The sequence below is a fragment of the Paractinoplanes pyxinae genome, from assembly GCF_026626335.1.
Taxonomy (GTDB): Bacteria; Actinomycetota; Actinomycetes; order Mycobacteriales; family Micromonosporaceae; genus Actinoplanes; species Actinoplanes pyxinae.
On sequence record NZ_JAPNTZ010000017.1, the window covers coordinates 112,083 to 169,500 of the forward strand.

At 69.8% G+C, this 57,418-nt stretch carries 51 protein-coding genes and 3 tRNA genes (1 of these 54 running past the window's edge); 16 read left to right on the forward strand and 38 right to left on the reverse strand.

Annotation, left to right across the window (positions count from 1 at the left end; all coding sequences use genetic code 11):
* Positions 1–163, forward strand: the 3' end of a protein-coding gene (locus OWR29_RS38340; RefSeq protein WP_267568412.1) for a GOLPH3/VPS74 family protein. It extends 506 nt beyond the left edge of the window; 163 of the gene's 669 nt are visible here — the last part of the coding sequence; the start codon falls outside the window, past its left edge; its stop codon occupies positions 161–163.
* A 4-nt stretch (positions 164–167) separates the two neighbouring features.
* Here the strand turns inward: OWR29_RS38340 and OWR29_RS38345 are convergent, their stop codons facing one another.
* Entirely contained in the window at positions 168–2,300 is a 2,133-nt protein-coding gene (locus OWR29_RS38345) for a heterodisulfide reductase-related iron-sulfur binding cluster (RefSeq protein ID WP_267568413.1), read from the reverse strand.
* 168 nt (positions 2,301–2,468) lie between these two features.
* A complete protein-coding gene (locus OWR29_RS38350; protein WP_184954305.1) occupies positions 2,469–2,732 on the reverse strand; it encodes a cell division protein CrgA in 264 nt (87 codons plus the stop codon).
* A 180-nt stretch (positions 2,733–2,912) separates the two neighbouring features.
* Here OWR29_RS38350 and OWR29_RS38355 point away from each other — a divergent pair, with 180 nt between their 5' ends.
* The 4 genes from OWR29_RS38355 to OWR29_RS38370 are packed head-to-tail and all read left to right on the forward strand — an operon-like array spanning position 2,913 to position 6,312.
* Positions 2,913–3,725: a DUF881 domain-containing protein gene (locus OWR29_RS38355; RefSeq protein ID WP_267568414.1), complete on the forward strand. Its 813-nt coding sequence runs from the start codon at positions 2,913–2,915 to the stop codon at positions 3,723–3,725.
* The gene (locus tag OWR29_RS38360) at positions 3,725–5,362 is read left to right on the forward strand and encodes a class E sortase (protein WP_267568416.1); all 1,638 of its coding nucleotides are present in this window, start codon (positions 3,725–3,727) and stop codon (positions 5,360–5,362) included. The genes OWR29_RS38355 and OWR29_RS38360 overlap by 1 nt, the downstream gene beginning before the upstream one ends.
* 1 nt (position 5,363) lies before the next feature.
* Positions 5,364–5,660, forward strand: a complete 297-nt coding sequence (locus tag OWR29_RS38365) for a hypothetical protein (protein WP_267568418.1) — start codon at positions 5,364–5,366, stop codon at positions 5,658–5,660.
* A gap of 1 nt (position 5,661) precedes the next feature.
* A complete protein-coding gene (locus OWR29_RS38370; RefSeq protein ID WP_267568527.1) occupies positions 5,662–6,312 on the forward strand; it encodes an aminodeoxychorismate/anthranilate synthase component II in 651 nt (216 codons plus the stop codon).
* A gap of 4 nt (positions 6,313–6,316) precedes the next feature.
* Here the strand turns inward: OWR29_RS38370 and pknB are convergent, their stop codons facing one another.
* Genes pknB through OWR29_RS38405 form a run of 7 tightly spaced genes read right to left on the reverse strand, consistent with a single transcriptional unit; the run spans position 6,317 to position 15,285 of the window.
* Positions 6,317–8,170, reverse strand: a complete 1,854-nt coding sequence (gene pknB, locus OWR29_RS38375) for a Stk1 family PASTA domain-containing Ser/Thr kinase (protein ID WP_267568419.1) — start codon at positions 8,168–8,170, stop codon at positions 6,317–6,319.
* Positions 8,167–9,501: a serine/threonine-protein kinase gene (locus OWR29_RS38380; protein ID WP_267568420.1), complete on the reverse strand. Its 1,335-nt coding sequence runs from the start codon at positions 9,499–9,501 to the stop codon at positions 8,167–8,169. The genes pknB and OWR29_RS38380 overlap by 4 nt, the downstream gene beginning before the upstream one ends.
* 2 nt (positions 9,502–9,503) lie before the next feature.
* Entirely contained in the window at positions 9,504–11,000 is a 1,497-nt protein-coding gene (locus OWR29_RS38385) for a penicillin-binding transpeptidase domain-containing protein (protein WP_267568421.1), read from the reverse strand.
* Positions 10,997–12,508: an FtsW/RodA/SpoVE family cell cycle protein gene (locus OWR29_RS38390; RefSeq protein ID WP_438872708.1), complete on the reverse strand. Its 1,512-nt coding sequence runs from the start codon at positions 12,506–12,508 to the stop codon at positions 10,997–10,999. The genes OWR29_RS38385 and OWR29_RS38390 overlap by 4 nt, the downstream gene beginning before the upstream one ends.
* A 31-nt stretch (positions 12,509–12,539) precedes the next feature.
* Positions 12,540–14,000 carry a PP2C family protein-serine/threonine phosphatase gene (locus tag OWR29_RS38395; RefSeq protein ID WP_267568422.1) on the reverse strand — a complete coding sequence of 487 codons (1,461 nt, stop codon included), beginning with the start codon at positions 13,998–14,000 and terminating at the stop codon, positions 12,540–12,542.
* Positions 13,997–14,479, reverse strand: a complete 483-nt coding sequence (locus OWR29_RS38400) for an FHA domain-containing protein FhaB/FipA (RefSeq protein WP_221380902.1) — start codon at positions 14,477–14,479, stop codon at positions 13,997–13,999. Before OWR29_RS38400 ends, OWR29_RS38395 begins: the two co-directional genes overlap by 4 nt.
* Positions 14,480–14,484: 5 nt before the next feature.
* Positions 14,485–15,285: an FHA domain-containing protein gene (locus OWR29_RS38405; protein WP_267568424.1), complete on the reverse strand. Its 801-nt coding sequence runs from the start codon at positions 15,283–15,285 to the stop codon at positions 14,485–14,487.
* Positions 15,286–15,483: 198 nt separating this feature from the next.
* Here OWR29_RS38405 and OWR29_RS38410 point away from each other — a divergent pair.
* The 3 genes from OWR29_RS38410 (at position 15,484) to OWR29_RS38420 (ending at position 17,459) form a co-directional block, all read left to right on the forward strand.
* Positions 15,484–15,566, forward strand: a tRNA-Leu gene (locus OWR29_RS38410).
* Between the two features lie 372 nt (positions 15,567–15,938).
* Positions 15,939–16,754 (forward strand): WecB/TagA/CpsF family glycosyltransferase, encoded by an 816-nt coding sequence (locus tag OWR29_RS38415; protein WP_498371639.1) that lies wholly within the window; start codon positions 15,939–15,941, stop codon positions 16,752–16,754.
* A 105-nt stretch (positions 16,755–16,859) separates the two neighbouring features.
* A complete protein-coding gene (locus OWR29_RS38420) occupies positions 16,860–17,459 on the forward strand; it encodes a hypothetical protein (RefSeq protein WP_267568426.1) in 600 nt (199 codons plus the stop codon).
* Between the two features lie 2 nt (positions 17,460–17,461).
* Here OWR29_RS38420 and OWR29_RS38425 read toward each other — a convergent pair whose 3' ends face one another.
* The 3 genes from OWR29_RS38425 to OWR29_RS38435 all read right to left on the reverse strand — a co-directional run bounded on the left by OWR29_RS38425 (position 17,462) and on the right by OWR29_RS38435 (position 19,130).
* Positions 17,462–17,905 carry a hypothetical protein gene (locus OWR29_RS38425; protein ID WP_267568427.1) on the reverse strand — a complete coding sequence of 148 codons (444 nt, stop codon included), beginning with the start codon at positions 17,903–17,905 and terminating at the stop codon, positions 17,462–17,464.
* A 155-nt stretch (positions 17,906–18,060) separates the two neighbouring features.
* Positions 18,061–18,279, reverse strand: coding sequence for a DUF397 domain-containing protein (locus OWR29_RS38430; RefSeq protein WP_438872712.1), 219 nt, complete (start codon positions 18,277–18,279; stop codon positions 18,061–18,063).
* Entirely contained in the window at positions 18,249–19,130 is an 882-nt protein-coding gene (locus OWR29_RS38435) for a helix-turn-helix domain-containing protein (RefSeq protein ID WP_267568529.1), read from the reverse strand. The genes OWR29_RS38430 and OWR29_RS38435 overlap by 31 nt, the downstream gene beginning before the upstream one ends.
* 455 nt (positions 19,131–19,585) lie before the next feature.
* Between OWR29_RS38435 and OWR29_RS38440 the strand changes: the two genes are divergently transcribed.
* Positions 19,586–19,819 (forward strand): hypothetical protein, encoded by a 234-nt coding sequence (locus tag OWR29_RS38440; RefSeq protein ID WP_438872709.1) that lies wholly within the window; start codon positions 19,586–19,588, stop codon positions 19,817–19,819.
* A gap of 3 nt (positions 19,820–19,822) precedes the next feature.
* Here the strand turns inward: OWR29_RS38440 and OWR29_RS38445 are convergent, their stop codons facing one another.
* Positions 19,823–20,818: a Stk1 family PASTA domain-containing Ser/Thr kinase gene (locus OWR29_RS38445; protein ID WP_267568431.1), complete on the reverse strand. Its 996-nt coding sequence runs from the start codon at positions 20,816–20,818 to the stop codon at positions 19,823–19,825.
* 167 nt (positions 20,819–20,985) lie between these two features.
* Between OWR29_RS38445 and OWR29_RS38450 the strand changes: the two genes are divergently transcribed.
* The gene (locus OWR29_RS38450; protein WP_267568432.1) at positions 20,986–22,338 is read left to right on the forward strand and encodes a Hansenula MRAKII killer toxin-resistant protein 1; all 1,353 of its coding nucleotides are present in this window, start codon (positions 20,986–20,988) and stop codon (positions 22,336–22,338) included.
* 11 nt (positions 22,339–22,349) lie between these two features.
* On the opposite strand, the gene OWR29_RS38455 is transcribed toward OWR29_RS38450, so the two are convergent.
* Both OWR29_RS38455 and OWR29_RS38460 read right to left on the reverse strand, forming a co-directional pair.
* Positions 22,350–23,825, reverse strand: coding sequence for a glutamate-cysteine ligase family protein (locus OWR29_RS38455; protein ID WP_267568433.1), 1,476 nt, complete (start codon positions 23,823–23,825; stop codon positions 22,350–22,352).
* Between the two features lie 185 nt (positions 23,826–24,010).
* Positions 24,011–24,589 carry a YceI family protein gene (locus OWR29_RS38460; RefSeq protein ID WP_267568434.1) on the reverse strand — a complete coding sequence of 193 codons (579 nt, stop codon included), beginning with the start codon at positions 24,587–24,589 and terminating at the stop codon, positions 24,011–24,013.
* Positions 24,590–24,683: 94 nt separating this feature from the next.
* On the opposite strand from OWR29_RS38460, the gene OWR29_RS38465 reads away from it, so the two are divergent.
* Positions 24,684–25,184, forward strand: coding sequence for a MarR family winged helix-turn-helix transcriptional regulator (locus OWR29_RS38465; protein WP_267568435.1), 501 nt, complete (start codon positions 24,684–24,686; stop codon positions 25,182–25,184).
* A 351-nt stretch (positions 25,185–25,535) separates the two neighbouring features.
* On the opposite strand, the gene OWR29_RS38470 is transcribed toward OWR29_RS38465, so the two are convergent.
* The 12 genes from OWR29_RS38470 to OWR29_RS38525 all read right to left on the reverse strand — a co-directional run bounded on the left by OWR29_RS38470 (position 25,536) and on the right by OWR29_RS38525 (position 43,064).
* Positions 25,536–27,974, reverse strand: a complete 2,439-nt coding sequence (locus OWR29_RS38470; protein ID WP_267568436.1) for an ATP-binding protein — start codon at positions 27,972–27,974, stop codon at positions 25,536–25,538.
* A gap of 98 nt (positions 27,975–28,072) precedes the next feature.
* Positions 28,073–29,230 carry an acyl-CoA dehydrogenase family protein gene (locus tag OWR29_RS38475; protein ID WP_267568437.1) on the reverse strand — a complete coding sequence of 386 codons (1,158 nt, stop codon included), beginning with the start codon at positions 29,228–29,230 and terminating at the stop codon, positions 28,073–28,075.
* Between the two features lie 13 nt (positions 29,231–29,243).
* Complete coding sequence (locus tag OWR29_RS38480) at positions 29,244–30,767, reverse strand: acyl-CoA carboxylase subunit beta (RefSeq protein WP_267568438.1); 1,524 nt, start codon at positions 30,765–30,767, stop codon at positions 29,244–29,246.
* 256 nt (positions 30,768–31,023) lie between these two features.
* Positions 31,024–32,382, reverse strand: coding sequence for a chaplin family protein (locus OWR29_RS38485; RefSeq protein ID WP_267568439.1), 1,359 nt, complete (start codon positions 32,380–32,382; stop codon positions 31,024–31,026).
* Positions 32,383–32,669: 287 nt separating this feature from the next.
* A complete protein-coding gene (locus OWR29_RS38490; protein WP_267568441.1) occupies positions 32,670–33,698 on the reverse strand; it encodes a hypothetical protein in 1,029 nt (342 codons plus the stop codon).
* Between the two features lie 146 nt (positions 33,699–33,844).
* A complete protein-coding gene (locus OWR29_RS38495) occupies positions 33,845–34,723 on the reverse strand; it encodes a hydroxymethylglutaryl-CoA lyase (RefSeq protein WP_267568442.1) in 879 nt (292 codons plus the stop codon).
* Positions 34,724–34,728: 5 nt separating this feature from the next.
* Positions 34,729–36,063, reverse strand: a complete 1,335-nt coding sequence (locus OWR29_RS38500; protein ID WP_267568444.1) for an acetyl-CoA carboxylase biotin carboxylase subunit — start codon at positions 36,061–36,063, stop codon at positions 34,729–34,731.
* Positions 36,064–36,132: 69 nt separating this feature from the next.
* Positions 36,133–36,738, reverse strand: coding sequence for a TetR/AcrR family transcriptional regulator (locus OWR29_RS38505; protein WP_267568445.1), 606 nt, complete (start codon positions 36,736–36,738; stop codon positions 36,133–36,135).
* A gap of 44 nt (positions 36,739–36,782) precedes the next feature.
* Positions 36,783–39,563 (reverse strand): tetratricopeptide repeat protein, encoded by a 2,781-nt coding sequence (locus OWR29_RS38510; RefSeq protein ID WP_267568446.1) that lies wholly within the window; start codon positions 39,561–39,563, stop codon positions 36,783–36,785.
* Entirely contained in the window at positions 39,560–41,287 is a 1,728-nt protein-coding gene (locus OWR29_RS38515) for an HSP90 family protein (protein ID WP_267568447.1), read from the reverse strand. The genes OWR29_RS38510 and OWR29_RS38515 overlap by 4 nt, the downstream gene beginning before the upstream one ends.
* A gap of 91 nt (positions 41,288–41,378) precedes the next feature.
* On the reverse strand, positions 41,379–42,278 hold the full coding sequence (locus OWR29_RS38520; RefSeq protein ID WP_267568448.1) for a sulfurtransferase: 900 nt from the start codon (positions 42,276–42,278) through the stop codon (positions 41,379–41,381).
* A gap of 18 nt (positions 42,279–42,296) precedes the next feature.
* Complete coding sequence (locus tag OWR29_RS38525; RefSeq protein ID WP_267568449.1) at positions 42,297–43,064, reverse strand: SGNH/GDSL hydrolase family protein; 768 nt, start codon at positions 43,062–43,064, stop codon at positions 42,297–42,299.
* A gap of 137 nt (positions 43,065–43,201) precedes the next feature.
* On the opposite strand from OWR29_RS38525, the gene OWR29_RS38530 reads away from it, so the two are divergent.
* Genes OWR29_RS38530 through OWR29_RS38545 form a run of 4 tightly spaced genes read left to right on the forward strand, consistent with a single transcriptional unit; the run spans position 43,202 to position 46,470 of the window.
* A complete protein-coding gene (locus OWR29_RS38530; protein WP_267568450.1) occupies positions 43,202–44,935 on the forward strand; it encodes a proline--tRNA ligase in 1,734 nt (577 codons plus the stop codon).
* A 26-nt stretch (positions 44,936–44,961) separates the two neighbouring features.
* Positions 44,962–45,354: a CBS domain-containing protein gene (locus OWR29_RS38535; RefSeq protein ID WP_267568451.1), complete on the forward strand. Its 393-nt coding sequence runs from the start codon at positions 44,962–44,964 to the stop codon at positions 45,352–45,354.
* A gap of 31 nt (positions 45,355–45,385) precedes the next feature.
* A complete protein-coding gene (locus OWR29_RS38540; protein WP_267568452.1) occupies positions 45,386–45,820 on the forward strand; it encodes a SufE family protein in 435 nt (144 codons plus the stop codon).
* 2 nt (positions 45,821–45,822) lie between these two features.
* Positions 45,823–46,470 (forward strand): DsbA family oxidoreductase, encoded by a 648-nt coding sequence (locus OWR29_RS38545; RefSeq protein ID WP_267568453.1) that lies wholly within the window; start codon positions 45,823–45,825, stop codon positions 46,468–46,470.
* Positions 46,471–46,473: 3 nt separating this feature from the next.
* Here the strand turns inward: OWR29_RS38545 and OWR29_RS38550 are convergent, their stop codons facing one another.
* Complete coding sequence (locus OWR29_RS38550; RefSeq protein ID WP_267568530.1) at positions 46,474–47,025, reverse strand: YbaK/EbsC family protein; 552 nt, start codon at positions 47,023–47,025, stop codon at positions 46,474–46,476.
* 91 nt (positions 47,026–47,116) lie between these two features.
* On the opposite strand from OWR29_RS38550, the gene OWR29_RS38555 reads away from it, so the two are divergent.
* Positions 47,117–47,614: a hypothetical protein gene (locus OWR29_RS38555; protein ID WP_267568454.1), complete on the forward strand. Its 498-nt coding sequence runs from the start codon at positions 47,117–47,119 to the stop codon at positions 47,612–47,614.
* On the opposite strand, the gene OWR29_RS38560 is transcribed toward OWR29_RS38555, so the two are convergent.
* The 10 genes from OWR29_RS38560 to gyrB all read right to left on the reverse strand — a co-directional run bounded on the left by OWR29_RS38560 (position 47,592) and on the right by gyrB (position 56,986).
* Complete coding sequence (locus OWR29_RS38560) at positions 47,592–47,990, reverse strand: NUDIX domain-containing protein (protein WP_267568455.1); 399 nt, start codon at positions 47,988–47,990, stop codon at positions 47,592–47,594. The two genes, OWR29_RS38555 and OWR29_RS38560, sit on opposite strands and share 23 nt — an antisense overlap.
* Positions 47,991–48,120: 130 nt before the next feature.
* Entirely contained in the window at positions 48,121–49,413 is a 1,293-nt protein-coding gene (locus OWR29_RS38565) for an SAM-dependent methyltransferase (RefSeq protein ID WP_267568456.1), read from the reverse strand.
* A 108-nt stretch (positions 49,414–49,521) separates the two neighbouring features.
* Complete coding sequence (locus OWR29_RS38570; protein ID WP_267568531.1) at positions 49,522–50,049, reverse strand: helix-turn-helix domain-containing protein; 528 nt, start codon at positions 50,047–50,049, stop codon at positions 49,522–49,524.
* Between the two features lie 64 nt (positions 50,050–50,113).
* Positions 50,114–50,716 carry a DUF6461 domain-containing protein gene (locus tag OWR29_RS38575; protein WP_267568457.1) on the reverse strand — a complete coding sequence of 201 codons (603 nt, stop codon included), beginning with the start codon at positions 50,714–50,716 and terminating at the stop codon, positions 50,114–50,116.
* A gap of 199 nt (positions 50,717–50,915) precedes the next feature.
* Positions 50,916–50,988, reverse strand: a tRNA-Ala gene (locus OWR29_RS38580).
* A 15-nt stretch (positions 50,989–51,003) separates the two neighbouring features.
* Positions 51,004–51,132: a DLW-39 family protein gene (locus OWR29_RS38585; RefSeq protein WP_267568459.1), complete on the reverse strand. Its 129-nt coding sequence runs from the start codon at positions 51,130–51,132 to the stop codon at positions 51,004–51,006.
* A gap of 262 nt (positions 51,133–51,394) precedes the next feature.
* Positions 51,395–51,468 (reverse strand) — tRNA-Ile (locus OWR29_RS38590).
* An 80-nt stretch (positions 51,469–51,548) separates the two neighbouring features.
* Complete coding sequence (locus OWR29_RS38595) at positions 51,549–52,406, reverse strand: DUF3566 domain-containing protein (RefSeq protein WP_267568460.1); 858 nt, start codon at positions 52,404–52,406, stop codon at positions 51,549–51,551.
* Between the two features lie 3 nt (positions 52,407–52,409).
* Positions 52,410–54,917 carry a DNA gyrase subunit A gene (gyrA, locus tag OWR29_RS38600; protein ID WP_267568462.1) on the reverse strand — a complete coding sequence of 836 codons (2,508 nt, stop codon included), beginning with the start codon at positions 54,915–54,917 and terminating at the stop codon, positions 52,410–52,412.
* A gap of 116 nt (positions 54,918–55,033) precedes the next feature.
* Positions 55,034–56,986, reverse strand: a complete 1,953-nt coding sequence (gyrB, locus tag OWR29_RS38605; RefSeq protein ID WP_267568463.1) for a DNA topoisomerase (ATP-hydrolyzing) subunit B — start codon at positions 56,984–56,986, stop codon at positions 55,034–55,036.
* Positions 56,987–57,418 lie beyond the last annotated feature (432 nt).

Here is a 57,418-nt window from a genome sequence, read left to right on the forward strand (position 1 = left end):
CGCCGGCCTCGACCGCAAGGTCGTCAAGGCGCGGCTCCGCGAGATCAGCGAGGGCGCCTGGGCGGCCGAGGCCGTCAAGAAGGCGATCGACGAGATCCAGGCGGCCGTGATGGTCGCGATCGTCGCCTCGACCACCGCGGCCACCGCCGGCACGACGTCCTGAGGCCCTAGACCTCTTGCTTCATGGAGCGCAGGAGGACCGTCGCGACGTCCACGACCTCGACGTTCTCCTGCTCGCCCTTCCCGGTGACCCCGTCGCCGATCATGGTGTAGCAGAACGGGCAGCCCACCGCGATCGTCTTCGCGCCGGTGGCCAGGGCCTCTTCCGTACGCTCGACGTTGATCCGCTTGCCGATCTTCTCTTCCATCCACATGCGCGCGCCGCCGGCGCCGCAGCAGAACGACCGCTCGGAGTTGCGCGGCATCTCGACCAGGTTGGCCGTCGCCGAGCCCAGGACCTCGCGCGGGGCGTCGAAGACCCGGTTGTGCCGGCCCAGGTAGCACGGGTCGTGATAGGTGACGTCGCCCTCGATCGGCTGGACCGGGGTGAGCTTGCCGGTCGAGACCAGGTGCTGAAGCAGCTGGGTATGGTGCACGACCTCGACCTTGAGCCCCAGCTGCTCGTACTCGTTGCCGAGGGTGTTGAAGCAGTGCGGGCAGGTGGCCACGATCCGCTTGACGTTGGCTTCCTTCAGCGTCTCGACGTTCTGCTGGGCCAGCATCTGGAAGACGAACTCGTTGCCGATGCGCCGCGCCGGGTCGCCGGTGCAGGTCTCGCCCTCGCCCAGGATCGCGTAGTTGACGCCGGCCTCGTGCAGCAGCTTGGCCACGGCGCGGGTGGTCTTCTTGGCCCGGTCTTCGAAGGCGCCGGCGCAGCCGACCCAGAACAGGTAGTCGAAGTCCTCGACCTCGCCGACCCGCGGCACCTCGAAGTCCAGGCCCTTGGTCCAGTCCTCGCGGGTGTTCTGCGGCGCGCCCCACGGGTTGCCCTTGTTCTCGAGGTTGCGCAGCATCACGCCCGCCTCGCTGGGGAACGAAGACTCGATCAGCACCTGGTAGCGGCGCATGTCGACGATGTGGTCGACGTGCTCGATGTCGACCGGGCACTGCTCGACGCAGGCGCCGCAGGTGGTGCACGACCACAGCACGTCCGGGTCGATGACGCCCTGCTCCTCGGCCGTGCCGATCAGCGGCCGGTTGCCCTCGGCCAGCGCCAGCACGTCCATGTGGGCCAGCTGGGCCTCGGTCGCCTTCTCTTCGCCGGTCAGATCTTTGCCGCCGCCGCCGAGCAGGTAAGGAGCTTTCGCGTACGCGTGATCGCGCAGGCTGAGAACCAGGAGTTTCGGCGAGAGCGGCTTGGCCGTGTTCCAGGCCGGGCACTGCGACTGGCAGCGCCCGCACTCCGTACACGTGGAGAAGTCGAGCAGCCCCTTCCAGGTGAACTGCTCCACCTGGGCCACGCCGAACTGGTCTTTCTCGGGGTCGGCCTCCTCGAAGTCGAGGGGCTTGCCCTCGCTCATCATCGGCCGCAGCGCACCCAGCCCAGAACCGGCCGGCTTCTCGGGCGCCCGCTTGAAGAAGATGTTGAAGAAGGCCAGGAAGCGGTGCCAGGCCACGCCCATCGTCGGGTTGAGCGCGATGGTGATCAGCCAGCCCATCGAGATGAACAGCTTGACCAGCGCCACCCAGGTCGGCCCGTCCTCGGCCGCGGGCAGCAGGTTGCCGATCCCGTGCGACAGCGGGGTCGCCCAGGCCGGGAACTCGAACGTGTCGTTGGCGACCTTGAACCCGCGGATCAGGAAGCCGCAGGCGAGCACGCCCAGGATCACGGCCTCGACGAAGTACGCCTGCCACATGGTCGAGCCCAGGAACCGGCTGCGCTTCTGCCGGATGTTCCGCTGGCGCACGACGATCAGGTAGACGATGCCGATCAGGCCGAGGATGCCGATCCACTCGGTCACGAAGCCGTAGACGACCCAGTGCCCGATGATCGGCAGCCCGCCCTCGGGGTCGACGACCTCGAAGTACGCCTCCACGACCAGCAGGAACAAGATCATGAAGGAGACCATGACCAGCCAGTGGGCGGCGCCGATCGCGCTCCACTTCAGCATGCGGGTGTGACCGAGCGTCTCGACCAGCATGGTCTTCGTACGCGTGGGCTTGTCGGCGAATCGGGCCGGGTCGGGCTTCCCCTGACGGATCACCGCGGTGATGGTCAGAACCGCCCGCACGGCCAGCACAACGGCCACGATCGTGACGGCGCCGGCCAGAACGGTGGCGACTATCTGCGCGATGCCCATCTGCGTTGTGCCTCCTCGCCTCGGCTGTCGCCCATGTTACCCACGAGTAATAGACGGGCGCACGCCAAGGGTCAAGGGAGGCGCCAAAGCGCACCCCGGCCGGCGGCACGAGGTGCGCTTCAAACGGACAAAGTCACGTTACCCGCCGCTAAGCAGGCAATATTGGCTTTAACGCCAGCGCGACAGGATGCCGAGCGACGCCACCATGCACCCGAAACCGATCGCCAGGTTCCAGTACCGCAGCGACTCGACGGGGTACTGCTGGGACGAGAGGTAGTACACGACCAGCCAGGCGATGCCGATCACGATCAGCGCCACGGCACTGATCGGCAGCCACATCGGGCTGGGCTTTTTCGACGCCGCGGCTGCCGCGGGACGGATGTCCGTCGGCGGCGTGTAGACCTTCTTCTTGCGGACCTGGGACTTCGGCACGGTGGACTCCTGAAGGGCAACAAGTGGTGAACAACCCCACCGCTGAGCGGCTTCGGCGATCCCGAATGCTGCCCGTGGCGATTAATGTTCGACAGCTAGCGTAGTCAAGTCGGTGGGAACACCGGCACCCGCCGGGCGAGGAAAAATGTCCGGGTGCGAATTTCGGGGGGAGTCGAGGACGTGGAATACACCACCGGCACGCCCTCGTGGCGGCTCGTTCTGCGCCGCGCGTGGACGGGGTTGCGGCCCGGCCGGCCCGCGCGCGACATGCGCGGCTGGACGGTCGTCACGCCCGCGATCTTCCTGGCCGCGGGCCTTCTCTTCACCACTTCGGCGACGACCGCGGACGGCACGACCCTGCGCGACGACCGCCGCCCCCAGCTGGCCCAGCTGATCGCCGACAAGCGCGTACGCCTGGACACCCGCGAGCAGGCAGCGGCGAAACTCCGGGCCGCCGTCGACGAGGACACGGCCCGCCTGGCCGAGGTCGACGGGCCCGTGAAGCAGGCTCGCGAGGGCGCCGACCGGCTGCGCGGTCCGGCCGGCTTCACTGCCCTGCAGGGCCCGGGCCTCACGGTGACCCTCGACGACTCGTCGCGCCGGAGCAATGATTTCGTGGCGGCCAACGCCCCCGACAATGACGATCTTGTCGTCCACCAGGGTGACGTTCAGGCTGTTGTGAATGCGCTCTGGGCTGGTGGAGCCGAGGCAATGTCGATCATGGATGTCCGCGTGATCTCGACCAGCGCTGTACGCTGTGTCGGCAACACGCTGCTGCTTCACGGCCAAGTGTTCTCTCCGCCGTTCCGGATCACGGCGATCGGCGAACCCACAGAGATGCGTCGCGCGTTGGAGTCCGCGGACGGAGTCCGGCAATTCAAAGACGCGGTCGCCGACTTCGGCCTCGGTTATACGGAAACCGTCGAGAGGAACGTGACAGTGCGGGCGTACGACGGGTCGAGTGACCTCCGATCCGCGCGGGTCGCCGGCTGATGGCCCCGCCGGACCAACCGCCCCGCAACCCCGGGTCGGGGCGGCATCGTGCCCCCGACGCCGAGGGGCAGACGGCGTACATCCCACGGATCACCGACGCGTCGCCCGACGGCGTCCCCGGTGGGCCGCTCGCGCCCCAGATCGGCCTGGGCGGGCAGCCGCCGACCCTGCCGCCTCCGGCGCCCTCAGCGGCCGAGACGGCCGTGCTGCGCACCGACGAAGAGGTGCAGCGGTTCGCGGGCGGCGCCCTGGGGTCGGTGCAGCGGGCCGCGCACTCCGAGCCGCGTCAGCCCGAGCGCACCGATTTCGACTTTTTCGCCGCCGCCGAGGAGCCGCCGGCGCCGCCCAGGTCTTTCGACGGCGTGCCGCAGGGCGGGTCGGGTTTCGAGGCTCCGGTTTCCCCGCCCGCCGCCGGTCACAACTCCGGCGGCTACCCCACCGGGCCGCAGGCGTACGGTGGCGAGCAGAACCGGCCGGGCGTCCCGATCAACCCCGGTGCCCCGATCAATTCCGGTCAGCCCGCGACTTCCCAAGATCCGCGCTTGAACGGCGCGCAGGATCCCCGCATCACCGGCTCGCAGGATCCGCGCTTCACCGGCTCGCAAGATCCGCGGGAGACCGCTGTCATCCGTACGTCCGACGCCCAGACCGGCCTGCTGCCGGCGGCCAAGCGGGCCGACGAGCACCCACCTCCCATCCAGGCCCCCACCGCGCTCCTCTCCGCGGTCCCGGGTCTCGCCGCCCAGTCCGCGAAGGCGAAAGCCGAGCCCGACGCCGCCCTCGGCGCCGCCTCGGTCTCCCCCGCGGCCCCCGGCTCGGCGAGGCCCCCCGCTGAGGAGGAGCCCGTGCCCGAGCCGAAACGCGGCGAGAAGGTCGTCAAGCTGCGCCCCGAGCAGACCGGGGAGGGCTACAAGAGCGTCTACTCCGAGATGACCCGCCCGACGGTCGGCTCCCGCATCCGCGGCGCGATCCGCGTCTCGGGTGAGCTGATGATTACTTTCGGTCTGATCGTGCTGCTGTTCGCCGGCTACGAGGTGTTCGGCAACTCGGCCAAGGTGCAGGACGAGCAGAACGCGCTCAGCAGCGAGCTCGACGAGGTCTGGAACGACCCGACGGTCGGCCCCACCCCGTCCGCCTCGGCGGCCACCAAGGCGCCCGTGGCGCCCGGCAGCAACCTGGTCGGCCGCCTCTACATCCCCAAGCTCGACAAAGAATGGGTGGTCGTCGACGGCGTGACGCCCGACGACATCCGCTACGCGCCCGGCCACTACCCCGACTCGGCCAAGCCGGGCCAGGTCGGCAACTTCTCGGTGGCCGGCCACCGGATCAAGAAGATCTTCTGGCGGCTCGACGAGCTCAAGTCGGGCGACGTGATCGGCGTCGAGACCCGCTCCAACTGGTACGTCTACCGCGTCTACACCCACGAGGTCGTCAAGCCGACCGCGGTCGAGGTGGTCGCCCCGGTGCCCGGCAAGCCCAAGGCCAAGCCCACGCGGTCGCTGCTCACGCTGACCACGTGCAACCCGAAGTACAACAACTATGAGCGCCTCATCGTGCACGCCGAGCTGGTGTCGACCACCAAACGCGACCAGAAGCTGCCGGACGCGGGCATGCCGGCCGAAGTGAAGGCGGCCTGACATGTACGCCTGGATCTGGCGCAAGCTCCCGTTCGGCTTCTGGGGCAAGCTCACCGGCTCGCTCGGCCTGCTGGCGGCCACCACGGCCCTGCTCTGGTACGTGGTCTTCCCGTGGGCCACGCCGTTGCTGCCGTTCGACGACGTCCAGGTCGGCACGGGCACCGAGCAGCAAGGCCCGGCCGGCAACGACTCGGATGTGACCGTTCCCGGCGACCCCGACCACGAGGCGCCGGACGAGATCCCGTACAGCACCGAGTCGAATCAGCCCCACCCCTCCGAAGGTCTCCCGGGTGACTGACATGCGCATTCTGGTCATCGACAACTACGACTCGTTCGTCTTCAACCTGGTGCAATACCTGGGTCAGCTGGGCGCCGAGTGCGAGGTACGGCGCAACGACGAGATCACGGTGTCCGATGTCGGCACGTTCGGCGCGGCGGGCATCCTGCTCTCGCCCGGCCCGGGCACGCCCGAGCGCGCCGGCATCATGATGGAGGTCATTCGCGCGTACGCGGGAAAGCTCCCGATGTTCGGCGTCTGCCTCGGTCACCAGGCGATCGGCGCCGCGTTCGGCGCCACCGTGACCCGCGCTCCCGAACTGCTGCACGGCAAGACCTCGCTGGTGCACCACGACGGCGACGGCGTGCTGGCCGGGCTGCCCGAGCCATTCACCGCCACCCGCTACCACTCGCTGGCCGTGCTGCCCGAGACCCTGCCGGCGGAGATCGAGGTGACCGGGCGTACGGAATCGGGCGTGGTCATGGCCATGCGCCACCGCGAGCTGCCGATCGAGGGCGTGCAGTTCCACCCCGAGTCGGTGCTCACCGAGGGCGGCCACACCATGCTGGCCAACTGGCTCGCCTCGTGCGGCCTGCCCGAGGCGCTCGAGAAGGCGCCCCCGCTGGCGGCGGAGGTCGAAACCCGCCGCCGCGCCGCGTTCGCTACCGCCTAGCCGCTCAGAGGTGGGTGTCGTCCCGCCGGACGGCGCCGATCGCGTTGCCGAGCAGCCCGTTCGCGCCCGTTCCACCGCCGTTGCCGTTGCCGGGCGTCTCGGTGTCGGTGGGGTCCGGGGTCGGTTCCGTACCGGGGTCGTCAGGCTCCGCGATGACCGACAGCGTGACGTTGTCGCCCTTCTCGGCCGTCGAGTTCGCCTTGGGCGTCTGCTCGACCACCGTGCCCGGCACCCCGTTCGGGTCTTGCACGTCGACCGTGTTGACGTTGAACTGGCCCGCGTTCTCGAGGGCGCCCTGCGCCGTGGCCAGGTTCTTGCCGACCACGTCGGGCACCTTGACCAGGCGGTTGTTCGACACCTTGATCGTGATCGTGGTGCCCGGGTCGACCTCGCGTCCTTCCTTCTCGACCTCGGTGACGATGCCGGCCTGCTTGAGGCTGTCGACCTCCTGCGGATCGACCTTCAAGCCGGCGGCCTTCAGCGCGCTGGTGGCGCTCTCCTTGGTCGAGCCGACCAGATTGTCCGGCACCTTGACCTTGTCCGGCTTCTGGCAGAGCTGGTAGCTGACCGGGTCGTTGGCGCCGACCTCGCTTCCGCTCTTCGGATCCTGCTTGATGACGGTGCCCTTGCAGTCCGACCGGAACTCGGGCGAATCGGCCGAAGCGGTCGTGATGCCCGCCTTTTCCAGAGCCGCGACCGCCTGGGCGTCGGTCATGCCTTCGAGGTCGGGCATGGTGTGGGTCACGGGGGCGGAGGTCGGTGTGTTGCCGGCAGTGTTGTTGTTGTTCTCGTTGCCGCGTTCCTTCATGAGCGCGACCCCGAGCACCACCACGACCAGCACACCGAGTGCGGCCAGGCCGGCCCACACCCACGACGACGACCGGCGCTCCGGCGGCCGCGGCGTCACCGGCCGCTGCATGGTGGTGGCCGCCTGCGGCTGCCACTGGCGCTGCGTGGCGCCCTGCATGGCCATCGTCTCGGCTTCGTTCATGACCGGGGTGGCCAGCACCGGCCGACCGGCCACGGCGCGCAGCGCGTCGGCCCGCATCTCTTGCGCGCTCTGATAGCGGTTGGCCGGGTTCTTGGCCAGCGCCTTGAGCACGATCGCGTCGACGTCGGCCGGGATGCCGGGGACGACGTCGCTGGGCGCCTTCGGCTCTTCCCGTACGTGCTGGTAGGCCACGCTGACCGGGCTGTCGCCGACGAACGGCGGGTGCCCGACCAGAAGTTCGAACAGCACGCAACCGGCGGCGTACACGTCGGAGCGGGCGTCGACCGACTCGCCCCGAGCCTGCTCGGGCGAAAGGTATTGCGCCGTGCCGATGACCGCGCTGGTCTGCGTCATGGTGGTGGCGCCGCTGGCCAGGGCCCGCGCGATGCCGAAGTCCATGACCTTGACCTGGCCGTTCTGCGTGATCATCACGTTGCCGGGCTTGATGTCCCGGTGGATGATCCCGTGCCGGTGGCTGAACTCGAGGGCGGCGCAGATGTCGGCGATGATTTCTAGCGCGCGGCGCACCGGCAGGCGCTGCTCCTGGGCCAGCACCTCTTTGAGGGTCTGCCCGTTGACGAACTCCATCACGATGAACGGCAGCTTCTCGCCGGTCGACGAGATCTCTTCGCCGGTGTCGTAGACGGCGACGATCGCGGGGTGGTTCAGGGCCGCCGAGTTCTGCGCCTCGCGGCGGAAACGCTCCTGGAACGTGGCGTCGCGGGCCAGGTCGGTCCGCAACATCTTGATCGCTACGTCACGGCCGAGCCGGAGGTCGCGTCCGCGGTGCACCTCGGCCATGCCGCCGTAGCCCAGGAGCTCGCCGACCTGATACCTGCCACCGAGCAGGCGGGCCTGCGCCGTCATAGCGTCTGTCGTCCTTCGTTAGCTTTTGTCCGGCCGGGGTTCGCGCCCGCCTGAGTGGTTAGACGGTTCGACGCCACCTGCGGATCCCCGCCGGTGACGCCCGTGACCACGGTCACGCTGTTCGGCGTGCCGCTCGCGTTCTGGCCCTGCTTGTAGAGGAAAGAGATCACCCCGGCGCACAACAGGACCAGCAGTGCGAGGACGACCGCCAACACGATCAAGACCTGCCGCCCACCCGAACTCTGCGGTTTGGCGGCCGGTGTCGGCTGTGGTTGATACGGCTGGCGGTAGCCCTGCGGTTGAACGGGCTTCGGAACAGGCTGGGCCGCGGGCGGTCCGGACGGCACCGAGGCGGCGCCGCGGGCACCCGAGACCGGACGCGGAACCGGAGGGTACGGCGGACGACCGGCCGCCGGCGAGCCCGACGTGGGCGCGCCGCTCGACGGAAAGCCGGTCGGCGGGCTGACCGGGCCGGAGCGGGCGGGCTGACCGGCCGGCTGCGACGCCGTCGCGGCCAGCGAGGCGGCGGCCTGACGGGCCACGGCGGCCAGCGCCGAGGCCGAGGGCCAGCGGGCGTTGGGGTCTTTGGCCAGGGCGCGGTCGACGATCACACGCACCTGCGGCGGGATGTCGCCGGGCAGGGGACGCGGCGTCTCGCGCACGTGCTTCATGGCGATTTCCATCGGCGTGGCGCCGTCGAACGGGCGGTGCCCGGAAAGGCACTGGTAGGCGACCACACCGAGCGCGTAGACGTCCGAGGCCGGGGTCGCGACCGCGCCCGAGGCCTGCTCGGGCGAGATGTACGACGCGGTGCCGAGCACCGAGCCGGCCACCGTGAGCTGCCCCACCAGGGCCGAGCGGGCGATGCCGAAGTCCGTCAGCACCAGCGTGCCGTTGGGCCGTACGAGCAGGTTGCCCGGCTTCACGTCGCGGTGCACGATGCCGTTCGCGTGCGCGGCCTGCAGCGCGTCGGCGGCCTGGGCGATCAGGGCCATCGTGCGGGCCGGGGTCAGCCGGCCGACCCGGCTCAGCGTGCGGGACAGGGCGTCGCCCTCGACGTACTCCATGACCAGGAACGCGAGCTGCTGGTCACTGCCGTAGTCGTAGACGTCGACGACCCCGGGGTGGTTGATCGTGGCCATGGTGCGGGCCTCGCCCCGGAACCGCTCGGCGAAGCCGGGCTCGTCGAGCAGCGCGGGCAGCAGGATCTTGACAGCGACCGTCCGGCCCAGCACCTCGTCGGTGCCGCGCCAGACATCACCCATCCCACCGCCGGCGATCCGCTCGTCGAGACGGTACCGGCCGCCGAGGGTCACCCCAGGGCTGATCATGCTCAGTCCCCTCCCTGACCCGCCGCGGCCTTCATGATGAGCCCGGCGATGCGGGCAGCCTCGGCGCTCGCGTGGCCACCGGGCACGTTCTCAAGCATGACGCACGCCGCCGAGACCGCCTCGCCCTTGTCGTTGAAGGCGAAGCCGATGAACCAGCCGTGCGGGTCGGCCCCCTCGGCGTTCTGCGCGGTGCCGGTCTTGCCGCCGACCTCCATGCCCGAGATCCGGGCGCGGCGGCCGGTGCCGTTCTCGACGACGCTGACCATCATGTCCTTGAGGTCGGCAGCGACCTGGCCGTTGATCGGCGTGCGCAGCGTCTTCGGGTTGGCGGTGTAGATGGTTCGCAGATCCGGGCTGGTGAGCTTCTGCACCAGGTAGGGACGCTTCTGGTCGCCGCCATTGGCGACCGTGGCGGCGATCAGGGCGCCCTGCAGCGGGGTCATCCGCACGTCGCGCTGACCGAGCGACGACTGGGCGAGGGCGCCCTTGTCGACGCTGCCGTCGGGGTTGGCGATCTTGCCGGTGTCGCTCATCGCGACCGGTAGCCCGCCGCCCTCGAGGCTGCCCACGGTCAGCTGGTCGTCCTCGAAGCCGAAGGCCTTGGCCGTCTCGAGCACCTTGTCGCGGCCGAGCGTCACGCCCAGCCGGGCGAAGCCGGTGTTGCAGCTCGTGGTCAGCGCGTCCTTCAGATCGATCTGGCTACCAGGGCAAACTTCGTCCTCGGAGTTGCGGATGACCGCGCCGCTCTCGCGGTACTCGCGGCCGGCCTCGATCTCGGTATCGGTTTTGTAACCGTTCTGGAGGGCGGCCGCCGAGACGATCACCTTGAACACCGAGCCGGGCGGCTTGGTCTCGGCCGTCGAGCGGTTCAGCAGTGGCTGATCGGGGTCTTTGTTGAGCTTGTTGTACGCCGCCGACGCCGCCTTCTCGTCGTGGCTGACCAGCGGGTTCGGGTCGAAGCTGGGCATCGACACCATGGCCTGCACGGCGCCCGTCCGGGGGTCGATCGCGACTGCCGCGCCCTTGTCGACCCCGCGCTCGTTGTTGACAAGCTCTTTCCAGGCCTTCTCCTGCGCCTTGGTGTTGATCGTCAGCAGGACGTTGCCGCCGCCGGTGTTGTTGCCGGTGAACATGTCCTTGACCCGGTCGGCGAAGAGCTTGTCGCTCTCGCCGGACAGGAAGTCGTTCTCGGCGTTCTCGATGCCGGTCGCGGCCAGGCCGACGGGCCGGTAACCGATCACCGGGGCGTAGACCTCTTTACGCGGGTAGACGCGCAGGTACTTCAGGGCGTCGTCGGTGACCTTGTTGGTGGCCACGCCCGTGCCGCCGGCCTCGATGATGCCGCGGGGCCGCTCGTACTGCGCGACCACCACCCGCCGGTTGTAGTCGTTGGTGCGGTAGTCGTCGGCCTTGTAGGCCTGTACCCAGTTCAAATTCGCGAAGAGCAGACCGAACAGGACGAGGATGACCACGCCCGCCCGCCGAAGTGGTGCGTTCACGGCTTGATCACCTCCGTCATGGCGCCGTGCAGTTGCGCCGGTGCTTTCTTGGCTCCGCCACCGGGCCGGTCCGTTCCGCCGCCCCCGCTGGCCGCCGGTCCGCGCGCCGCGTTCGAGATCCGCAGCAGCATGGCGATCAGCAGCCAGTTGGCCATCAGCGAGGAGCCGCCGGACGACAGGAACGGCGTCGTCTGGCCGGTCAGCGGGATCAGGCCGGTGATGCCACCCAGGATGACGAAGATCTGCAAACCCAGGGTGAACGACAGGCCGCCGGCGACCAGCTTGCCGAACGAGTCACGCACCGCCAGCGCCGACCGCAGACCGCGCTCGACGACAAGTAGATAGAGCACCAGCAGGGCGGAGAGACCGAAGAGGCCGATCTCTTCGCCCATGCCGGCGAAGATGAAGTCGTTCTGCACCTCGGGTACGAACCGGGGCGAACCCGCGCCCGGGCCGGAGCCGAACAGTCCGCCCGTACCGAGTGAGAGCAGGCCTTGCACCAGCTGATAGCTGCCGCCCAGCCGCTCGTAGTTCTCGCTGTCGAACGGGTTGAGCCAGACCTGCGCGCGGTCGTAGAAGTTGGCGAACGGTCCGCCCACCGACGCGCCCAGCAGGTAGGCGATGTAGACGCCGCCGAAGAACAGCAGCAGACCGATGATCAGCCAGCTGGCTCGCTCGGTGGCGACGTAGAGCGTCACGATGAACAGCCCGAAGTACAGCAGCGCCGTGCCCAGGTCTCGCTCGAAGACCAGGACCAGGAGGCTGAGCAGCCACACGGTGACGACCGGCCCGAGGTCCCGCCCACGCGGGAAGTCGATGCCGAGGACCCGGCGGCTGGCCAGCGACAGCACCTCGCGCTTGCGCACCAGGTAGTACGCGAAGAACGAGACCAGCGCGATCTTGGCGAACTCACCGGGCTGGATCGAGAACGACCCCAGCCGGATCCACAGCTTCGCCCCGTTGACCTCGGAGATGCTGGCCGGCAGCACGGCCGGGATCATGACGAGCACGATGCCGGTCAGACCCAGCGTGTACGCGTAACGGGAGACCACCTTGTGGTCGCGGACCACGAGCAGCAGCACCGCGGCGAGGATCAGCGAGATCAGCGTCCAGGCGAGCTGGCGGCCGCCGATGCCGGCGAAGATGCCGGGCACGGGCAGCTTCTCGCTCAGCGCGTCGCCGATGTCGAGCCGGCGCAGGAAGCCCACGCCCAGCCCGTTGATCAGCGCGACGGCCGGGATGATCACCGGGTCCGCGTACGGGGCGGTGTAGCGCACCACCACGTGCAGGCCGAGGAAGAGGACGCTCAGCAGCGCGGCGGGCACCCAGAAGGTCGGGGTGATCTCGCCGATCCGGCTCGCCTCGACGGTGGCTCCGTACGCCGCTACGAGCACCATGGCGAACGCGAGCAGGCCCAGCTCCGCATTGCGCTGGGTCTTCATTCCCGGGATACGCGCCATCTCGCCCGTGGAAGCGGGCGAGGAGGCAGGCACGGCGGGCGCGGTCAAGAAGAATCCCCAGACATGGTCGAGCCGAAGCTCAGTTGACGGTCCGGCACCCGGCCGGATCGGCAGCGGGCTCGGACTCCGACACCTGAGCGGTCGGCGTACTGGTGGTGGGCACGGAAGACGGCGGGACCGCGGCGGAACCGGCGTTCGCGTTCGCGGGGGTCCGGGTCGTGGTGCTGCCGGCCACAGTGCTTCCGGGACGAACGCTCGCCCCGGTCGACGGTGCGACCGGCGGCGCCGACGGGGTGGCCGGCGGCGCGGAAGTGGGCACGACGCAGAGCGGCTTGAGGTTCGGGTTCGACGGGACGTCGTCGGTGAGCTCGTCGATCATGCGCTGGGCGTCCGGCCGGTCGTCGGCGTGGATGCCCTGCTTGACCCTTTCCTGCGCGACCACGGTGAGGTCGTCCAGGCGGGACGGGCTGGTCTCGTTGACGCTCGACAGGTCGAGGCCGGCGATCTCGCCCGGCACCCCGCGGAAGATCGCGAGCTGGCCGGCCTCGGTGGCGCCGACGTAGTACTGCTTCTGCGTGTACTGGTAGCCCAGCCAGAGCCCGCCGCCCAGCACACCGAGCAGCACCAGCACGAGCAGCGTGGCCCGCACCGGGTGGCCCTTGGGTTCGGGCTCGGAGTAGTCGGTCTCGGGCTGCGGCTGCGCCGGACGCGGCGCCTGCAGCGCGGCGGCCCGGGCGGCCGAGGTCGAGCTGTCGGCGACCGTGGTGTTGCCCCGGTCGATAGCGGCGGCGCCGCCCACGATCGGGGCCTGCTCGACGATGTCGGCGTCGGTCGCGTCGGCGATGACCACCGTGATGTTGTCGGGGCCGCCGCCGCGCAGCGCCAGCTGCACCAGCCGCTCGACGCAGGCTTGCGGGTCGGCCAGCTCGCGCATCGTCTGCCCGATGGTGTCGGCGCTGACCACCCCGGACAGGCCGTCGCTGCAGATCAGATAGCGGTCGCCCTTGAGCACCTGACGCACGGAGTACTCCGGGTCGATGTCGCGCCCGTCGAGCGCGCGGGTGAGCAGCGACCGCTGCGGGTGGCTGCTCGCCTCCTCCGGGCTGACCCGGCCCTCGTCGACCAGCATCTGGACGTACGTGTCGTCCTTGGTGATCTGGGCGAACTCGCCGTTACGGAGCAGATAGGCCCGGCTGTCACCGATGTGCACCATGCCGAACTTGCTGCCCGAGAAGAGCACCGCGGTCAGCGTGGTGCCCATGCCCTCGAGCTGCGGGTTGGCGTCGACGGTGTCGCGCAGGTGCTGGTTGGCCGTGCCCACCGCGTGACGCAGCGCGTCGACCATGGCGTCCCCGGGGACGTCCTCGTCGAGCGGCGCCATCGCGGCGATGACGATGTTGGACGCGACGTCACCAGCGGCCATGCCGCCCATGCCGTCGGCGACGGCAAGGAGCCGCGGCCCGGCATACACGGAGTCCTGGTTGAGGTCTCGGATCAGACCGCGGTCGCTCTGAGCGGCATAGCGCAGGGTCAGGGTCATGGCCGTAACTCGAGTGAAGTGCGCCCGATCCGGATCGGCACGCCAAGGGGGACGGGAGTGGGTCCGGAGACCTTACCGCGGTCGAGGTACGTGCCGTTCGTCGAGCCGACGTCCTCGACGAACCACTGACCGTCCCGCGGAACGAGCCGCGCGTGCCGCGCCGAGGCGAAGTCGTCGGTGATGACGAGGGTCGAATCCTCGGCACGACCGATGGTGATCGGAGCCTCGCCCAGCGTGATGCGCGTACCGGCCAGGTTGCCCGCGGTGACCACGAGCTGCCTGGCTGCCTTACCGCGCTTCGCCTTCGCCGGCCGGCCCTCGGGAACCGCGCCACCCACCCCCCGAGGGCTGGCGACGATGCTCTTGGACCGGACCCCGGCGAAGAGATCCCGGCGGATCACCCCGACGACCGTGAACACGAAGATCCACAGCAGGATGAGGAAGCCGAACCGGGCGACGGTGAGGACGAATTCGGGCAAGGTGCCTAGCCGTCCACTCGGAACGTCAACGTGGTGGTGCCCAGCTGGATCATGTCGCCCGGGTTGAGCGCCACGGCCGAGACGCGCTGGCCGTTCACCATCGTTCCGTTAGTCGAGCCCAGATCGGTCAACACGACCTGGTTGCCGTCGTAGTCGAGCCGGGCGTGCCGGCGCGAGATACCGACGTCGGGCAGGCGCAGGTTGGCCTGGTCACCCCGGCCGATCACGGTCGAGCCCATCTGCAACGGGTAGGTGCGCCCGTCGCCCGAGATGAGGCCCACGCCGCCCCGCCCGTTCTGAGCGCCGCCGCCGTGCGGCGGGTAGCCGCCGTGCTGCTGCTGTTGCTCATAGGGCGGGTACTGCGGGCCCGCGTCGTACGCCGGCTGCTGCACCGGGGCGACCTCGCCACCGGTGTAGACCTCGGCGGTGACCCGGAACATGCCCGTGTCCAGCCCGTCACCACGCTCGATCTCGACGATCACGTCGCCGTAGACCGTCCAGGCCTGCTCGCCGATGAACTCGGCCTGCGACTGGGCGAGTTCCTGGGCCAGCGCGGCGGCGTAGGGCGCCAGCCGGCTGTGGTCGTAGGGCGAAAGGTCGATCACGTAGCGATTCGGCACCAGCGTGCGGCCACCGGCGAGGATGGCCTTGTGTGCCTCGGCCTCCCGCTGCATGGCATTCAGAATCTCCACCGGGTGCACGACACCCTTGAACACCTTCGCGAAGGCCCCCTCGACCAGGCCTTCCAATCGCTTCTCAAAGCGCTGCAGCACGCTCACCGGCTCCTCCTCGGCTTCCGAGGACATGATGGTATCCGGCCGCCGCTTGCGCATCTGTTGCGCGAGAGTGACCGGCACTTCTGACCCTCGTATGACACCCGTAGACGCCGTGCTAGTCTTCCCTGGCGTCACGGGCGATATCAACTCGCTTGGTGACGTGCGACAGCGTAGTCTGTCGCAGCCAGTAACAAAAAGTCAGGTCTTCGGCCTGTCTCATAAAGCCACGGGGATGTGGCGGAATGGCAGACGCGCACGGTTCAGGTCCGTGTGTCCGAAAGGACGTGGGGGTTCAACTCCCCCCATCCCCACGAGTCGCAGGCGCAGAGTGTTCGCTGAGAAGCGCGAACCTCTGCGCCTCGTCATATTTGCTCAGGGGGCCGAGCCCCCTGAAACCCCACGGTGTCTTGGTCGCTGTGGGAGTTATCTCACGACTCGTCGGGCTGCCGGCTTCGCCGGGGCGAACCTCACTTTCGGTAGGGCCCGCGGTCATCTTCGTTGCTCTGTGTGGTGGGTCACGGTCTGGTTCCAAACTTCGAGTTCCGTCGGGTCGGGAGTGGTTCGGTACCCGGAACGTGCCGGACTGGCGACCCGGAAGGGTGAGGGGGGGTGGTCGTTATGCTCGGCGGCGGAAATTCGGGTGTCTTCGTATTCGGGTGTCTTCTACGTCGGGGAGTGCGACCGTGACTGCCGCTACCGGAACGGGCAAGCGCAGTGTGCTTGGTGTGCTGGTTGACGTGACTGACTACGCGGACGCGACCGCCCGGATCATGGAGGCGGCGCGGGAGCGGCGGCACTACGCGGTGACGGCGCTGGCGGTGCACGGGGTCATGACCGGCGTGCAGGACAAGGCGCACAACCGCCGGCTGAACTCCTTCGATCTGGTCACGCCGGACGGGCAGCCGGTGCGGTGGGCGCTCAACTCGGTGCACCACGCGGGGCTGACCGACCGGGTGTACGGGCCGACGCTCACTCTGAAGGTTGTGGAGCAGGCCGCGGCCGAGGGTCTTCCTATTTATCTGTACGGGTCCACGCAGCCCACGCTCGACCGGCTCGTCCCGGCGCTGGAGCGGATGTTCCCGGCGCTGAAGATCGCCGGGGTCGAGGCGTCGAAGTTCCGGACGTCCCACCCGGGGGAAGAGCAAGAGATCGCCGAGCGGATCAAGAGCTCCGGGGCGCGCATCGTCCTCGTGGGGCTCGGGTGCCCGCGGCAAGAGATCTTCACGTACGCGATGCGTCCGCTTCTTGACATGCCGCTGCTCGCCGTCGGCGCCGCGTTCGACTACCACGCCGGTCTGCTGAAGAACCCGCCCGCGTGGATGCAGAAGTACGCGCTCGAGTGGCTGTGGCGTCTGGGGCTCGAGCCGAAGCGGCTGTGGAAGCGGTATGTGCTGCTCAACCCGGCCTACCTGGCCCGCCTGGCGGCCCAGCGAAGTGGACTGTGGAAGGCCACTCCGCCGCCGCCGGCCACCGAGCCGGTCACCAGCTTCGCCGTCTGAGACTTCTCTGAGGCCGTCTCGGGGTAATCAACGACACCTCCCCTACGGGGCCGGTGGGGTGATAACCCGGTTTCGCGTCAGCGCGCGCAGGTGAACGCTGTTCATGTGAACATCGTCGCGGACCTCATCCTCGCCGGCGCCCTCGTCGCCGTCTGGCTCACCGCCGGGCTGCTGGCCGACGCGCTGCCGTCGGCCCGTTCGGCGCTGCAGATGCGTCACCGGGCCGGCCTGCTCACCGCACTGGTGGCCGGGGGCGCGGCCGTGTTCGTCGCCGTTCCACTGGTTACTGGTCTGCTGCCGGGCGAATCAGCTGCTCCGGCCGCCGCTCTGCTGCCGGCCGTGCCCGCCCTGATCGTGCTCACCGCCACGCTGCGCCGGTTGACCCAGGTGCGCCGGGGCGCGGGCGCCTTCGCCACCGCCCCGCAGGCTCCGGTGCCGCCGGCCCTGCGCGCCGCCGCCGCGCACCCGCTGATCCTGGTTCCGTTGCAGGTCACCGGCTTGGCCACGCTGATCAGCCTGCCCATCGCGGGCGGCCTGGTCGAGGTGCCGGGGGCCGACCTGGCCGGCATCGCTATCACGGTGGTCGGCGTGGCCGTGCTCGCGATCGGCGTACGGGCCGGATTGCGGCACAGCCGGCTCAGCCTTCAGGTGCTGGCGCCGATCGGCCGCAACCGGCTACGGGCGCCGGTCGACTCCTCCCGCTGACCTCAGTTCTTCTTGGCTTCCTGCACGTACAGCAGCTCGAGGATCGAGCGCGCGGCCTCGAACCAGCGGTCCAGCCAGTCCGATGTGGGCAGAGTGCCGCGCGCGGGCAGCTCGAGGAGCAGGCCTCGCAGCAGCGGGTGGTCGGCCATCGACTCCGACGAGTCCGAGTCGGGCCAGCCGCTCGACGGGAAGACCGGCTCGGTCAGCTTCGGCAGGTCGAGCGACGGCAGCTGGGCCGAGCGGTCGAGCGGGCTGATCGAGTCGATGCTGTGCGACCGCCCCGGCGACCGGGTGGGCAGGCTGCCGCGCGACATCAGTTCGCCGTCCGTGCCGTCCCCGGCGAGCGCCGCGTCGCGCCGGTTCTGCCGGTAGGCACTGACCCCGCCGCTGAACCTGTCCTGCGCCGTCGAGGAGCCGCTGCTGAGATTTTCCGAACCAATCGTCATCTGTCTGCCTTGCCTCGTTCGGGGAATTGACCCCGCCGGTGTGCGCGGTCCGGTCCGCGCTTTTGGCGTTCAACGAGGCGAGCGCGGAAATGACTACGGCCGGCTTCCCCGTACCGGACGGGGAGGCCGGCCGCGCCGATGCGGACCTGAGGGGTTCAGAGGTCGAACTCGCCGTCCTTGGCCCCGCCCACGAACGCGTCCCACTCGGCGGCGGTGAAGATCAGCGCCGGCCCGTTCGGATTCTTGGAGTCGCGGACCGCGATCGCCTCGTCCACGAATGCCACCTCGACACAGTTGTCGGAGTTCGGTCCGCTGCGAGCACTCTTGAACCACTGCGCCCGGCTCAAATCGACCCGGAGACCCTTCGCTTCGATTTCCACAATGGCTCCTCTACCAGCATTTGAATCATCCCGATGGACTCCTCCGGCGGGAGGGCCGTCGTCCGGATGGTCTCGAAGATGGAGATGTACCGGCTGAGCTCCTCGGCCTTCTCGAGAAACAAGCCACCAGTCGCGTTCTCGGTGAAGACCACGTCGGCGTCGCCCTCCTCCTCGAACTCGAGAATGGCGAACGTGCCGTCCATCCCGGCGTGCGCGCCCGCCGCGAAGGGCAAGATCTGCAACGTGACGTTCGGCAACCGGGCTGTCGTGATCAATCTGGCTAATTGATCACGCATGACCTCGTCGCCACCGACCGGCCGGCTCACTACAGCCTCATCGAGCACCACCCAAAGATCGATCGGATCGTCCTGAATCAATAACGACTGTCTTTCCATCCGGACGCGCACGCGCTGCTCAATTTCCTGGTCGCTGTCCCTCGACTGGGCGGCCCGAATCACCGCAATTGCATACTCTTTGCTCTGCAGCAAACCCGGAATGACCTGCGACTCGTACGTGCGGACCGACCTCGCGGCGGCCTCGAGCCCGACGTACGCGCCCGTGAGAACCGTGGAAAACGGGTGCCACCACCCTTTTTGCCGCGCTTCTCGGGCAATTTGGACAAGCTCGGACTTGATTGCCTCGGAAACGCCGTAAATGTCCATCATGGCCGAAACATCGCCGGGCGTGGCGCTCGTGTGCCCGGTCTCGATCCGGGACACTTTGGACGTCGAGCAGCCGAGTCGCTCCGCCACCATGTCGATCGTGACCCGGGCGGCCTCCCGGTGCCGGCGCAACTCGACCCCGAGTCGCCGGCGGCGAATGGTGGGACTGCGATGTTGATTCACAACAACCAGTCTCCTGTCGATCATAAAGCGATTCAAGTTGACCGTTGCCTACCGATCAGTAATCACGAAGGGCTGACATGCAACTTGCATCGACCGGACTCGTGGTGCAATCTTTTCGGTATGGCAGACGTCACTTCGCTCGACCGGGCGATGTGGCCGAGGCCCGCTCAACACATGGTTACACCACCGTTTACGGGGTACCGATCCTTTAGTCCGTCCGACGTGGACTGATCCACTTTCGGTCGGCCGCCGGATCGGTGACGGTGACGTTGTGCAACGCTTTTGATGATTGGCATCGTCGGGGACTTGCACAGCAGTTTTTGCCGGGCACACTTGGTGCTTTCGTGTCAAGGTTCGTCCCGCGACGAAGTTTCAGGGCAGGAGATGACGTGCTTCCTCGGTCCGGTGATGTTCTCCACGTGACGAAGGCGGCGAGCGTCCAATTCGCAGCGCCGATGCTGTTCCGTGTCATCCGGGTCCACGACTGGCCGACCTACGACGGCTGGATCTGGCTGGACGGATATGAGCTGAACGCGGCGGGGGACGCGGTGGAGCGGCGGTCGATCTTCGTTCAGGTCAGCGGCCTTCGGGCCGTCGGCAAGGCGCCCGACCCGCGGGCCCGCAACGGCCGGCAGCCCGGCCTGGTCAGCGGCACGATCCAGGCCCGTACGGTCCGCACCAACCGCTGACGGCTAGTTCTGCGGCTCGTCCGGGTTCCCGGTGGTCGCGGTCGGCGTCGCCGGCGTGTTCGTGGCCTCCGCCGAGACCACGAGGGTGACCGTCGTGTCCGGTGGCACTTCCTGCCCCTCCACCGGATCGCTGTCGATCACCGTGCCCGGCGGCACGTCCGGCGCCTGCCGATAGATCAGCCGGTAGTTCAGGCCGGTGGTACGCAACGCCGCCTGAGCCTCGCTCAACGCCAGGCCGCGCAGCGCCGGAATGGCGACCTCGCCACTGGTCGGCTCGGTCGTGGCCGGCGTCGGCGAGGTTGTGGGGGCCGTGGTGGTCGGCGTCGGGCTGGGCGACGAGGTCTCGGTGGTGGGAGCCGTCTCACTGGGCGTGACCGCTGCGCTGCTCGTGGCCGGCGGCGGAGGCGACTGATTGTCGTCCGAGTCGTTCACGAGCAGATAGATGGCCCAGCCCAGCACGGCGAGCAGCACCAACGCGACGATCCCGACGATGATCGGCATCCACCAGCGGTCCCGCTGCGGGGGCGGTGCGGCCGCCGCCCAGTCGACCTCGGGATAACCCCGGCCCGGCTGCGGCGCGCGCACCTCGGCCCGGCCCGACCAGGCGGGGTTGGCCCGGCTGGGCGCCCAGTCGTCGTCGCCCACCGGCGGCATGATCGCTGTCGAGCGGTCCGCCACCACGGTGGGCTCGTCGCGGACCGTGGGCACCTGGCGCACGTCGTCCAGCGTGTCGTCGTCGCGGCGGCCCTTGCCGGGCAGCGTGTCCTCGTCGTCGGGCGGGGGCACGGCGGCCCGGCCCACGGTCGTCGCGTCGGCCGGCGTGCCGTCGACCTGGGTGGCGTCCAGGTCGTCGTTCTTTGCGGCGCCTTTTCCGGCGTCCTTCTCGGCTTCAAGATCGGCCGGGGTGCCGCCCGCCTGGGTGGCGTCGGGATCGTCGGGCCGGGTGGCGTCCGCGTCAGGCTCGCGAGGCTTCGAAAACTCGTCGCTCTCGTCGGGCATCGCCACTCCTCGGGCCTCGTTCACCAGCAGAGGTCAACGTATCGAATCTTGCGGGACATGTCTGGCCTCCGCAGGACAAACACACCAGGTGGCTACGGTTGAAGCAGATGCAGAGGCAGCACCGCACCGATTCGCAGGCATCGGTGGGTACCGCTACAGTGCGGCGCATGGCCGACAAGGGCTGGACGGCACGGGTAGCGATCGCGGCGGGCGCCGCCGCGGGCACGGGCGCCGCGCAATTGGGTCTGGGCTACGGCCTGGGTGTGGTGGTGTGGCCGGTGACGCCGACCCCCGACGACAGCGCCTGGCTGGGCAGCCTGGGCTGGGCCACCTGGATCACGGCGAGCGCCACGGTGTTCGGCGCCGTGCTCGGCAGTCGCTACCGGGGCGGTCCGGGCTCTCGCACCAGCGCCGCCTGGCGCTTCGCCCTGGCCGCCTGCGCCGCGGTCGGGGCTCTGGTGACGGTCGCGCTGATCGCGCTTCCGGCCCGTTCCGCCGTACGCGTTGACACCTTCTCGCCCCAGGTCATCGCCGGTGGCTACGCCGCCGTCGGCCTGGTCCTCGGCCTGGTCGTGGCGTTCTGGGCCGTGTCGTCGAGACCCGTCGCCGCCAACCTGATGGCCACCGGCGTCTGGTTATGGGCCCTGGCCGTGGCCGCCATCGTCGTCGAACTGACCACGAACCGCGACTCGGCCACCTACCTGACCAGCTGGCAGTTCGCCGAGGTAGCCAGCAGCGGCCGCTACGGCACAATTTATTGGCCGAGCGCCCTGCTCACCCTGGCCGCCGCCTTCCTGGTCGGCGTCCTGGCCGCCACCCCCGCCGCCCGCCGCGGCAACCTGGGCGTCGGCGCCGCCACCTCCGGCGCGGCCGGCCCGCTGCTGGTCGCGATCGCCTTCCTGGCCCTGGCCCCCCGCCTGACCGGCGCCTTGGGCCCCATCGAGTCGGCCTACCTGATCGCCCCCTACGCAGTCCTGGCCGGCCTGGCCGGCTCAGCCCTGGCCGTCGCCACCGCCCGAGCCCTGGCCAACCGCCGCACCCAGCCCACCCCCACCACCGACCATCAAGTTCCGGACGGCGACCGCTCCATCCCCGCAGCCATGCCGCTGCCGCGCACAGGCGAGAGCGCCCCGCCGACCGCCTCCAGCCCGACCGGCGTGGCTAAGGTCCCGGACGCACCGGCCGCCGACGCGGCATCTTTCTCACCACAGACCAAGCCAAAGACAGGTCTGTTCGGCCGCAAGAAGCCGTCCACGCCAGAGCCCGACCAGGTCATTTCGCCCGAGCCGGGTCCCGCGCCCAAGAAGGACTCCAAGCCGGCTCCGGCGCCGCGGACCAACGGCAAGCCCGCGCCCCACGTCACAGACTCCGAGATCGCCGCGGCGGCCCGCCCACGCCCCCGGCCCAGAAAAGCCACAACACCGCCCGAAAGCCCCAAGCCGCCGAAGTCCACTGTGACGCCCCCGCCACCGACTCCGGCCGTGGCACAGATCAACCCCAAGCCCACACCCAAGGACTGAGAGCACCGGACTTAGGTGGTGGGCCAGGTGTGCACCGGGGCGTTGGTGCGGTGCAGGTCGGTGTAGCGGAGCAGCATGTCGTGCAGGGCTGCGCTCCGGGAAAGACCTCGGCTCTCGGCCACCCGTACGGCCTCGGTCTGCCACCAAGCCCCGTTGCGTCCGAGGCGGCAGCGCTCGTCGATGATTCCGAGCAACCGGTCGCGGATCGCCGGCTCGACCCCGTAAGAGTCCAGACCCTCGTACGCCAAGGGAAGCAGCACCGATCGCACCAGCTCAGCCACCGGCGTTTCGCCGTGGCCGGGCCAGTACGCCGTCGCTTCGAGGCCGCGGAGGGCGCCCGCGTGGAAGTTGTCCTGCGCGGCGGCGAACGGCAGCCGGGACCAGATGGGCCGGTCGTCCTCGGCCAACTGCCGCACCAGGCCGAAGTAGAAGGCCGCGTTGGCCAGCAGGTCGGCCACGGTCGGACCGGACGGCAGCACCCGGTTCTCGACTCGCAGGTGTGGCCGGCCGTCCATCACGTCGTAGACGGGACGGTTCCAGCGGTAGACCGTGCCGTTGTGCAGGCGCAACTCTCCTAGGCGCGGCACTCCGCCCGCCTGCAGCACCTCGAGCGGGTCTTCCTCGTCGAGGATGGGGAGCAGCGGCGCGAAGAAGCGGACGTTCTCGTCGAAAAGGTCGGTCACCGACGTGATCCAGCGTTCGCCGAACCACACCCTTGGGCGTACGCCTTGGGCCTTGAGCTCTTCGGGCCGGGTGTCGGTGGCCTGCTGGAACAGGGCGATGCGCGTCTCGGCCCAGAGCCGGCGGCCGTGCAGGAAGGGCGAGTTGGCGCCCACCGCCACCTGGATCCCGGCGATGGCCTGCGACGCGTTCCAGTAGCGGTCGAAGCGGTCGGGCGGCACCTGCAGGTGACACTGGACACTCGTACACGCCGCCTCGGTAACGATCGACGAGTTGGCGCTGCGCAACTGTTCGGCACCGCGGATGTCGAGGTCGAACTGTTCGCCGCGGGCACCGGCCATTTCGTCGTTGAGCAGGCGATATCGCTCGTTGGCGCTGAGGTTTTCGAGCACCAGGTGATCCGGTGTGAGTGTCGGTAGCATGCCGATCAGCACGATGCCGCAGTCGGTCTTCTCGTCGGCGCGGCCCAGGCTGTCGAGCAGGTCACGCTCGTAGTCCTCGAGGCCGCGACCAGCGATCGGACGCGGCGGCGCGTTGAGTTCGAGGTTGAACTGGCCCAGCTCGGTCTGGAAGACCGGGTCGTCCAGCTGGGCGAGCACCTCGGCGTTGCGCATCGCGGGCCGGCCGGTGTCGTCGATCAGGTTGAGCTCGATCTCCAGCCCGGTCATCGCGTTGTCGGACGCGGAGCCGGCGAGGACGCCCTGGTGGAGCATCTGCGCGAAGGCGTCGAGGCATCGGCGTACTTTGTGGCGGTAGGTGACGCGAGACTCGGGGGCGAAGACGAGAGTCGCGAGGTCCTTGCCCACTTACCCTCCCATGGCGGCCAGGGATGAAACGGACGTCGGTCACCACTCTGTGAGCGAATGCTTGCGCTCGGTCTACCTTGCCATCCCGGCGGGGAGTCCGCCACACGACAAGACCACACGACAAACCGCACGACGACGAACCGCCGCCCGGAACTCCGGACGGCGGTTCGACTGTGGATTGTGGATCAGGCGCGGCGGATGGCCTCGCCCTCGATCTCGATCTTGATCTTCTTGCTGACCATGACGCCGCCGCTCTCGAGGGCCATGTTCCAGGTCAGGCCCCACTGCTCGCGGTCGATCTCGGCGGTCGCGCTGAAACCGAAGACGGCCTGCCCGTACGGGCTGGTGCCGGCGCCCTCGAACTCGACGAGGAGCTCGACGGGGCGGGTCACGTCCTTGATCGTGAGCTCGCCGTTCAGCACGAACTCGCCGCCCGCGTGGCTCTTGATGCCGGTGCTGCGGTATGTCATGACCGGGTACTTCTCGGACTCGAAGAAGTCGCCGCTGCGCAGGTGGTTGTCCCGGTCGACCTGGCCGGTCTCGATGCTGGCGGTGTTGATGGTCGCCTCGACGGCGGAGTCCAGCGGGTCCTCGCCGATCGTGATGACGGCCGAGGCGTCCGCGAACTGGCCGCGGACCTTGCTGACCATGAGGTGTCGCGCCACAAAGCCGACCCGCTTGTGCGCGGCGTCCAGGTCGTACGTGCCGGCGGCCGGGATCTGCAGACCCTCGTACGCACGGGTGCTGGCGACGGACTCGGTCATGACTGTTCCTTCTCTCGAAGCGCAGTGGTCGGTGTTTGTGTGACGGAGCAACAATATGCCAAGCAATATTCCCCGTGTCAAGGGCCGGTGTAGGATGGTGCACGTGAGTACGGATCTGGATGACCCCCGCTTCACCGCGTTCGGCCTGTTCGCCGAGGCTTTCACCGGCCTGACGAACCGCTTCGCCGCGCAGTTCGAGGAACACCGCCTCTCCACCGTCGAGTTCGAGGTGCTCATGCGCCTGGCCCGTTCACCCGGCCGGCGGCTGCGCATGACCGACCTGGCCGGCCAGACCTCCCTCTCCACCAGCGGGGTGACCCGCGTCGTCGACCGCATGGACCGGGACGGCCTGGTCCGCCGCGAGGCCTGCCCGAGCGACCGGCGCAGCTCGTTCGCCGTGATCACCGACGCCGGCGTGAACCGCCTCGACGAGGTTCTTCCCGGCCACCTCGAGCTGCTTCAGCAGTGGTTCATCGGCCAGCTCACCCCGGGCCAGCTCGACGGCATGCTCGACTCGCTGCGCAAGATCCGCGATGCGGTCAACCCCTGCGCCACGGCCGGTACGGGCGAGGACCGCCCGGCCGCAGCCGCTTGATCAGCATTTCGGGGTCGCCACAAAACGGTCTGTGACGGTCGGGCCGGAAGTTCTGCTGGAAACCGGCAGAACTACCGGCAGAATCGGGCGTCTCGGCGGTCCAAACGGACATATCTCCCGAGTTGTCGTGACGTTCGCGGCTACTGTGATCCGCGCAGGGGGATGCGGCGCGACCGAGGCGACAGCGGGGCTTGACGGGGGAGCTTCGTTCTCGCCGCGTTACTGGCGGGCGTGGCAACGGTCGGCGCGTGGGGGGCACGCCATGCCGACCGGCCACGCCCGGCCAGCCCCTCCGCGAATCAGCCGTCAAGCGAAGCGGCCCAGTCATCAAGAGAAGCGGCCCAGCGCGACTCAGCCTTCGAGCAGGACCGTGACGGTCTGCGGCCCGAGTCGGTCGCGCTCCCGCGGCAGCAGCGCGATCCCGCCCGAGCGGCACATCTTTCCCAGCCGGCTGACGGCCGCGGCGCGCTGATCCGGGTCGGGCGTGCTGACGATCAACCCGGCCAGCGCCTCCACCACGTCGCGAGGATCTTGAGTTCCGTCGTACGCGTCGGCCGCCCGCGCGAAGTTCTCGGCCGCCCGCTTCGGCTCGCCCCGCCGCAGCGCGATCGCCGCCTCGACCACGGCCGCCGGCCCGTCCGGCGGGGCGTCGTCGTCCGCGGGAACAAGTTGCTCGAGCACCGCCGTCGCCTCGCCCACCCGCCCCGAGTCGGCCAGGGCCAGCCCGATCGTCGCCAGCAGCCGCCGCCGGTGGCCGGGGTCGCCCAGCCCGGTCAGCCCGACCATCGCGCCACGACCGAGGCGCTCGGCTTCATCCAGCTCACCGTCGAGGCGAGCCACCTCGGCCAGGTTGGCCTGGGCCAGTGCGCGCAGCCGCTGCTCCCCGCACCGCCCGGCCAGCCGGTCGACCTCGGCCAGCCGCGAGCGGGCGGCCGCCAGGTCACCGCGGCGGATCTCGTGCCAGACCAGGTTGTTCTCGGCGACGGCCATGTCCCGGGCGTTCCCGCCGAGCCGGGCCAGCTCGAGAGCGGCCTCGGCGTGCCGGCGGGCTTCCTCGTACGCCCCGGTGCTCATCCACAGCGCGGCCAGCTGCGCGTGTGCCGTGAGCTGACCCGCCACCACGGCCAGCCGCTCGAACTCGGCCAGCGCCTCGCTCGCCGAGTCGATCTCTTCCGCGCCCGCTCCGTGCTCCCGGGCCAGCTGGGCCAGGCCGATGCGGGCCCAGGCGCGGGTGGCCGGGTCGGCGTCCGCGGTGCGCGGGTCGTCCAGCAGCCGGCGCAGCCACTGACGGCCGGTCACGTCCCGCCCGCGGAAGCGCCACCAGCGAGGAAGCGCCGCGGCCAGGCGCAGCGCGGTGTGTGGATCGTCGCCGGCCGCGTACGCCAGGGCCGTACCGAAATCACCGGCCACATCGTCGAGCCGGGCCGCCGCCTCCGGCAGCCCGGTGCCGGTCAGGTCGGGCCAGATCCGTTCGGCCAGGTCGGCCAGCACCCGCGCGTGCCGGCGGCGTCCCTCGGCCAGCTCGCCTTCGGCCGCCGCGCGTTCGGCAGCGTAGTCCCGCACCACGTCGAGCAGCCGGAACCGGAACGTCCGGCTGCCCCGCACACTGAGCAGACCCAGCTCGAGCAGCCGGTCGAGCAGGTGGACCACGTCGTTGTGGGGCTCGTCGACCAGCTGCTCGGCCAGCCCGATCGACCACCGGTAGCGGAACATCGCGAGCCGGCGCAGGGCCCGCTGCTCCTGCGGGTTGAGCAACCGATAGCTGGCCGCCACCGCGGTCCGCAGGGACACCGAGCCGGGCCGGTCGAGGTCGAGCACCCGGTCGCCGTAGCGGTCGAGCATCTCGGGCACCGTCAGCACCCGCCCACGGGCGGCGGCCAGTTCGATGGCCAGGGGAAGCCCGCCGAGCCGCCGGACCAGGGCCGCAACCGCCACGATCTCGCCGGGTTCGGGGTCGGTGCGACGCACCTGGGCCAGGCGTTCCAGGAACAACGCCACGGCCGGGTACGCCGCCAGATCGCTCAGATCGCCGGTCGCCTCGGGTGGCGGCGCCATCAGCGGCGCCAGCGGCCAGACCTGTTCGGCGCTCAGCCCGACCGGGTGTCGCCCGGTGGCCAGGAACCGCAGTGTCGGCAGCCTTTCCAGCAGGTGAGCCAGCATTTCGGCGGTCGCGTCGGGCGACCGTTCGACGGCGTCGACGAAGACCAGGGCGGCCCGGCCGCCGAACCGGGCGGGCAGGTCGTCAGGGCGGCCGACGCCGAACTCGGCGGCGATGCTGCCCAGCATCTCGCCGGCCGCGCAGCCGTCGGTGACCACGATGCCGGCCACGCCGCCCGGGTAGGCCGCGGACAGCCGGTGAGCCGCCGTGAAGGCGAGGCTGGTCTTGCCGACACCGGCCAGACCGACCAGGGTGATGCCGCGCGGGCCGTCCGGCACGCTGAGCTGGGTGATGATCTCGGTCAGGTCGTCGCCGCGGCCGATCAGCTCGCCGGGCGGCGGCACCCGCTGGAACCCGGTGGGCGGCAGCGGCTCCTCAGTGGACTGGCCGCGCGCGGCGGCCAGGAACGACTCACGGGCAGCGCCGGCCAGACCGAGCGCGTCGGCGAGCAGGACGACCGTCGTGCGCTGCGGACGCGACGACCGGCCGCGCTCGAGGTCGCGGACCGTTCGCACGCCGACCCCGGCCCGGACGGCCAGCTCTTCCTGGGTCAGCTTGGCGCGCCGCCGGGCACGGCGCAGCACGGCGTCGAACCCGGATCCGCCCTGGTCCGGCGCGGTCTCTGCCCCCATGACACCGAACTTAGGGTGGGTTAAGCCCTCCGGCGAGCAGAGATCCGCTCATGTCGGATTGCGGACCGAAGGCTGGGCCTTCAAAAGCCACTAAAGGCCTAAAGCCCCAAGCCGCGCGCGATCAGCATGCGCTGGACCTCGGACGTTCCCTCGCCGACCTCGAGGATCTTGGCGTCGCGGTAGAACCGGCCCACGGCGGACTCGTTCATGAAGCCGTACCCGCCGTGCACCTGCGTCGCCCAGCGGCTGTTCTCCATGGCGGCGTTGCTGGCGTTCAGCTTGGCGATCGCCGCGTACTGCTTGAAGTTCTCGCCGGCGAGCATGCGCGCCGCGGCGTCGTAGTAGCCGAGCCGGGCGATGTGGGCCCGCATCTCCATGTCGGCGATCATGAACTGCATCGCCTGGTAGTTGCCGATCGGCCGGCCGAACGCCTCGCGCTGCTGGGCGTAGCGGACGGACTCGTCGACGCAGCCCTGAGCCAGCCCGACCGACAGCGCCGCGATGGCGATGCGGCCCTCGTCGAGGATCTGCAGGAACTGGGCGAAGCCGCGGCCCCGGGCGCCGAGCAGGTTGGTCGCGGGCACCCGGACGTCGTCGAACGACAGCTCGTGGGTGTCCGAGGCGCACCAGCCCACCTTCGAGTAGCCCGGCGCCACGGTGAAGCCGGGCGTCCCGGACGGCACGATGATCGTGGACAGCTCTTTGGACCCGTCGGGGTTGACCCCGGTGACCGCCATGACGGTGACCAGGCAGGTGATGTCGGTGCCGGAGTTGGTGATGAACGCCTTGGTCCCGTTGATCACCCACTCGTCGGTGGCCTCGTCGTAGACCGCGCGGGTCGTCGTGCCACCCGCGTCCGAGCCGGTGCCGGGCTCGGTGAGGCCGAAGCCGGCCAGCGCCTCGCCACTGGTCAGCCGGGGCAGCCACCGTTCCTTCTGCTCCGGGGTGCCGAACCGGTAGATCGGCATGGCGCCCAGCGAGACCGCGGCCTCGAGCGTGACCGCCACCGAACTGTCCACCCGGGCCAGCTCTTCCAGCGCGATGCACAACGCGAAGTAGTCACCGCCCATGCCGCCGACCTCTTCCGAGAACGGCAGGCCGAACAGGCCCATCTTGCCCATCTGGCGAATGACCTCGTACGGGAATGTCTTGTGCTCGTAGTGCTCGGCGATCACCGGCGCGACCTGTTCGCGCGCGAAGTCGCGGACGGTGACGCGCAGCGCCTCCTGCTCCTCGTCGAGCCGGAAGTCGACCATGGCTGTGCTCCTGTCAGACGGGCGTGACGCCGTGGCGGCGACGGGCGAAGAAACGCTCTTTGCCGCGGGCGGCGTGGTAGCGGCGGATGAGTTCGTCGCGCAGGTCGCCCGGCTCGACGACGGTGTCGACGACCAGTTCACTGGCCAGTCGCATGATGTCGATGTCCTGCTCGTACTCGGCCCGGCGGGCGGCCACGAAGGCGGCCCGCTCGTCGTCGTCGGCGATGGCCGCGATCTTGTTGGCATAGACGGCGTTCACGGCCGCCTCGGCCCCCATCACCGCGATCTTGGCGGTGGGCAGCGCGATGGTGGCCTCCGGATCGAAGCTGGGGCCGGCCATGGCGTAGAGGCCGGCGCCGTACGCCTTGCGCACCACCACGCAGATCTTGGGCACCGTGGCCTCGGAGATCGCGGTGATCATCTTGGCGCCGTGCCGGATGATGCCCTGCTTCTCGACCGCCGTGCCGACCATGAAGCCGGGCACGTCGCACAGGAACAGCAGCGGGACGTTGAAGGCGTCGCAGAGCTGGACGAAGCGCGACGCCTTGTCGGCCGAGTCGGGGAAGAGCACGCCGCCCTTGAACATCGAGTTGTTGCCGACGATGCCGATCACCTCGCCGTTCAGGCGGGCGAAGCCGATCGTCAGCTCCTTGGCCCACAACGCCTGAATCTCGAAGAACGAACCCTCGTCGACCAGGCCCTTGACGTACCGGCGCATGTCGAAGGCCTGACGCTCGCTGGCCGGGACCAGCGCGCCGAGGTCGGCCCCGGTCGACGCCTTGGCCTCGGCCGCCGGGGGCCGGCCCTCCCAATTGGACGGCAGATAGGACAGGTACGACCGGACGGTCTCGAGCGCGTCGTGCTCGGTCTTGCACAGGAAGTGGCCGACGCCGGACTCGGTGCAGTGCACCCGCGCGCCGCCCATCGCCTCGAGCGTCGTCTTCTCGCCGGTCACCATCTCGACCATGCGGTCGGAGCCGAGGTACATGCTCGCGTTGCCGTCGACCATGGCGACGATGTCGCAGAAGGCCGGGATGTACGCGCCACCGGCGGCCGACGGACCGAAGAGCGCACAGGCCTGCGGGATCGCGCCGGACCCCTTGACCTGCGTGTGGAAGATCTTGCCGGCGCCGCGACGGCCGGGGAACAGGTCGACCTGGTCGGTGATGCGGGCACCGGCCGAGTCGACCAGATAGATCATGGGGACGCCGTACTGCACGGCCCGCTCGATGATGCGGATGATCTTTTCGACCGTACGGGCGCCCCAGGAACCCGCCTTGACCGTCGAGTCGTTCGCCATCAGGCAGACCTCGCGGCCGTCGACCCGGGCCATTCCGGTGATCACGCCGTCGGCCGGCAGCCCGTCGGCCAGGCTGTTTGCATAGAGCCCGTCCTCGACGAAGGTGCCCTCGTCGACCAGCAGGGCGATCCGCTCGCGGGCGAACAGCTTGCCCTTGGCGGCGTTGGCGGCGTGGTAGCGCTCGGCCCCGCCGGCCAGCACCCGCTTGCGTACCTGTGCGAGCTCGTCGTCGCCCACGCCGGCCCCTCCTGAACGGTCGTTAAAGCTTAACGAGCGTTAGGGTAGCCGATCCGACCTTGCGCGGCAACGACGGACGGGAGCCCCCGCCGGTTGCGGAGACTCCCGTCCGTTTCACTGCCACCGGTGCCGTGGAGGGGCACCGGCTGTTACCCGACGCCTCGTGGCGCCGGACGGATCGTGCCCGGGACCGGCACGACCCGGTCTTCCGCTATCCCCCGTGGGAGAGCGAGCTTGCGTTCGGCGGAGGCGAGCTTCAGCGCAGGGTGTTGAGCAGGCCCAGGCCACCGATGGTGTCGGTCACCGTCGAGAGCGAGGCGGACTCGCGGCCACCGGTCTTCGTGGTCTTCGAACCCGTGGCGGCCGGGCTCACGTAGCCGGCGTCGTTGGCGTCGGCAACGTCGTCGTCGGCAACGTCGTCCGCGACGTCGTTGTCGTCATCGGCCACGTTGTCGTCGTCGGCGACGTCGTTGTAGCCCTTCTGGTCGCCCCGGACGCCACCGTCGCCCTTGTAGTCGTCGTCGTCCACGTCGCCGTGGTCGCCGTCGTTGTCGTCCCAGTCCTTGTCACCGTGGTGGTGACCCGGACGGCCGTGACCGTGGTCGCCGTCCCAGTCGTCGTCACCGTCGAAGCCGAAGCCGCGGGCGCCCCGGTCGTTCACGCAGGCGGCCGACGAGTGCGCGGCGCCGAGGACGCCGAGCGCGTTGCCGCAGGCGTTGATCGGGACGCTGATCGGCACGGCGATCTGGGTGCCGTTCAGGATGCCGAAGTTCGAGCCGGTGGCCTGGGTGAGGTCGTCGCCGCCACCGCGAGCCGACTCGTTCACGGCGACCGCGCGGCTGCTGGACGAGCCGAGCAGGGCGGCCGAGTTGCCGGCCAGGTTCACCGGCAGGCTGATCGGGGCGAGCAGCTGGGTGCCGTTCGCGACGCCGACGTTGCTGCCCGTGACCTGGGTGGCGCCGTGACCGCCGCTCGCGCTCTCGCGGCGCCCGAAGCCGAAGCCCCGGCCGCCCCGGTGGCCCCCGAGGTCGTTCGCGCAGACCGCGCCGGACTGGGCGAAGCCGAGGATCGCGAGCGAGTTGCCGCAGATGTTGATCGGGACGTCGACCGGCGCGTAGATCTGGGTGCCGTTGCCGATGCCGAAGTTCGACCCGGTGATCTGGCTCGGGCCGTCCCAGCGGCGGTCGGCCCGGCGGGTGGTGCTCTCGGTGCGGTTGACGCCGGCGCCCTGGGCGCTGGCGAAGCCGCCCACCGCGGCGGCGTTGCCGACCACGTTGACCGGAACGCTGATCGGCAGGTAGGCCTGGGTGCCGTTCAGGATGCCGAAGTTGCTGCCGGTGGCCTGGACCGCGCCGCGGCCGCGGTCGCCCCGGCGGCCGTGCTCCAGGTTGTTGACGCCGGCGCCACGGGCGTCGGCCACACCGAGGATGCCCAGCGAGTTGCCGACGACGTTGACCGGAACCTGCACCGGGACGGCGATCTGGGTGCCGTTCAGGAGACCGACGTTGCTGCCGGTGACCTGACGGGAGTCGGCGTTCGCGGCGCCCGGGGCGAACAGCAGGGCGCCGGCGGCCAGGACACCGACACTCAGAGTCTTACGAACCCAAGTCTTCATAGAAAAGAAATGCCTTTCAAGAATGTTTCGGAAGAATGTGTTGCGTATTCAATTGGGGGATCTTTTTCGACTGCATTCGGGCGCAGCGGTGCCCTGGCTCATTTCTTTTATGCCCTGACCCCGCCTGTCGACGTGCGCCCGCGGCGCTTCGGTGCGGTGCGTGTGATTCAGGCGTCGGTGATTCGCCGCTTGTTCGCAAGCGGTTGGGGAATCGAGCCGGAACGCGGCACCGAAGTGGAGTGCCGTCCGGTTCACCGGCGGTCGGGCGGACCACCGGGCGCCATCACTCAGTCAGGTGAGACGGTCGGTGCCTCGGCGTCATGCCGCCGGGCCTCGACATCGGGCGCGATCGCCGGCACGTGGCGAGCCATCGTGCGGTCCGCGATCGCGGCCGGCAGGAAGGCCGCGGAGCCGCCTTCCGTGGGAGTTCCCGGCCCGCCGGCCGGGGTACCGCTGACTTCCCCGAGGTGCAGCCGCAGCGGCGCGGCCGGTGTGTCACCACCGGGAGTGCTCTCCTCCGGTTCCACTGCCGGCTTCGCCGCCACCGCGTGAGCGGTGTGGTGATGACGCCGGTGGGCGGAGGAGACCTGGCCGTGCTTGACCGGTGCCACGGCCGGGCGGCCGGTGACCGGGACAGGCTGGGCCTGGTGGATCGGTGCGCGGCTCGGCTCGGCCGTCAGCTCCGCCTCCTGGGGGAGAGGAGCCGGCTCAGGTTCTCCGGGGAGTTCCTGCTCAGCCGGGAGCTCGACTTCGGCGACCGTGCTGGTCACCGGGGTGAGCCGCGGTTCGGGCGCCGCTTCGCCGGTGAGGCGATGTGGTGCGGCGACCTCGTCCCAGACCTCGTCGACGTCGGGGGTGACGTCCACAGTGGTCCACGACGGCTCGTACTCGACGTCGTCGTCCGCGTCGAAGCGGGCCGGAGCCCACCGCGGCACGTCGAGGATGTCGGACACGAGACTGTGTCGATGGTGTGCCGATTCGATGCTCTCCAGCGGCTGGACGGCCGCCTGCAGGAGGTCGGAGACCGGCGAAGTGGCGTCGGCGCCCATGAGGGAGCCGAGCAGCGACGAGCCGTCGGGCCCGTCGGCCCGGTCCGCTGCCTGGGCGGCGGAGCCGGTGAGCAGCCAGGCCGCACCGGCCAGACCGCCGACGGCGAGGACGCGCAGACCCCACCGGAGCCCGGTGCGTCGCGCGCGGCTCCCCGAGCGCCGCTCCGCCTCCTGGTTCGAAGGCGGCAAGGGCGTGGAGACACCGGTCGGCGGCGCCGGCAACGGGCACGCCGTGCGCGTCATGCGCTCGACTCCCGATCCCGTCATGATCCGCCCCTCGTCGTGTCGGCTGAACCGGTGACGGATCCACCTTTCGTACAGGCGATATCGGCCACTCGGTATTGGTAACGACAGGACGGATGAGCGGTCACGCCGACTAATCGGAAAAATGATCGCGGCACCGGGCCGGGAAATCACACCAATCTGGTGCGCGGTCCGGCTCGAAGAACACCCGACGGGAGTGTGCGGCCGAGCATCTTCTCGGCCGTCTCGGCCGTGCTGATCAGACGGTCCAGATCAATTCCGGTGTCGATGCCCATGTCGTGCAGCATGTGGACGACCTCTTCGGTCGCCACGTTGCCCGACGCCCCTGGCGCGTAGGGGCAGCCGCCTATCCCGCCGACGCTCGCGTCGAACTCGGTGATCCCGAGCTCCAGCGCGGTCAGGATGTTGGCCAGCCCCGTACCCCTGGTGTTGTGGAAGTGGAGAAGGTCGGGGCGTACGGCCGAAAGCAGATCGCGCACCCGCCGGGGAGTCGCCATGCCGGTCGTGTCGCCGAAGGCGATGCGGTCGGCGCCGTCGGCCCGGACGCGAGCCACGATCGACGCCACCCGGTCCGGGTCGATGTCGCCCTCGAACGGGCAGCCGAAGCTGGTCGCGACGATCACCTCGACCGTCGCGCCGGCCTCGTGGATCAGCGGGACGAGCGACGCGATGTCGTCCAGCGACTCGTCGGTCGAGCGGTTCAGGTTGCGCCGGTTGTGAGTGTCCGAAGCGGACACCACGACCTCGATCTCGCGGAAGCCGGCGGCCAGGGCCCGCTGGGCGCCGCGGGTGTTCGGGATCAGCGCCGAATAGCGGATCTCGGGATGGCGGGTGACCCGCGCCCACACCTCGTCGGCGTCGGCCATCTGTGGGATCGCCCGCGGATGGACGAACGAGACGGCCTCGATGCGCCGGACGCCGGTCTCGCTCAACGCGTCGATCAGGCGGACCTTGGCGTCGGTGGGGATCGGCTCCTCGTTCTGCAGGCCGTCGCGAGGCGCGACCTCGCGGATGCTCACGGAGGTCATACCTGTCACCTCATCCGCGACACGATGGCCGTGTCGTAGTCGCCGGACAGGAACTCGTCGTTCTCGAGCAGCTCGGCGAAGAACGGCAGGTTGTTCTTGGGGCCGGCGATCGCGAACCCGGCCACGGCGGCCCGGGCCCGGGCGATGGCCTCGTCGCGATCGGCGCCGACGACGATGAGCTTGGCCATCAGCGAGTCGTAGGACATGCCGACCGTGGTGCCCTCGGCATAGCCGGAGTCGACCCGGACGCCCTCGCCGCTCGGCTCGACCCAGGTGGTGACCTGGCCCGGACCGGGAAGGAAGCGCTTCGGGTCCTCCGCGTTGATCCGCAGCTCGATGGCGTGGCCGCTGGTTTCCGGTACGTCGGTGAAGGACGGCGCCTCGCCCGAAGCGACACGCAGCTGTTCCTCGACCAGGTCGATGCCGTGGATCAGCTCGGTGATCGGGTGCTCGACCTGCAGCCGCGTGTTCATCTCGAGGAAGAAGAAGTCGCCGGTGGCCGGGTCGAGCAGGCATTCGACGGTGCCGGCGTTGCGGTAGCCGACCGCCTCGCCCGCCTTGACCGCGGCGGCCAGGAAGCGCCGGCGCAGCTCGGGGTCGACGGCGGGGCTCGGCGCCTCTTCCACCAGCTTCTGGTTGCGGCGCTGGACCGAGCACTCGCGCTCGGACAGGGCGACCACGCGGCCGTCGGCGAGGCCGAGGATCTGCACTTCCACATGACGTACGCGGGGGAAGTACCGCTCGAGCAGGACATCACCGCTGCCGAACATGCGCTGGGCGAACGCGCCCACCTTGGCGAACTCGGTGCGCAGCGCGGCCTCGTCACCGGCGACCGCCATGCCCATGCCCCCGCCGCCCGCGGCGGCCTTGACCATGATCGGGTAGCCGATCGTGGCGGCGGCCGTGACCGCCTCGTCCTCGGAGGCGACGGGATCCTGAGTGCCGGGCGCGACCGGGACACCGGCCGCGGCCATCAGGTTGCGCGCCTTGATCTTGTCGCCCATCGCGGCGATGGCGTCGGCGCTGGGGCCGACCCAGACCAGGCCGTTGGCCTCGACCAGCCGGGCGAAGTCGGCGTTCTCGCTGAGGAAGCCGTAGCCGGGGTGGATGGCCTGGGCGCCGGTCGACTTGGCGGCGGCCAGGATCGCCTCGGCGTTGCGGTAGCTCTCGACCGGGTTGGCCGGGCCGATGCAGACCGCTTCGTCGGCCTCACTGACGAACGGCATGTTCTCGTCGGGCTCGGAATGGACCGCGATGGTGCGGATGCCGAGCCGTTTCGCGGTGCGGATGATCCGGCGGGCGATCTCGCCCCGGTTGGCGATGAGCAGCGAGTCGATCATCGTTGACCTTCTCTGTGTCGGCCGCCCGATCGGGGCGGTCTGTTGTGTCGCCCGGGGTGTGGGCGCTTTCTAACGCCCGATCAGGGCGTGCATGGTGGCCTCGCGCAGCAGGGCGGCCCGGCGGCGGCGGTCGACCTCGCCACCCAGGAACGGGGTGGAGTTCATCAGGCCGAACGCGGAGTGGGCGAGCACGCGCGCCTCGGCCCCGTCGAGCTCGGGGCGCAGTGTGGCCAGCACACCCACCCACTCTTCGACGTAGAGGCGCTGCAGCTTGCGGATCTGGCGGCGCGGCTCTTCCGGCAGGCGGTCGAGCTCGTGCAGGTGCAGGGCGATGACGGCCGGGTTGGCCAGGGCGAACTCGACGTGGAAGTCGATCAGGTCGGCCAGCGCGGCGCTCGCGTCCTCGGGGTGCTGGCCGACGCGGGCCTTGCCGCCGTGCAGCAGGCTCTCGCTCACCGGGATCAGCGCGGCCACGAGCATCGCCTCTTTGCCGGCGAAGTGGTGGTAGAGCGCCGGGCCGGTCACGCCCGCGGCCGAGCCGATGTCGTCCATCGACACGCCGTGGTAGCCGCGGGCCGCGAACAGGCCCACCGCGATCTCAAGGATCTCGTCACGACGCGACCGCCGCCGGGGCGCGGGCGGGCCCGGGCGGTGCTGCTGATCAACCGTTGTCACGAGGCCACTCTAACCCTCTGTCAAGCCTTCGCCTTAACGGGCGTTCAGGATGTGGAACGGCCCTCCGCGGCGGCTCGCGCCTCTTCGTGCACACGGGCGGCGACCTCGCGGCTCGGGGCGTCGGCGGGCATCCGGGCCAGCAGCCCGCTCAGCAGAACCTCGGCCTCGGCCGCGTGGCCAGCCCGGAACAGCGCCTCGCCCAGCATGCCCTCGACGCGGTCGGCCTGGTCGGTGGCGCCGATCCCCCGCAGCTTCTCGGGAGCGCCGCGCAGGTAGGGCAACGCCTCGTCGTAGCGGCCGCGCGACATGAACAGGTTACCGGCCTCGAAGGCGGTCATCGCGTGCTGGAAGACCGCGTTGGGCTCGGCCGCCAGTTCGGCCGGCAACGTGCCGAACTTCTCACTGATCAGCCGCAGCGCCTCTTCGCCTCGTTCGGGCTGGTCGGAGAAGTGCAGCGCGGCCACCCCACGGCGCAGGGCCCGCAGCTCGCCGATCAGGTCGCCCGCCTCGTGCAGGGCGGAGGCGGCGGCCCGGAACGTCTCGGCCGCCTCGGCGTCGCGGTCGAGGTCGAAGAGCAGCCCGGCCGCCTCTTCGGCGATCTGGCCCCGCCCGGCCGGGTTGCCGGACAGCCGCTCGATCAGGGTGCGATAGAGAGCCAGCGCGCCGTTCTGGTCGCCGATCGCCTGGTAGAGCCCGGCCAACAGGTAACGGGTGTTGTCGGCCGCGTCCTCGTCGCCCAGCTTCTCGAACAGCGCCAGCGCCTCCTCGGCCACCTCGGCCGCCTCGATCGGGCGTTCGGCCAGCCGGTACGCGTTGGCCAGATCGCTGCGGGCATAGGCGCCGCCGACCTCGTTGCCGGCCTCGGCGCACAGGGCCACCGCCTCGGCCAGGTCGGAGACGGCCTCGGCCGGCCTGTCCAGCCGTAGCAGGGCGTTGCCCCGGCCGACCCGAGCCGGCAGCGCCCTCTCGGGGTCGGCCGTGGCGAGCACCGCGTCGAACGCCTCGACCTGCTCGGCCGGGTCGTCGATGGTGTGGCCGTAGATCATGCCGGCCTCGGCCCGGCGCCGGGCCGGGCCGTGCTCGCGGTAGAACTGCCAGGCCTCGCGGGCGGCGGCGGCCGCCTCGTCGTGGCGGTGCTGCGCCATGCGGCTGCGGGCCCGGAGCATCGCGTGCAGAGCGACCAGGCGGGCGTCGCCGGTCTGGGCGGCGAACTCGTCGCCCCGGTCACCGGCCTCGTTCGCTTCTTCCGGGCGTTCGTTCATCAGGTGCAGGATCGACAGCCGGGCCCAGGCGTAGGCGCGCTCACGAGGACCGCCGTGCTCTGACTGGTAGGTCACATCGGCCAGAACCGGCTCTTCGTCGACCGCGCCGCCGGAGTAGCCCGCCTCCATCGCCATGCGGGCGCGCAGGGCGCTGGCCTCACCGGTCGCGCCGGCCTCGACGAACAGCTCGAGCGCCCGCGGCCAGTGACCAGTGTCTTCGCCGCCGGACGAACGCAGGCGGTTGCCCAGAAGCAGGTGCCGCCGGGCCGCCAGCAGCGGGTCGGTCAGCTCGGGGAAGCGCTCATCGACGGCTCGCAGCGTGGCGTCCGCCGCCGCGTCGCGGTCGGCCTGGTCGTGCTGCTTGGCCAGGGCCAGCAACTCGGCGGCGGTGGCCTCGGCCGGCACCTCCGGGGCAGGCTCGGGCGCAGCCTGCGGGACGGGGGCCGGGGTGACCGGGCGGCGGGCGCTCGGCGAGAGCGTCACCACCGTCTCGTACGGCTCGGCGCCCAGCTTGGCGGCGACGGTGCGGCCCTGGTGGTCGTTCCCGTTGCGCTCGTCGAACCGCTTGGCCAGCTCGATCGCCCGGGTGGACAGCTCGGCAGCCAGATCGGCGGCGGCGATGTCGCCGTGCTCGCGGCGGTGAACCACCTTGTCGCCGTGCCCGAGCTCGGCTAGGCGGCGCAGAAGCATGGCCGCGTCGGCGCTGAAATGCATCGCGGCCGCCGGGGAGGGCGCCTTGTCGAGCCAGTCGATGTGGCGCTGCAGGATCTCGAGGCCGCGGTGCTCGTTGCCGGTGCGCGCGCAGAACGCCAGGTGGGTGCCGAGGTTCCACAGGTCGGCCAGGTTGCCGCGTTCCAGGCGGTACGACCGGCGGTGCGCGTCGGCCGCCTCGCCGGGGCGGCCGGTGCGCAGGTAGGCCACCATCAGCTCGCGCAGGATGCCCTGCGGCTGCTCGCTGCAGCTCAGCTCGCCCGCCAGCACCGGCTCGGCGGTGGCGATGACGTCGGACCAGCGGTCGCGCTCGTTGTAATAGGCGGCGACCGACGACGGGTCGCAGCCGATGCAGTCGGACAGGTCGTCACGTGGCGCGGCCTGCCAGCGGGCGAACCACTCGTCGGCCTCGGCCGTGTCGCCGACGTGGTCGGCCACCAGATAGCGGTGCTTGTAGACGGCTTGCAGGCTGTGGCCGTCCTCCCGGTAGCGCCTTTCCATGTCGTCCAGGACGGCCCGGGTGCGGTCGAGCGCGATCTCGGGGAAGTTGAGCATCGCGTTGACCATGGTCTTGAAGTGCCACAGCAGGGTGTGCTTGCCGTGCGCGTGGTGGGCGCCGGGGTTGCGGTCGAAGTCGTTCAGGCTCCAGGCGAAGGTGACGAAGGCCTTGGCCGGCTCGCCGCCGTAGGTGTAGGCGTTGGTGGCCAGCAGCCGCACGGTGAAGGCGAGGTGCGGGTCGTTCACCGTGTCGGCGTGCCGCAGCACCTCTTCGACCAGGGCGATCTGGGCCGCGCCGTGCGGCATGGTGCGGGCCTGCTCGCAGAGTTCCCACAGCTCGTCGGCGGTCTTCATCGGTCCTCCCCCGGGACGGCCCGGTCGAGCAGGCCCATGAACGAACTGGTGAGCAGCGCGGCGTCGGCCGGGCGGATCGGGTGCCCGCCGAGCATGAGCGCCTGGCCGTACAGCGACTCGACGGCCAGGCCGGCCAGCTCGGGATCGCCGATCGCGGTGACCCGGCGGACCAGGGCGTTCCGGTGGTTGAGCACCAACTGCGGGCGGTCGGTCGGCACTGTGCGGGACAACGCGTCGAGAACGCCGCCCCACAGGTCGTCGGCGGCGTCACGGCTGGCCGTGAACTGCTCGTTGAACGCGGCCGCCCGGCTCACCAGATAGAGGGCCGGGACGGTGGCCGGGTCGAACCCGCGTACCACGATCTCGCAGCCGAGCCGGTCGAGGCGGCGCTGGGCGACGGCGAGGAACGGGCGCAGCCGGAGCTCGGTCTCGGCGTCGAGGGCCGAGAAGCGGGCGGCCACGTCGGCCGGTTCGAGCCGTTCGGCCCGCACCTCGGCATCCACTGTGGCCAGACGCTCGACGATGTCGGCGTTGTAGACGATGCCGCCGTTGATCACGCCGAGCTCTTGAGCCGCGGCGACGGAGGCCAGCTGGCGGAACTCGTCGTCGCCGGCGGCGTAGCGCAGGACGCCGTGCCGCTCACGGAACTCGGCCAGGGTGAGGTGGCCCAGGTTGGTTTCCATCGGCACCCACTGCTCGACCAGGCGCAGCATCTCGTCGTCGTGCAGGGCCAGCGCCTTGACGCCGAGGTGGTGGATGGAGAGGAATTCGCCCAGGCGGCGCGGGTCGGTCGAGGCGAGCCGGACCAGCCAGCCGCGCAGCTGGTCGGCGATCGCCTCGCGGGTCTCGGCCAGCAGCCCGTCGTCGTAGAGCGCCTCGCGGCTGGCTGTCGGCCGCAGCTCGGTGCTGTCGACCACGCAACGGGCGAAGAACGCCCACTCGGGCAGCAGGCCCTCGATGCTCTCGGCGAGCAGCATCCTCTTCAGATAGACGCGGTGACCACCGCGGGCGGCCGGGTTGACCGGGGTGGGCAGCACGAACGCGACGCCGGTGAGGCCGGCCGCGGGCACGTCGAGCGGAACCACGTCGAGCGGGCGGAAACCGAAGACCTCTTGCGCGTACGCCGAGAGGTCGCCACCCGGCCAGGGGAGCGACCCGGTGGTGACGGCGACATGGTCGACCTCGACCCGCACCGGGAGCAACGAACCGTAGAGGGTGGCGAGCTCGCGCACCGTCGCGCCGGAAAGAAGTGGCTCGGCCCCGCGGCGCGGCAGCAGGGTGACCGCGGTTCCCGGCTCGCGCTCGTCACCCGGGGCAACGGAATAGCGGCCGTCCGAATACCCCGTCCAGAGGACGGGCTCGGCGCCGGCGCGACGGGTGTGCACCCGGATCTCGTCGGCCACCAGGAAGCAGGAGAGCAGGCCGATGCCGAACTGGCCCAGGAACTCGTGCCGGGCGAAGCCCAGCTCGTCGCGTTTGGAGCTGCGGCCGATGGTGGCCAGCAACTCGTGCACCTGGGCCTCGGTGAGGCCGATGCCGTTGTCGGTGACCTCGAGCCGGTCGGGGCCCGTGGTGATCGACACCAGGCCGGGCACCTCGGCCGCGGTGATCGCGTCGACCGCGTTCTGCAGCAGCTCGCGGACATAGACCCGCGGGCTGGCGTAGAGGTGGTGGCTCAGGAGGTCGACGATGCCCCGGAGATCGACCTGGAACGTGTTGCTCACGGCGGAGAAGGTACCGCGAACGACCGACAAAAACGGGGCCGGTCTTGATCTTCACCGGATCAGACCCGCCCCGCCTCGAATCGAAGCTGCCTCAGCTCAGGCCGCCGGGCTCCGAACCCTTGACGATGGGCGCGCGGACCAGGTTGCCCCACTCGGTCCAGGAGCCGTCGTAGTTGCGGACCTGGGGATAGCCCATCAGGTGGTGCAGCACGAACCACGTGTGGCTCGACCGCTCACCGATCCGGCAGTAGGCGATGATGTCGTCGCCCGATTCCAGGCCCAGCTCGTCGCGGTAGATCTTGACGAGCTCGTCGGCCGGCTTGAAGGTGCCGTCCTCGTTGGCCGCCGACTTCCACGGCTTGCTGACCGCGCCCGGGATGTGGCCGCCGCGCAGCGCACCCTCTTGGGGATAGGCCTCCATGTGCGTCAGCTCGCCCGTGTATTCCTGCGGCGAACGCACGTCGACCAGCGGGCGGCCGCTGCTGATGTGCCCCATCACCTGGTCGCGGAAGGCCCGGATCTCGGCGTCGTTGCGAACCGGCACGGGGTATTTGGCGGCAGGCCGCTCGGTGCGCTCGCGGGTCAGCGGCCGGCCCTCGGCCGCCCACTTCTGCCGCCCGCCGTCGAGCAGGCGGACGTCGCGGTGGCCGAAGAGGGTGAAGACCCAGAGGGCGTACGTGGCCCACCAGTTGAAGTTGTCGCCGTAGAAGACGATCGTGTCGTCCCGGCCGATCCCCTTGGCCTCACACATCGCGGCGAAGGCGGTCGCGTCCAGGTAGTCGCGGGTGACCTGGTCGTTCAGCTCGAGGTGCCAGTCGACCTTGACCGCGCCGGGAATGTGCCCGGTGTCGTAGAGAAGCACGTCCTCGTCCGACTCGACGACGACCAGGCCGGGGGCGTCGAGGTTGGCGGCCAGCCACTCGGTGGTGACGAGCTTGTCGGGGTGGGCGTACGCCTGCAGGGCGGGCGCCGGATCATTCTCAACAGACATGCCTGCCACGCTAGCCCCTTACTCGGTCATACCGATCGGCATGAGCTCGGGACGCTTCGGCGACACCAGTTCGCCCGACGAGTGGCCGAGCAGATGCCGGCCCACCCAGGGCGCCAGGTGCTCGCGGGCCCAGCGCAGGTCGGCGGTGCGGGCCAGCCGCCACGGCGTGGGCTCGGGGGCGGGCGGCACCAGCATCCAATCCTCGTCGACACCGACGCCGAGCACGTTCAGCACCTGACCGGCGACCCGGCGGTGGCCCGCGGGCGAGAGGTGCAGGCGGTCGGGCGACCACATCTGCGGGTGGCGGAAGGCGTCGTCGGCGAACAGGTCGACCAGGTGGCCGCCGTAGCGCCGGGCGATCAGGCGGGCGCCGTCGTTGAGCACGGCCGCCCGCCGCCCGAGGATGGCGGGCAGGTTCACGGTCACGTCAGCGAACCGGAACAGGATCACGTCGGCCCCGGTGTCGCGCAGGCGGCGCACCACGCCGTCGAGCTCCCGGACGAGGGCGTGCGGGTCCACCCGTACGCGCAAGGCGTCGTTCCCACCCGCGGCGATGCTCACCAGGTCGGGGTGCATGGCCAGCGTCGGTTCGAGCTGATCGTCGACGATCTGGTGCATCACCTTTCCCCGTACGGCCAAATTGGCGTAGCCGAAATCGGGCCCCGAATCGACGGCCAGCCGGGTCGCGACCAGATCGGCCCACCCGCGGAAAGTGCCGTCCGGGTACGCGTCGTTCAGGCCCTCGGTGAAGCTGTCCCCCATAGCAACGAAGCTGCGCCAAGCCATCGCCGCCCCCTTAACGTGCGATCAAGTTTGCTCGTGAGGAACACATAAGCACCGAATGGAAGTCACCGGTAGCGTGACGATGGCGACACCCCGTTAATGGACTGCTTTCGGACGTGATCCTCCCTACGCTGCTTCGCATGCTGCTGAGAATGTCCACCTTGCTGCTCAGGACCCTGCGTGAGGAGCCGGCGGACGCGGAGGTGCCGAGCCATCGGCTGCTGCTGCGCGCCGGCTATGTCCGCCGCGCCGCCCCGGGTGGTTACACCTGGCTCCCGCTCGGCAAGCTCGTCCTCGACCGGATCACCACGATCGTCCGCGAAGAGATGGTGGCCGTCGGCGGGCAAGAGGTGTCGTTCCCGGCGCTGCTGCCGCGCGAGCCCTACGACGTCAGCAACCGCTGGACCGAGTACGGCGACGACATTTTCACGCTCAAGGACCGGCGCGGCTCCGACTATCTGCTCGCGCCCACCCACGAAGAGATGTTCACCCTGCTGGTGCAAGAGATGACCAGCTCCTACCGCGACTTCCCGCTGGTGCTGTTCCAGGTGCAGACGAAGTACCGCGACGAGGCCCGGCCGCGGGGTGGGCTGCTGCGCGGACGCGAGTTCCTGATGAAGGACGCGTACTCGTTCACCCTGACCGATGAAGAGCTTGTTTCCGCGTACGAATCCCTCCGCGCGGCCTACCAGCGGGTGTTCACGAGGCTGGGCCTCCAGCACACGATCGTCTCGGCCATGTCGGGCGCGATGGGCGGTTCCGCGTCCGAAGAGTTCCTGGCCACAGCCGAGGTGGGCGAGGACACGTTCGTCGGCTGTACGGCGTGTGACTACGCAGCCAACACGGAAGCGGTGACCACACCGGCCCCGCCCGCCACAACGGCGACCGCGCCCCCGCTCGAGGTGCACGACACCCCGGACACCCCGACCATCGCCTCACTGGTCGAGCTGGCCAACGCCCGCGCCCTGGGCGGCCGCGACGACTGGACGGCGGCCGACACCCTCAAGAACGTGGTGGTCACCGTGCACCACCCCGGCGCCGGCGACGAGGTGCTGGTGATCGGCGTGCCCGGTGACCGCGAGGTCGACCTCAAGCGGCTCGACGCCGCCCTGGCCCCGGCCACGGCCACCCTGTTCGACGACTTCGCCGGGCGCCCCGACCTGGTCAAGGGCTACATCGGCCCGCAGGGCATCCAGGCCCGCTACCTGGCCGACCCGCGGGTGGCCGCCGGCACGGCCTGGCTGACCGGCGCCAACGAGCCCGGGCGGCACGCGGTCAACGTGGTGGCCGGTCGCGACTTCACGCCCGACGGCACCATCGAGGCGGCTCTCGTGCTGGCCGGCGACCCCTGCCCGGCCTGCGGCTCGGGGACGCTGACCATGCGCCGGGGCATCGAGATCGGGCACATCTTCCAGCTCGGCCGCCGCTACACCGACGCGTTCAAGGTCGACGTGCTGGGGGCGGACGGCAAGCCGGTCCGGCCGACCATGGGGTCGTACGGGATCGGGGTGTCCCGGGCCGTGGCCGCGATCGCCGAGCAGCACAACGACGAGCGCGGGCTGCTCTGGCCGGACGAGGTGGCCCCGGCCGACGTGCACATCGTCGCGGCCGGCAAGGACGGCCAGGTCGAGGCGGCCCTCACTCTCGCCGGGGAGCTCGCGGCGGGCGGGTTGCGGGTGCTCGTCGACGACCGTCCGAACATCTCGGCCGGGGTGAAGTTCACCGACGCCGAGCTGATCGGCATCGCGCGTACCGTCGTGATCGGACGCCGCCTGGGCGAGGGCTACGCCGAACTGCGAGACCGCCGCACCGGTGACCGGAAGGACGTGCCGGTCTCGGACATACCAGGTGTAATCACAGCTTCACTCGGGTAACGCCAGTACCAACGGGAGGTGAGCGCATGGCCAGGGCAGCGGTCGCCGAGGTGATGACCCGGCAGGTGGTCTATCTGCCGGAGGCGACGATGCTGGACGAGGCGGCGCAGGTGATGCGCGACCGCGGCATCGGCGACGTGGTGGTGACCCGTGGGCCGACGATGGTCGGCGTCGTCACCGACCGGGACATCGTGGTGCGGGCCATCGCCGAGAATCTGACGCCGACCACGACCAGCCTGGGCGACATCACGTCGCACGAGCTGATCATGGTGGAGCAGTCGGCCACCGTGGACGAGGCGGTGCAGGCCATGCGCGAGCGGGGTGTCCGCCGGCTGCTCGTGTGCGACGCCGACCGCAAGGTGGTGGGCATCCTCAGCCTCAGCGACGTGGCCCTGCTGCCCACGTCGGCGGCCGCGTAGCCGGTGGCCGTTCCGCGTTAGGGTCGGTGTCGTGACCGACATGCCCCCGAAGCTCGCCGAGATCGTCGACGAGTTCGCCTCGGCGCCGCGCGAGCTGGTGCTCGAGATGCTGCTCGAGTTCGCCGACGCGATGCCGCCGCTCCCGGCCGACATGGCCGCGCACGACGGCATGGAACAGGTGCCGGAGTGTCAGACCCAGTTCTTCCTCAAGGCCGTGGTGCGGCCGGACGACACGGTCGAGACGTTCTTCGACTGCCCGCCCGAGGCGCCGACCACGCGCGCCTTCGCCGGCATCCTGGCCGAGGGTCTCGAGGGCGCCACGACGGCCGAGATCCTGGCCGTGCCGGACGACCTCTACGCCCGCATGGGTCTGGCCCAGGCGATCAGCCCGCTGCGCATCCGCGGCGGCTCGGCGATCCTGGGCCGCCTGAAGCGTCAGGTCGCGGCCCAGCTGGCCACCCGCTGACCGTGGACATCCAACTCTGGTCCGACGTCGTCTGCCCGTGGTGCTACCTGGGCCGGCGACGTCTCGCCGCGGCCGTCGCCCAGTACGACGGCGAGGTCACCGTGACGTTCCGGGCGTTCCAGCTCGACGCCTCCCCGGTGCCGCCGGGCCTGCCGATCAAGGCGGCGATGGCGGCCAAGTTCGGCGACCGGGAGCGCGTCGACCAGATGCTCGCGCACGTCACCGCGCTCGCCGCCGAGGAGGGCCTGCGGCTCGACTACGACCGGGCGATCGCCGCCAACACGTTCGACAGCCACCGGCTGATCGCCTGGGCCGCTCGCCAGGGCCGGCAGGCCGAGATGGTGGAGGCGCTGCAGCGGGCCCACTTCCTCGAGGGCCTCGACGTGGGATCGCGGGCCGTGCTCGCATCGGTGGCCGGCTCCCTCGGCCTGAACCCGGCCGCCGCGATCGCCTACCTCGAGTCCGAGGCGGGCACGTCCGCGGTCGAGGCCGATCTGACCGAGGCGCGCGAGCTGAACATCACCAGCGTTCCGTTCTTCCTGGTCGACGGGAAGTACGCGCTGCAGGGCGCTCAAGAGGCGTCGACGTTGGTCACGGCGTTCGAAGAGATCGCGCGGCGCGAGACGGTAGACATCCTACGTTTCACGTGAAACCTATTCGACGAGCTTCGCTAGCCCGTCGATCACCTCGGCCCCCGGCAAGGCGCCGAGCGCCGGCCCGGCAATGGCGATCTTGCTGTGCCGCACGCCGGAGCCGATGATCACGTGCGGGGCCGCCGCCACGCGGGCGTCGACGAGGATCGGCCAGTCGGTGGGCAGCCCGATCGGGGTGATGCCGCCGTACTCCATGCCGGTCAGACGGACCGCTTCGTCCATGGGTGCGAAGCTGCACTTGCGGACGTCCAGGCGCTTGCGGACGACGCCGTTCACGTCGGCGCGGGTCGTGGCCAGGATGATGCAGGCGGCGTACTTGACGGTCTCGCCCCGCTTGCCGGCGACGATCACGCAGTTGGCCGAGACGTCGAGACCCACGTCGTACGCCTCGCAGAACGCGGCCGTGTCGGCCAGACCGGGGTCGATCGGAGCCACCAGCACCTGATCGGCGTCGATCGGCGCATCCTCGGGCCACACGGCGAGAGCCTTGGCGACCGGGTCGGCCAACAGGTCGAGGTGGGTTTGGGCGGGCTCGAGCTTCAGACTTCCCATCACATCGGCCATCCTGTCACGCCGCTCTTCCTCAGAAAGCGGGCGCACCTGCCGACCGTCAGAGGGTGTGAGGGAGAGACGCGAAGGACGGGTGGGCACCGTCAGTGGGCTGGCATTGCTGGCCGGCGGTACGGCCCTGGCCGCAACGGTCGGCGGCGATCACCAGTCGCTCTCGGCGACCCTGCTGCTCGGCGGGCTCACTCTCGGCCTCGGCCATTCCCTGATCGAGGAGATCAAGCGTCAGGCTCGTCGTGAATCGGCCGGCTGGACCCGCAAGGACACGACCAACGCCGTGCTGCTCGGGCTGTGGTCCGAGCTCGCGCTGATCATGAGCATTCTGCTGCTCGACACCGTCCCGACCCGGGCCGTCGGTCTGGCCCTCGCCGTGGCGTACGCCGGGGCGTGCGGCTACTTCGTGACCGAGCGCCGCCGAGCGGCCGCCGTCATGACGGCACCCGAACCCGTCCGTGATGACCTGCCCACGACCTCCGGACTGGACGACGCCGTTCCGCAACGCCGCCACGAAGGCCATGTCGAACACGCGCCGATGCCCGCGGCGGGAGAGATCAGGTCGGCAGGACCACGATGATCGGCGGGACCGGGACGCCGCCGTTGGTCTCGGTCGGCAGTTCCGGCGCCGGCAGCCAGTCGAGCCCCAGCATCTCGGGCCCGAAGCCGTCGTCCAGGCCGATGCGGGGCTCACCGTCGGCCACGGTCACCGAGAACACCGAGGTCATGCCCGACGGGTACGGCATCTCGAGCACGTAGCGGGCGTCGCTGACCACCAGGCCGGTCTCTTCGAACACTTCACGGCGCACCGCCTCTTCGGCGGTCTCGCCGGGCTCCAGACCACCGCCCGGCAAGGTCCACCACTCACCGCCACCGGATCGTCGGCTGCGTTCGTGCACCATCAGTACGCGCCCGTCCCGCACGATCACGGCGGCGGCCCGTTTTCGTTCGCTCACGTGTCGCAGGCTAACCGGCCCCGCGCCCGTTCCGCATGCCACCTTCCAGCCCTGTGGATAACGTCCGCTTTCGTTCCCTCGCAAGGGATCCCGGACCGCCCAATGAGGACAAAACGCTGACCGAAACCGATCAGACCGCGTAGTCACCGCGCGTGGGCGGCATGTCCGCCGCTCCGTCACGGTGATCCTTCACGGCGAGCACCTGGTTGACGCCGATGCGGGCCTGCTCGAAGGCCAGCGCCGAAGCCGCCATGTAGAGCCGCCACACGCGAGCCCGGCCCGGCGTGGTCAGCTCGACCGCCTCTTTCCAGTTCGCCTCGAGGTCGGCCACCCAGGCCCGCAGCGTCCGCCCGTAGTGCTCCCGCAGCGCGTGCACGTCACGCACCTCGAAGCCGGCCTGCTCGAGCAGCGTCACCGTCGTGCCGACCGGGGCCAGCTCGCCGTCGGGGAAGACGTACGCATCGATGAAGGAGCGCGCCTGGTGCGGCTGCTTCGGCGGCAGGTGCAGGCGGGAGATCTGGTGGTTGAGCAGCCGGCCGCCCGGCTTGAGCTGGGCGTACAGGATGGCCGCGTACTCGGCGTAGGGCTCGGTGCCGACATGTTCGGCCATGCCCACACTGGAGATCGCGTCGTACGGCCCGTCCTCCAGATCGCGGTAGTCCTCGACCCGGATCTCGACCTGGCCGGTGAGGCCCGCCTCGGCGACCTGCTTGCGGGCATACTCGGCCTGCTCGGTCGAGAGGGTGATGCCGACGACGTGTACGCCGTACTCGCGAGCGGCGTGAATGGCCAGGCTGCCCCACCCGCACCCGACATCGAGCAGCCGCTGGCCGGGCTGAAGGCCCAGCTTGCGGCAGATCAGGTCGAGCTTGTCGCGCTGTGCGTCGGCCAGCCCGTAGCCGGGTTCGTCGGACGTCCAGTACGCGCATGAATAGACCATGCTCGGGCCGAGGACCAGCCGGTAGAAGTCGTTGCCGACGTTGTAGTGGTGGCTGATCGCCTGGCGGTCGCGGCGCTTGCTGTGCCGGGCGCCGGTGACGACCATCTCTTCCGGCGGCGGCTTGGGCTGGGTGCCGAGCACGCCGAGGCGTACGAGGTCGCCCGCCACGTGCCGGATCGGGACGTCCTTGACGTCGGGCGCCCGCCACAGCAGCGCGGACAGGCGGTTCAGGGCGTCGTAGAGGTCGCCCTCGACGTCGAGTTCGCCGGCGACGTACGCGCGGGCGAGCCCCAGTTCGTTCGGCTGCCACATCAGCCGGCGCAGCGCGCGGCGGTGCCGGATGATCAGCACCGGGGCGTCGAACGGGCCGGCCGTCGAGCCGTCCCAGGCCCGGATGCGTACGGGCAGTGGGGTTTGCAGAAGTGCTTCGAGTACGCCTTGCAGCTTCGTAGCGGTAGTGGCGTGGGGGATGGTGGTCGGCATCGGAACCTCCCGGGCGCAGCATCGCGCGACCGAATCATGGAACCGATTCACTATCCGCCCGACGCGGCCAGTTACATAAGACTCTTTTCTAGTTTTGTGATCGAGGACTCACACTGCGCGCATGACCCGCTCGAGGCTGGTCAGGCGCATGGGACGTGCCTGGTCACGACGGCTTTCGGCCAGGGCGTCGAGCACGGCTCGACGCTCCCTTTCGGACAGTACGCCCGCGAACGGCGATGCGGAACGGAGTCGCACGGCGTATTGAGCGGGTGACGTCAACGCCTCGACCACAGCCTCGGACTCGCCGGCCAGCAGCGCCTCCCACCGTTCCCACTCCGGCCCGTCCGGGTGCAGGCGGCGCAGCCGGCGCAGATTCATCTCGGCCAGGGCGATCACGGCTTGCGGCCGGGCCGTGAACCGCGCGGCGATCGCCTGGTGCAGCCACAGCTGCTCCAGTTCGGCCCGGGTCAGCACCGGATGGATCAGCGCCTCCACGTCGACCCGGCGCACCCGTCGTTGCGTGCCGAGACTGACGTACGGGAGGAGCCCGCGCGCGCAGAGATCGAGCACGCGGCGCCGCGAGAACCGGAGCAGGATCGCGGCCTCACCGATGGTGAGTAGTTCGGTCGTGCGCATCGTCACACGTGGATGTTGGCCTGCGCGGCCCTCGGTTGCAACAACCGAACGGCCGATGACTCTTTCACTGACCGGTTGCCACCGTACTGAACAGATAGGTGCGCTTTTCCAGTCCGGCCAGATCCAACGGAACCCCCGTAACCCGCTCAGCCAGCGCAAACCCGGCTTCGGCCCCGCTACCGCCGACCGCCGCGATCGCCGGCGCCAGCTCGGTCGCCCGCGTTCCGGTGGCCTTGGCGTCGGCCCACGGATCAAACTCCAGCTGGACTTTCTGGTCCCCCAGAAGCAGGAACCGCCCGCTTCCCTCGGCGGCACGGTAGAGACAGATCAAAGACGTTCCCACCGACAGCTTCCGCAGCAAGTCGTCCGCCGTGCCCAGCGTCCCGTTGTCCTCGACGATCAGCGACCACGAGTCGTCCAGCCGCGACACCCCGAAGTACCGCTTCCCGCTGCTGACCCGCTCGCCGTCGCCGGCCCCCACCATCTGCTGCCACCCGATGCGCTCGAGCTCTTTGGCCCCCATGCGCTTGAGCACCTGCCCGGTGGTCACCTGAGAGACCCAGACGAAGCAGAACCCCTTGCTGAGGTCTTTGACCCCGCGGAACCAGGCGTAGTCCCCCGCCACCGCCAGCCGCCCGCCAGCCGCCAGAGACGACTCGAACGACACCGGCGCCGACGGCGCAGCCGAAGCTGGACCAGCGGAAACAGTCGAAGCGGCCGGCTCGTCACTTCCCCGCGAGCACCCCGCGAGAAGCCCACCGACCATCAGCCCGAACACCATCCGACGCCGCACGGCGCCAGTAGATCAAACGCCCGCCCGGAAACACAAAAAATCCCCCCGGCTCAGCCGGAGGGATTCACGTCGGTGGAGCCCAGGGGACTTGAACCCCTAACCCCCGCCTTGCAAAGGCGGTGCTCTGCCAGTTGAGCTAGGGCCCCCAAACCCAAACCAAACTACCGAAGGTCAGGCGCCGTAGTCGCCTCGTGCCAAAGCGCCCGCTCATCGCTGGAAGCCTTGACCTTCTTGAACACCAGAGTAGCCGCGCCCACAACAGCAGCCACAACCAAAAGCTTCTTGAACACGCCAACCCCCACGACCGGTCTAGTCTCGGCCCCACCGCACTCGGGTTTCAAGGGGCGCGGCCCCTTGTGGCCCGCAGCGATCAGAGCACCCGGCGCGCCCACCGCATGTCGGGTTCAGGGGCGAAAGCCCCATCCACCCACCGCAACCGAAGCACCCGGCGCACCCACCGCAACGTGGGGTTTCAGGGGGCTCGGCCCCCTGAGCAGGCATGACGGGGAACAACGGTCCGCGCTTTCCGCGGACATGGTTCCCCGTTACCCGTGGGGCTAGCTGGAATCGAACCAGCGACCTCAGAGTTATCAGCTCTGCGCTCTAACCGACTGAGCTATAGCCCCTCAAGTGCGACACCGAAGGTTACCGCACCGGGTTGGGAGCCACCAAAACGGGGTGGCCCCCTTCCGCCCTTGCTTCTGGCTCAGTCCCGCTCGGCCAGGGTCAGCTCGACCCCGCCCACCAGGTCGGCGCACACGTTGTAGATGAACGCGCCCAGCGTGGCCAGCGCCGTGAACAGCACGACGTTGACCGCGCCGATCAGCATCGACGTGCCGATGACGCCCCACGCGGTGATCTGGAAGCTGCCGCTGGACGACGCGTCGTCGCCACCGCTGGCGCTCACCAGCTCTTTGAGGCTGGTGTTGACCTCGCCCCACACGCCCATGGCGTCCAGGGCCAGGTAGAGCACCGAGGTGGCCACGACCACGACGATGAACAGCACCACTGACACGGCGAACGAGAACTTCATCACGGACCACGGGTCGATCCGCTTGAGGTTGAGCCGGGCCCGCCGGGGGCCGCGGGCGGCCGCCGACGAGACGGTGGAGCGCGCCGAGCGCACGACCTCGGTGACCCGGGCCGCGCCGACGGCGGCCGAGCCGCTGGCCGCGGCCCCACCCTTGGCGTTGCCGGCCCCGGACGCACCGCCGGGCCGCTGCTGCGGCCCGGTGCCCGTCTTGCCGGCCGGCGGCACGCTGACGCGTCCCGAGCTGCTGCCGGGGGCCGCACCCTTGCCCTTGGTCACGGTGGGCACGCTCGCCGAGCCCTTGACGGGCTGACCGGGCCGCTTGGCGTCGGAGCCGTCGTGGTCCGCGTTCGGCTCACCGGGGGGCGGGGCCATGCCCGGCGCCCGGGTGAACTTCGGAGCGGACGGGGCTTCGGCCGAGGCAGCGCCGCGGGCCGCTCCGTCTCGTCCGTTCGGGGCGGCTTTGTCCTTGCCCGCCTCGTTCGGAGTCGCCGAGCTCCCCGTGGCCCCCGACTTCGCCTGTGTCTCCGGCATCAACTAGTCCTGTTCGTCAGGCTCGTCGGCATTGCGAGCAAGCGCCACGATGGTTACACCTTCTGGGAGGTCCATCAGCTTGACCCCCATTGTGTTCCGATCCCGCGTCTGCCGTACAGGCTTCACGGGAGTCCGGATGACACCACCATTGCTGGTGATGGCAAATATTTCATCCAAGGGACTGATCACGAGCGCTCCCACGAGCCCACCACGACGTTCGGTGATCTTCGCGGTGAGGACGCCCTTGCCGCCCCGGCCCTGCACGGGATACTCCTCGATCGGCGTGCGCTTCGCATACCCACCGTTGGTGGCGACCAACACATCCATACCCTCCCGGACCACTTCCATGGCCAGGAGCTCGTCGTCGCCGCTGAAGCGCATGCCGATGACTCCCGATGTGGCCCTACCCATAGGACGCAGCGCCTCATCGGTTGCGTTGAATCGGATCGCCTGGGCGTGCTTGGAGACCATGAGGAGGTCGTTCTCCGGTGCCACCAGCGCAGCGCCCACCAACTCGTCGTCCTCCCGCAGGTTGATGGCGATGATGCCACCGCTGCGGTTGGAGTCAAATTCCTCGAGCCGGGTCTTCTTCACGAGGCCATTCTTGGTGGCGAGCACAAGGTAGGGCTCGACCTGGTAGTTCGGGATCTGGATGACCTGGGCGATGTGCTCGTCGGGCTGGAACGCGAGCAGGTTGGCGACGTGCTGGCCCTTGGCCACGCGGGCCGCTTCGGGCAGCTCGTACGCCTTGGCCCGGTAGACCCGGCCCTTGTTGGTGAAGAACAGCATCCAGTCGTGGGTCGAGATCACGAAGAAGTGCGAAACGATGTCGTCCTGCCGCAGCGTGGCGCCGCTGACGCCCTTGCCGCCGCGCCGCTGGGACCGGTAGAGGTCGACCTTCGTCCGCTTGGCGTAACCGGTTCGTGTGATCGTCACCACAACGTCCTCGCGCGTGATGAGGTCTTCCATCGACACTTCACCATCGAACGGGATGATCTGGGTGCGCCGGTCGTCGCCGTACTTCTGCACGATCTCGGCGAGCTCTTCGCTGACGATCGCCCGCTGCCGCTCCGGCTTGGCCAGGATGTCCTTGAGGTCGGCGATCTCGAGCTCGATCTTGGCCAGCTCGTCGATGATCCGCTGCCGCTCGAGGGCGGCCAGGCGGCGCAGCTGCATGTCGAGGATCGCGCCGGCCTGGATCTCGTCGATGTCGAGCAGCTGGATCAGGCCGCTGCGGGCGTCGTCGACGGTCGGCGAGCGCCGGATCAGGGCGATGACCTCGTCCAGCGCGTCGAGCGCCTTGACCAGGCCGCGCAGGATGTGCGCGCGCTCCTCGGCCTTGCGCAGCCGGTACGCGGTGCGCCGGCGGATGACCTCGACCTGGTGCTCGACGTAGTAGAGGATGAACTGGGCCAGGTTGAGCGTGCGCGGCACGCCGTCGACCAGGGCCAGCATGTTGGCGCCGAACGTCTCTTGCAGCTGGGTGTGCTTGTAGAGGTTGTTCAGCACGACCTTGGCCACAGCGTCCCGCTTGAGGACGAGGATCAACCGCATGCCCGTACGACCGGAGGACTCGTCGCGGATGTCGGCGATCCCGGTGAGCTTGCCCTCCTTGACCAGCTCGGCCACGCGCTCGGCGAGGTTGTCCGGGTTGACCTGGTACGGCAGCTCGGTGACGACGAGGCAGGGGCGCCCCCGGGCGTCCTCCTCGACTTCGACCACGGCGCGCATCCGGATCGAGCCGCGGCCCGTGCGGTACGCGTCCTGGATCGCCTGCTGACCGACGATCAGGCCGTACGTCGGGAAGTCCGGGCCCTTGACGATCTCGAGCAGCGCCTCGAGCGTGGTGGCCTCGTCAGCCTCGGGGTGGTCGAGCACCCACTGCACGGCGGCCGCGATCTCGCGCAGGTTGTGCGGCGGGATCTTGGTGGCCATGCCGACCGCGATGCCCTCGGACCCGTTGACCAGCAGGTTGGGGAACCGGGCGGGCAGGATGGTCGGCTCTTGCGTACGGCCGTCGTAGTTGTCCTGCATGTCGACGGTGTCCTCGTCGATGTCCCGCAGCATCTCCATGGCGAGAGGCGAGAGCTTCGACTCGGTGTACCGCATGGCGGCCGGCGGGTCGTTGCCGGGCGAACCGAAGTTGCCGTTGCCGTCGATGAGCCGGTAGCGCAGCGACCACGGCTGGCCCATGCGCACCAGGGCGTCGTAGATCGACGAGTCGCCGTGCGGGTGGTAGTTGCCCATGACGTCGCCGACGACGCGGGCGCACTTGACGTAGCCGCGGTCCGGGCGGAAGCCGGAGTCGTACATCGCGTAGAGGATCTTGCGGTGCACCGGCTTGAGGCCGTCGCGGACGTCGGGCAGCGCGCGGCCCACGATCACGCTCATCGCGTAGTCGAGGTAGGAGCGCTGCATCTCGACCTCGAGGCCGACGGGCTCGACCCGCTGGGCCACGCCGCCGGTGTCCGGGGCCTCGTCGCCGTCGGGCGTCTCGGGAGTGTCAGTCACTGTTAACCCTTACTCAAGGTGAAACCAGACATGTACGGCGAAACTACGCATCCTGCTGTGGATAACGTTGTGGAAAGCCCGGGGACGCTGTGGATACAGCGCCCCCGGGCGGCCATCTAGATGTCGAGGAACCGCACGTCCTTGGCGTTGCGCTGGATGAACGAGCGCCGCGCCTCCACGTCCTCACCCATCAGCACGCTGAACAACTCGTCGGCCACCGCGGCGTCGTCGAGTGTCACCTGGCGTAGCGTCCGGGTGGCCGGGTCCATCGTCGTGTCCCACAGCTCCTGGAAGTTCATCTCGCCCAGACCCTTGAAGCGCTGGATGTCGTCCGGCTTCGCGTTGGGCTTCTTCTGCTGGCGCAGCGCGATGAGGCCGTCCCGCTCGCGGTCGGAGTAGGCGTACTGGGCGTCGTCGCCGCGCTTGTTCCACTTGATCTTGTAGAGCGGCGGGGCGGCCAGGTAGACGTGGCCCATCTCGACCAGCGGCCGCATGAAGCGGAACAGCAGGGTGAGCAGCAGCGTCTGGATGTGCTGGCCGTCGACGTCGGCGTCGGCCATCAGCACGATCTTGTGATAGCGCAGCTTGGCCGCGTCGAAGTCCTCGTGGATGCCGGTGCCGAGCGCGGTGATCAGCGCCTGGACCTCGTTGTTCTTCAGCACCCGGTCGATCCGGGCCTTCTCGACGTTCAGGATCTTGCCGCGGATCGGCAGGATGGCCTGGATGCGGCTGTTGCGGCCCTGCTTGGCCGAGCCGCCGGCCGAGTCGCCCTCGACGATGAACAGCTCGGACTCGCGCGGGTCGGTCGACTGGCAGTCGGCCAGCTTGCCCGGCATGGAACCCGACTCGAGCAGCGACTTGCGGCGGGCCAGCTTGCGCGCCTGCTGCGCCGCGATGCGGGCCCGGGCGGCCTGGTCGGCCTTGGTGATGATCTGCTTGGCCTCGGCCGGGTTGCGGTCGAACCAGTCGGCGAGCTGCTCGTTGGCCACCCGCTGGACGAAGCTCTTCATGTCGGTGTTGCCGAGCTTCGTCTTGGTCTGGCCCTCGAACTGGGGGTTGGCCAGGGTCACCGAGATGATCGCGGCCAGGCCCTCGCGAATGTCCTCGCCGGAGAGGTTCTGGTCGCCCTTGAGCAGCTTCTTGTCTTTGCCGTAGCGGTTCACGACACCGGTCAGCGCGGCGCGGAAGCCCTCTTCGTGGGTGCCGCCCTCGTGCGTGTTGATGCGGTTGGCGAAGGTGTAGACCGACTCGCCGTACGACTCGTTCCACTGCATGGCGATCTCGACCGCCATGCGGGCCTCGTTGTCCTCGGCCTGGAACTCGACCACGGTCTTGTGGATCGCGTTCTTGGTGGCGTTGAGGTGGCGCACGAAGTCGGCGATGCCGTTCTCGTACATGAAGACGACCTTGCGCGGCTCGCCGCTCTCGTCGGCCGACTCGGCCCGCTGGTCGGTGAGCTTGATGGTCAGGCCCCGGTTGAGGAAGGCCATCTCCTGCAGGCGGCGGTAGATCGTCTGCCAGTCGAACTCGACCGTCTCGAAGACCGCCGGGTCGGGCCAGAACTGCACCATGGAGCCGGTGGTGTCGGTGGTCTCGCCCTTCTCGAGCGGACCCGGCACGGACGCCGTGTAGTGCTGGCGCCACACGTTCCCGGACTTGTGGATCTCGACGAACATCTTGGTGGAGAGCGCGTTCACGACCGACACGCCGACGCCGTGCAGACCGCCGGAGACCGCGTACGCCTTGTTGTCGAACTTGCCGCCGGCGTGCAGCACGGTCAGCGCCACCTCGACGCCCGGCTTCTTCAGCTTGGGGTGCAGGTCGACCGGGAAACCACGGCCGTTGTCGGTGACCGAGACGCCGCCGTCGGCCAGCAGCACCACGTCGATCGTGTCGCAGTAGCCGGCCAGAGCCTCGTCGACCGCGTTGTCGACGACCTCCCAGACCAGGTGGTGCAGACCCCGCTCGCCGGTGGAGCCGATGTACATGCCCGGGCGCTTGCGGACAGCCTCGAGCCCCTCCAGCACGGTGATCGACTCGGCGCCGTATTCCTGCTTGTTCTCTGCCACCCTCGGCCACTTTCTCGTGCTGAGGCCCTGGTGGGGCCCCGCACGGGGACGGCGGACATGCGGGCGCACGGAGGGCAGGGTGAGCCACAGATGACAACCCGCGGGGAGGAGCGGACCACCGGTGGAACCGTGCTCGCCGGTCGCCGCGGCAGGCCCGCGGATCGTGATCGGCTGGGAAAACCGCGTAGCGTGACGACAGCAGTCCGATTCGTCCACGAGGACGCCGAACCGCGATCGTTGCTCTGAGGTTTTCCCGGTCTCCGTCGATTCTACTCCGCCGAAGCCAGTTGGCGAGGGTCCGGCACCCCTTCCGGGTGCCTCAGATTGCCGTAGCCGGATCGGAGGCCGCTCCCAAGTCTCCCCCTACACGGAGCGGGGGCCCCGCGCAACGGCAAGTGATCCGGCGGCCGATCACTGCCGCGCGCCTTCCGC

Excerpts from the sequence above, each read along its gene's own strand:
- OWR29_RS38345 (WP_267568413.1), bottom strand. The coding sequence starts at position 2,300 with ATGGGCATCGCGCAGATAGTCGCCACCGTTCTGGCCGGCGCCGTCACG.
- OWR29_RS38360 (WP_267568416.1), top strand. The coding sequence starts at position 3,725 with ATGGCCCCGCCGGACCAACCGCCCCGCAACCCCGGGTCGGGGCGGCAT.
- OWR29_RS38365 (WP_267568418.1), top strand. The coding sequence starts at position 5,364 with ATGTACGCCTGGATCTGGCGCAAGCTCCCGTTCGGCTTCTGGGGCAAG.
- OWR29_RS38370 (WP_267568527.1), top strand. The coding sequence starts at position 5,662 with ATGCGCATTCTGGTCATCGACAACTACGACTCGTTCGTCTTCAACCTG.
- pknB (WP_267568419.1), bottom strand. The coding sequence starts at position 8,170 with ATGACGGCGCAGGCCCGCCTGCTCGGTGGCAGGTATCAGGTCGGCGAG.
- OWR29_RS38380 (WP_267568420.1), bottom strand. The coding sequence starts at position 9,501 with ATGATCAGCCCTGGGGTGACCCTCGGCGGCCGGTACCGTCTCGACGAG.
- OWR29_RS38395 (WP_267568422.1), bottom strand. The coding sequence starts at position 14,000 with ATGACCCTGACCCTGCGCTATGCCGCTCAGAGCGACCGCGGTCTGATC.
- OWR29_RS38405 (WP_267568424.1), bottom strand. The coding sequence starts at position 15,285 with ATGTCCTCGGAAGCCGAGGAGGAGCCGGTGAGCGTGCTGCAGCGCTTT.
- OWR29_RS38425 (WP_267568427.1), bottom strand. The coding sequence starts at position 17,905 with ATGACGATTGGTTCGGAAAATCTCAGCAGCGGCTCCTCGACGGCGCAG.
- OWR29_RS38440 (WP_438872709.1), top strand. The coding sequence starts at position 19,586 with ATGCTGTTCCGTGTCATCCGGGTCCACGACTGGCCGACCTACGACGGC.
- OWR29_RS38445 (WP_267568431.1), bottom strand. The coding sequence starts at position 20,818 with ATGCCCGACGAGAGCGACGAGTTTTCGAAGCCTCGCGAGCCTGACGCG.
- OWR29_RS38450 (WP_267568432.1), top strand. The coding sequence starts at position 20,986 with ATGGCCGACAAGGGCTGGACGGCACGGGTAGCGATCGCGGCGGGCGCC.
- OWR29_RS38460 (WP_267568434.1), bottom strand. The coding sequence starts at position 24,589 with ATGACCGAGTCCGTCGCCAGCACCCGTGCGTACGAGGGTCTGCAGATC.
- OWR29_RS38465 (WP_267568435.1), top strand. The coding sequence starts at position 24,684 with ATGGTGCACGTGAGTACGGATCTGGATGACCCCCGCTTCACCGCGTTC.
- OWR29_RS38470 (WP_267568436.1), bottom strand. The coding sequence starts at position 27,974 with ATGGGGGCAGAGACCGCGCCGGACCAGGGCGGATCCGGGTTCGACGCC.
- OWR29_RS38475 (WP_267568437.1), bottom strand. The coding sequence starts at position 29,230 with ATGGTCGACTTCCGGCTCGACGAGGAGCAGGAGGCGCTGCGCGTCACC.
- OWR29_RS38485 (WP_267568439.1), bottom strand. The coding sequence starts at position 32,382 with ATGAAGACTTGGGTTCGTAAGACTCTGAGTGTCGGTGTCCTGGCCGCC.
- OWR29_RS38490 (WP_267568441.1), bottom strand. The coding sequence starts at position 33,698 with ATGACGGGATCGGGAGTCGAGCGCATGACGCGCACGGCGTGCCCGTTG.
- OWR29_RS38495 (WP_267568442.1), bottom strand. The coding sequence starts at position 34,723 with ATGACCTCCGTGAGCATCCGCGAGGTCGCGCCTCGCGACGGCCTGCAG.
- OWR29_RS38500 (WP_267568444.1), bottom strand. The coding sequence starts at position 36,063 with ATGATCGACTCGCTGCTCATCGCCAACCGGGGCGAGATCGCCCGCCGG.
- OWR29_RS38510 (WP_267568446.1), bottom strand. The coding sequence starts at position 39,563 with ATGAAGACCGCCGACGAGCTGTGGGAACTCTGCGAGCAGGCCCGCACC.
- OWR29_RS38520 (WP_267568448.1), bottom strand. The coding sequence starts at position 42,278 with ATGTCTGTTGAGAATGATCCGGCGCCCGCCCTGCAGGCGTACGCCCAC.
- OWR29_RS38525 (WP_267568449.1), bottom strand. The coding sequence starts at position 43,064 with ATGGCTTGGCGCAGCTTCGTTGCTATGGGGGACAGCTTCACCGAGGGC.
- OWR29_RS38530 (WP_267568450.1), top strand. The coding sequence starts at position 43,202 with ATGCTGCTGAGAATGTCCACCTTGCTGCTCAGGACCCTGCGTGAGGAG.
- OWR29_RS38535 (WP_267568451.1), top strand. The coding sequence starts at position 44,962 with ATGGCCAGGGCAGCGGTCGCCGAGGTGATGACCCGGCAGGTGGTCTAT.
- OWR29_RS38550 (WP_267568530.1), bottom strand. The coding sequence starts at position 47,025 with ATGGGAAGTCTGAAGCTCGAGCCCGCCCAAACCCACCTCGACCTGTTG.
- OWR29_RS38565 (WP_267568456.1), bottom strand. The coding sequence starts at position 49,413 with ATGCCGACCACCATCCCCCACGCCACTACCGCTACGAAGCTGCAAGGC.
- OWR29_RS38570 (WP_267568531.1), bottom strand. The coding sequence starts at position 50,049 with ATGCGCACGACCGAACTACTCACCATCGGTGAGGCCGCGATCCTGCTC.
- OWR29_RS38595 (WP_267568460.1), bottom strand. The coding sequence starts at position 52,406 with ATGCCGGAGACACAGGCGAAGTCGGGGGCCACGGGGAGCTCGGCGACT.